Here is a 57,671-nt window from a genome sequence, read left to right on the forward strand (position 1 = left end):
GGCCAGTTCGATCGCCAGCGGCATGCCGTCCAGCTCCCGGCAGATGCGCTCGACCGCCTCCTGTTCCCCGTCCAGCCGGTGATCGGGGCGGGCCATGGCGGCGCGGTCGGCGAACAGGCCGCGAGCGTGTTCGAGGTCCAGCGGCCGCACGTGCCACAGCGACTCGCCGGTGATGCCGAGGGGCTCGCGACTGGTGGCGAGGATGCGCACCTGCGGGCATTCGGCCAGGATGCGGTCGGCGAGCCGGGCCGCGGCCTCGACCACGTGCTCGCAGTTGTCCAGGATGACCAGCCGGGGGGCGGATCCGAGACCGGCCACCAGGCGGGCCGTCGGATCGGCCGCCTCCGCGGGCGGCGCGTCCTGGATGCGCAGAGAGCCGCGCGGGGTGTCGCGAATGCCCAGAGCCGTCAGCACCGCCTGCGGCACGTCATCGGGGTCGCGCACCGGGGCCAGCTCGGCCAGCCATACACCGGCGGGCAGGCGCGCGGCCATGGCCTCGCCGGCTTCGACGGCCAGGCGCGTCTTGCCCGCCCCGCCGGGCCCGAGCAAGGTGACCAGCCGATGCCGGTCGAGCAAGTCGGCAGCGTGCCCGAGATCCTTCTCCCGGCCGACGAAGCTGGTCAGCCGCGCCCGGAGGTTCCCCTTCCTGACGTCCGCCACGGCACCGCCACCCGTCCTGCCTCCGGTGGCGGCCCTCGTCTGTGGTGTTTTCTGCTGCGTCCCCATGAGCGGGAGGACGTCCGCGGTCCCGGCCGGCCCGGGTGCCGTGGGGACGTGCCGCGGCGCAGGGGTGAGGGAGCGGACGCCGGCGAGCGGGACATGGTCGCCGCGGAGCATGGCGAGGTGCAGGGCCGCGAGTTCGGGCGAGGGGTCGGCGCCGAGCCGGTCGGCGAACAGGTCGCGCGCCGCCTGGTAGGCCGCGATCGCCTCCACCCTGCGCCCGCAGGCGTACAGGGAGCGCATCAGCAGGGCGTGCCGCCGTTCGCGCAGCGGGTCGGCGGCGATCAGCGCGGGCAGTTCGGCGAGCACGCCGGTGTGCTCGCCGAGCAGCAGCCCGGCCTCCAGGCGGTCCTCCACCGCGGCCTGGCGCAGCCCGTCGAGCCGGGCGATCTCGGCGTCGGCCATCCCGGTGCCCGCGAGGTCGAGGTAGGCGGGACCGCGCCAGAGGGCCAGTGCCTGTTCGAGCGCGCTCGCCGCCCGCGCCAGGTCGCCGCGATCGAGCGCGGCGCGGCCTGCGGCGGCAAGTCGGGCGAACCGGTGGACGTCCACCTGATCCGGAGATATAACCAATCGGTAACCCGACGCTTCGGCGGTCACCAGACCGCGTCCCAGGACGGCGCGCAGGCGCGAGACCAGAGCCTGCAGCGCGTTGCCGACGCCGCTGGGCGGTCCTGCGTCCCACACTCCGGAGACGAGCATGTCCACAGGCACGATGCGGCCCGGGTTGAGCAGCAGCGATGCGAGCAGCGCGCGCAGCCGTCGCCCGCTTATCGGCAGGGGCGCGCCGTCGTGAGCGACTTCGAGCGGGCCGAGCAGCGCGAAGCTCACGCGTGCTTCGGGCTCCGCCGGATCCATGCCTCGATTCTGGCCGATCCCGCCGCCCGGCGGGGTCGCCGGTTCGGGCGATGGGTCAGGACACCCTCCGAACGCGCGTAGCATCAGCGACCATGGGGCAGCCGAGAGAGACCGTGCGCGTTGGACGCATGGGACGCCGACGCATCGTGATCGCCGCGGCCGTGGCCGCGATGTCGGTCTCGGCGGGCTGCGGCATCATCGGCGGCGGTTCGCCCACCGACAACGCCCTGGACGAGCTCAGCGTCTCCAGCCCGCGCTTCCGCGACCAGGCCCCCCTCCCGGCCGAGTTCACCTGCACAGGGCAGTCCGGCAACCCGCCGCTGCGCTGGTCGGGTGTGCCGCCGAAGCAGACCAAGTCGATCGCCCTGGTGGTCGACGCCAACAACGCGCAAGGGGCTGCGGCGGTGCACTGGGTGCTGTTCAACATCGACCCGCACACCACCGAGCTGGGGCAGGACAGCGTGCCCAAGGGCGCGTCGCAGGCCCAGACCTCGACCGGCAAGCCGGGGTATGCCCCGCCGTGCGCCCAGGACGCCGTCTACCGCTTCAGCGTGTACGCGCTGAACGCCGAGCTCTCCCTCAAGAACGACGCTGACCTCCGTGCGACGCTGGACCAGATCGCTCAGCACACCGTCGCACGCGGGCGGCTGTCGGCGGCGCACATCGAGTGATCCGCCGCGCACCGCAGGTAGTGACCGATACCGGACTTTCTCGTAAGGTGTGACAACGCTCATAGTGGTCGGACAGAATCAGATGCAATCCTCGAGCGCAGGTGGTCAACGGGGGCAGATCGCGTCGATGGCCGCGCGGTCTCCTCAGCGCCACTGGAAGGCGATGGCCATGAAGGTGGTGCAATGATCGCGGTCATTTTCGGCCTCGTCGCCGTCGTGCTGCTCGTACTGATGGTCGTTGCATTCGGCATGCGGTCCATGAACCGCCGCGAGAGCAACCTGCCGCCCGAGCGCCTGGAGAAGCTGGCCAAGCAGGCGGAGGACCCGTCCGCCAAGCGGCCCGGCCGTCCCGCCGAGGAGACCTTCTTCGAGAGCTTCCCCGAAGGGTTCGACGCCTTCCAGGAACCCGAACGCGCCACGGCGCGCCTGCGGCCCGGTGGCGGCAAGACCGGTCCCCGTCCCGCGGCGCGGCCCGGCGGGCGTCCGGGGCCGCGCAGCAAGCAGTCCTCCTCGCGCGGACGGCGCGGTGTGGACGAGTGGGGCGACGCCGACGACTACGACGACGACTACTGGACGCGCGTCCGCGAGGACGACGGCGCCTTCGGCGGGACGATCGCCGCCCGCGTCGGCGCCAGCCGGCCGGACGTCGCCTCTCCGTCGTCTCCCGAGCCCCAGGAGAAGCCCGCCAAGAAGGCCAAGGAGGAGGTCGACCCGAACTCCGCCACGGTGCAGGCGCCGCTGCCCACCCGCGCACCGGGCAAGTCGGGGGCCCCGGCGCGGGGCGCCGGCGCGCCCGTCACCTCCGCCGCCACCGACCACACCGTCGCCTTCTCCGCCCCGGTCCCCGCACCGCCCTCCGCCGCCGCCCCGGCGGCTCCCGTCCCCGTGGCGCCGGCGAGCGACGCGCCCGGCGCCATCGGCACCCCGCAACCGTCCTCGCGCAACCGCCGGGGTTCGCGCCCCGACCCGGCCGACCCGCTCGGCGTCGCCGACACCGGCCGCGCCAAGCCCCGTCGCCGGCCGGAGCCCGGCGCCGGGGATCCGGGCCGGCCCGCCGGTCCCGGCCGTCCGGCCGAGCCGCGCAGGCGCACCGGAGCCGGCCGTCCCGCCGAGCCGGGCCGCGCCGCCTCCGCCCGCCCCGAGCCGGCCCGCCCCGATCCGCTCGCGGCGGGTCCGCGTCCCGACCCGCTGGCCACCGGTCCCCGCCCGGACCCGCTGGCCGTACGTCCCGACCCGCTCACCACCGGCCCGAGCCTGACGGCGGGCGTGCATCCGACCGGTGCGCTGGCCGGCGACCCGCTGTCCAGCGGGCCGCTTCCCGGCGGCGCGGCGGCCCGCGACCCGCTGGCCTCCCGCGACCCGCTGGCGACCGGCGGCTCTCGATCCGGCAGGGCCGCCGTCGCGGGCGGCCCGGTGTCCGGCGCGGCCGCCGCGCGCAACCCGGCCCAGCCCGGCCCCGCGGCGCGCCCGTCCAGGTCCGGCTCGCGCTCCGCCGGCCCGCTCGACTCTCCTCGCACGCCGACCGGCCCGTTCGACGCGGGCCGCTCCTCGACCGGCTCCTACGAGACACCGCGGGCGTCCGGTTCGTACGGGCCGGGCGGCGACCCGCTCGGCGTCGGCCCCGCGAGCCCCGGCGGCACCGGCGACTTCCCGGCCTCCCCGCCGCCGGACGCGAGCTCCGCGAGCTCCGCGAGCTCCGCCGGATCGTGGCCGGCCTATCAGACGACGGGGGCGTACGACATCCTCGACGAACCCACCCCGCCGTCGGGCTCCTCGAAGGAGACCTGGAAGGCCGCCGACTACCAGCTTCCCGGCTACGAGGGGTACGCCTCCCCGCCGGCCGCCGCGACGCCCAGCGCTCCGTCCTACGAGGTGCGGCCGGGCTGGGCGACCATCGACGACTCCGACCCGCTGAACGGTGCGACACCGCCGAGTGGCACGCCGGGCTACGACGCCTCCCGCCCGGCGCGCGGCGACCAGCCGGCGGGCGGCCAGGCCCAGGGCCCTGGCGGCTACGAGGCCGGTTACCCGTCCTCCTCCGGCACGACCCCGCCCTGGCCGCAGCCGGTGCAGAACACCGGCGGGAGCTGGCCGTCGTACGGAGAGCTGTACGGCACTTCGGCGAACGGTCCGGAGGACCCCACCGTGCAGCAGGGAAACCCGTCGCGTGGCGGCCACCGCCGGCCCACTGATCCCGACTATCCCGACTATTACCGCTGATCGCCCCGCTTTTCCCCGGTAAATCCACAACGCGGCGGTCAAAGCCTTAAGCCAACGGCCGCCGCGTCGTATGGTCGCCTCATGACCGTGGATACGGAAAGTGACGCGACCAAGACCAAGCGTGTTCGATCGGTGTTGCGGCACGACCTTCCGGCCTCGCTCGTGGTCTTCCTGGTCGCCGTCCCCCTCTCGCTCGGCATCGCCGTCACCAGCGGGGCGCCCCTCATCGCGGGCCTGGTCGCCGCCGTCGTCGGCGGCCTGGTGGCCGGGCCGCTCGGCGGGTCGGTCGTCCAGGTCAGCGGGCCCGCGGCCGGCCTGGCCCTCGTCGTGTCCGAGCTGGTGCACAGGTACGGCTGGCGCGCCACCTGCATGATCACCCTGATGGCGGGCGTGGTGCAGGTCGTGCTCGGCGCGTTCAAGGTGGCCAGGACGGCGCTCGCGGTCTCGCCCGCGGTGGTGCACGGCATGCTCGCCGGGGTCGGCGTGGTGATCGCCCTCGCGCAGCTCCACGTCGTGCTCGGCGGGCAGCCGCAGCGGTCGGCCCTGGAGAACCTCGTCGAGTTGCCCGATCAGATCGTGCACAACCACAGCCACGCCGTGGCGGTGGGTGTGCTGACCATCGCCCTGCTGGTGCTGTGGCCGCGCCTGCCACGGGTCAGCGTCGTCCCGGCCCCGCTGGCGGCGCTGGCCGTCGCCGCGCTGACCGCCGGGGTGCTGGGCTGGGACGTCGCCCGTGCCGACCTGTCGAAGGGCCTGGCCGAGTGGGCGACGCCGGTGCTGCCCAGCGGCGACTGGCACGGCATCGCGGGCGCGGTGCTGCTGGTCGCCCTGCTCGCGGGGGTCGAGTCGCTGCTGTGCTCGGTGGCGGCCGACCGCATGCACGACGGCCCGCGCGCCGACCTCGACCGCGAGCTGACCGGGCTGGGCCTGGCGAACCTCGTGTCGGGGGCACTCGGCGGGCTGCCGGTGGCCGGGGTCATCGTCCGAACCACCACGAACGTCCGCGCCGGAGCGCGCAGCCGGTGGTCGGCGACCCTGCACGGCGGATGGGTGCTGCTGTTCGCGGTCGGCCTCGGCTGGAGCGTGACCCTGATCCCGATGGAGGCCCTGGCGGCGCTGCTGGTCTTCATCGGCGTCCGCATGGTCAACCTCGGCACCGTGCGCGGCCTGCACGGGCACGGCGAGCTGCCGATCTACGTGCTCACCATGGGCGCCGTGGTGGTCATCGGCCTGGCCGAGGGCGTGCTGCTCGGTCTCGGGCTGGCCGCGCTGTTCGCGCTGCGGCGGCTCACCCGGGTGTCCATCCACGTGCGGCTGGAGCCCGACGACCGCTGGCACGTGGTGGTGACCGGGTCTCTGACGTTCGTGGGCGTCCCCTCGCTGACCTCGAGCCTGCGCGCCATCCCGGCCGGCTCCGCGGTCGACCTGGACCTCAACGTGGATTTCATGGACAACGCCGCGTTCGAGGCGCTGCACGGCTGGCGCCTGGAGCACGAGCGCAGCGGCGGCACCGTCACCATCGACGAGATCCACGACACCTGGTACTCCACGGCGGCCAGCGGGACGCGCGTCTCAGCGGCCAAGACCCCGCCCCAGGCACCCGAGCGCTGGTGGCTGCCCCGGGCCTACCGCCAGGGCGGGCCGCTCTCGCGCATTCCCATCCGGCACGGCCAGTCCGTCACACCGGCTCGCGCCGGCCAGGACGAGCCCTCCGGGCAGGGCGCCACTCCCGGGGTGGCGGTGCCCGACCTGCTGGCGGGCACCGCCGACTTCCAGCGCCGCACCGCGCCGCTCGTCCGGCCCATCCTCACGCGCATGGCCCGGGTCCAGCAGCCCTCTCACCTGTTCATCACCTGTGCCGACTCCCGGGTGGTGCCCAACCTGATCACCGCGAGCGGACCCGGCGACCTGTTCACCGTGCGCAACATCGGCAACCTGGTGCCCCGGCACGGCGCAGCGCCGCCCGACGACTCGGTGGTGGCGGCCGTCGAGTACGCCACGGCGGCCCTCGACGTCTCGACGATCACGGTGTGCGGGCACTCCGGGTGCGGCGCGATGGCGGCGCTGCTGTGCGCGGGCGAGAACATCCCGGGCCTGCCGGGCCTGTCGAACTGGCTGCGGCACGGCGACCACACGCTGGCGCGCTACATCCTGTCCGACCCGGCGTCCGATCCGGGAGGCGAGGACGCCGGGCCGCTCGACCGGCTGTGCCGGTTGAACGTCTCCCAGCAGCTCGACAACCTGCGCACCCACCCGTCGGTGGCCTCCTTGGAGGCGTCCGGGCGGTTGCAGCTCGTCGGCCTGTACTTCGACATCGGCGCCGCGCGGGTGCACGTCCTGGACCGCGAGGGCTTCACTCCGGTGACCACCTGCCGGGCCGAGCCGGAGATCGGCACCCAGGCGGGCGGCGCGATGGTCCGCTGAGCGCGAAATCTCGCGGTCGCGGCGGAGCGCCGGTCAGCCGACCGTGAAATCCGGCACGCCGCCGGTCTCCGGTGGCCGAGAGTGGTCGCCATGAGAATTCTGGTGATCGGTGGTTCGGTGTTCCTCGGCCGGGCCATCGTGGCGGAAGCGCTGCAGCGGGGCCACGATGTCACGACGTTCAACCGGGGGCGGTCCGGTGACGACCTTCCGGGGGTGACGGCCGTGCGGGGTGACCGCGAGGACCCCGGCGACCTGCGGGCGCTCGCCACCGGCCGGGAGTGGGACGCCGTGGTGGACGTCTGCGGGTACACGCCCCGGGTCGTCGCCGAATCGGCCCGCGCGCTGTCCGGCCACGCCGGCACCTATGCGTTCCTCTCCTCCATCTCGGCGATCGCCACCTGGCCGGCCGAGCAGGCGGACGAGTCGTCGCCGCTGTACGAGTGCTCGCCCGACGCCGGACCGGACGACGGCGACTACGGGACGCTGAAGGCCGGCTGCGAGCGGGCCGTCGAGCAGTACTTCACCGGGAACTCCCTGATCATCCAGCCGGGGCTGATCCTCGGTCCGCGGGAGAGCGTCGGCCGGCTGCCGTGGTGGCTGCGCCGCGTCGCGCGCGGCGGCCGGGTGCTCGCCCCCGGTGACCCGGACACGCCCATGCAGCTCATCGACGCCCGGGACATCGCGGCGTTCACCCTCGACCAGGCGGCCAAGGGGGTCGGTGACCGGTTCATCACCACCGGACCCGCGGGGAACACCACCTTCGGCCGCTGGCTGGGCGACTGCGTCGCGGTGACCGGGTCGGACGCCGAGCTGGTCTGGGTGCCGGACGCCTTCCTGTCCGGCTACGAGATCGGAGTGTGGCAGGAGCTGCCGCTGTGGATGCCTGCCTCGCCGGAGGACGCGAACGTGTGGAAGGTGTCGGCCGCCAAGGCCGAGGCGGCGGGGCTGCGCTGCCGGCCGGTCAGCGAGACCGTCCGCGACACCTGGGAGTGGCTCCGCGACGGGGACCAGGCCGAGCTGGAGCGGCGCTACCCGTCGTGGCGGCGGCACGGCATCGCGCCGGACAAGGAGGAGCGCATTCTCGCCGATTGGGCTAGTGCGGCTAGTCAAGAGGGGTGACGCCGGGGCGTGGTCACCGGCGGCGAGATGACGGTTTTGTCCCGTGTGCTGGCTCGCGGAACTCGTGCGGTGTTAGCGTCGGCGGCGTGGCAGACGCGGGGACCGGCGGTCCTTTCCAGCACAAGACGCGCGGAGCGCACGCGGCGGACATGTCGCATGTGAAGACGCTGCGCCCGCAGGACTACAACGAGGTGCTGTACGTGGGGCACTTCTACCGCAAGGGCATGCCGGTGGTCATGGACCTCACCGGCATGTCGGACGCCGACGCCAAGCCACTGGTCGACTTCGCCGCCGGGCTGGTCTTCGGCCGGCGCGGGGACATGGACCGCATCGCCCACAAGGTCTTCCTGCTGGTGCCCCCGGGCATGGCGATCAACGCCTGAGCCGGATCACGGCGGTGCCGCACCCGGGGCTCCCGGGTGCGGCACTCACCGGCCGACGTCTCGCCGTGCGCCTACAGCGGCGGCGTGAAGTCGGTGAAGGCGGTGCAGTTGCCCGGCCAGGTGACGTTCACCGTGAGGGTGCACGTCGTCTGGCGGACGAACCCGGTCGCGCTGTGCACGGTGATGTGCAGCACGTTCGTGGTCGGCACCGCGGTCAGGGTGATGTCGATCACTCGGCCCGGGTAGTTCGCGATCCCCGACAGGTCGTGCCAGGGCGGGTTCGCCGGGCCGACGGACGTGGGGTCGCGGACCAGCGCGACGCCGTTGGGCTGGGCCAGCCCGATGTACTTGACCGGCGCCGTCAGCGTGGTCGGCGTGGCCAGCGCCGAGTCGATGCCGCTCTCGGGTACCTGCGCCGCCGCCGGAGGGCAGTGCTTCTTGCATTCGCCGGGAGGCGTGCCCTTCTTGGCGGCGACGGCGGGAGCATGAGCGACGTGGAGCGCGACCCGGTGCCCCGGGACGCTCCGCGTTTCCGTACCGGCCTGGGCCGCGGCCGGGAAGGACAGCGCGACGATTCCGCCGGCGACCGCCGTCGCGAACGCCACGGACAACGCGCGCTTACCTATGAGACCAGTTTCCCGAGGAATCACTCGGTTCCCCCATATCGCTTGAATTCCGATGAATCGGACCTTCTTCGTGCCACTGCGGCAGCACTGCGACCAGGGAATACCCATTCCCCGAACCCGCACCGCAGCGGCGGCGGGGTGATTGGGAAAAACAGACGAACATAATAAAGAAAAGACACCGGACTCCACGCCCAGGGCATTCCGAATACCCATTAGACGTTACTCCGTCCACCATCGGCCACTTTCGACGGCTTTTCGGTTCTCCGTGCGCATGTTCACCCCCGAGGGCGGCCATCGCCGTCGATACCGGTCCCGGCCGGGGACGACCTGCATCCGGCGACGCGGGCGACACGCCCCCGGCATGCGGCCTGTGCCGTCTCCTCGTCCCGACCACCCGTCGCGTCCGGTACATTCCGGCACGCTGCCGCGCCGCGTCCTTCCGGCCATTCTCCGGCTCCGTCTCCGCCACCGGCCCGTCCCGATCCGGCACCCGGCACCGCTCTCGCCGCCGGCCGGCCCTTCCGTCCCCTTTTCCGGCGGCCCCGTTCCTGCGAAATCGCGGTAAAGGTCGATTCGCCGCCATGCCGGTGCCGCTTTCCTACGACCCTCTCGGCCCGGTCGGTCCGCCGATCCGAAATCGTGCCGCCATCCGCCCTGGCCGGACCCTCCCGGCTTCTCCTTCGCTCCGCGGAACAACTGAAGTCCCGATTCATGGCATCGCGAATATCCTGGGCCGATATCTGCGGAACGGACGCGCACCCGGCCGCCGGCTCCCGAAGTGACCGGCGAGGCCGGGTCCCTCTGCGCGCCGCCTTACCGGGACGGCCGATGCCCGGACGCGCCGCGCCCCCGCCGGGCCACCACCGAGAATGAAACGTAACGTGGGAGGACCGAGCGAGGGGGGCCGGAATGCGAGTGACCAGGCGATACGCCGGCACAGCAGACGAGGGCGGGACACCGCGGGCGGCGCGGCGCGCACCGGTCTCCCCCGTCCCGGACATCGGGACGGCCGGTCCCGGGCCGCGGGACGGCGAGGCGGCGATCAGCCGGCGGACGTTCGCGGCGCTCGCCCTCGGCGCCTCGGCGACCACGCTCACCCGGTTCACGCCGGCCCGCCCGGCCGCCGCCCGGCGGGCCGTGCGCAATGTCGTGCTCGTCCATGGCGCCTACGCGGACGGCTCCTCCTGGCTGGAGGTGATCGAGCGCCTGCAGGAGGCCGGGCTGAACGTCACCTCCGTGCAGAACCCGCTCACCTCACTCGCCGACGATGTCGCGGCGACCGAGCGGGCTCTCGCCTTGCAGGACGGTCCCACCGTTCTGGCCGGGCATTCCTGGGCGGGCACCGTCATCTCCCAGGCGGGGCTGGCGCGCGTGGTGACCGGCCTGGTCTACGCGGCCGCCCGGGCACCGGACGCCGGGGAGGACTACACGGCGCTGGCGGCCCGCTATCCGGAGCCGCCGGCCAACGCCGGGCTGGTGGCGTCGGGCGGCTTCAAGCAGCTCAGCGAGCGGGCGTTCCTGCGGGACTTCGCCAACGGCGTGCCCCGAAGGCGCGCGCTCGCCCTGTACGCGGCACAGGGCCGTGTCTCCGACGCGCTGTTCACCGCGAAGACCACGGTGGCCGCCTGGCGGCACCGGCCCACCTGGTACGCGGTGTCCAGGAACGACCGCACGACCTCGCCTGACCTGGAACGCTTCCTCGCCGCCCGGATGCGCGCCACCACCATCGAACTCGAATCGGGTCACCTGTCGATCGTGACCCATCCCGGCCGGATCGCCGCGCTCATCCTCGACGCCACCGCGCACCGCGGCCCGGCACCGCGGCGGACGGCCGGCGGACCGCACGCGCTCCGGCGAGAATGGCCTGTGTGATCTCTACCCCCGAGCCGATCGCCGAGCCGGCCGTCACCGGCGTGCCAGGTCCCGAGCTGGACTACTACCTGATCCTTCGCACAGAACACGGGTCGCACACGCACGCGGAGGGCGTTCTCGTCGAGGAGTTCGTCCTCACCCGCGACCACACGGCGGTCGGCCTGGACGGTGCGGGCTGGACGGTGGCGGAGGGCACGTGGTGGAGTTCGGCCGCGCTGACCCGGGCGATACGCGCCGACGCGGCGCTGCGCGCGCGCCTGGCGCCGGTGCCGCGCCCGGAGGCCGACGCCGCGTACCGGCGTCTGTCCGGCGCCGGCCTGCCCGGCGAGGCGGCCCTGCGCACCCATTTCCGGGACCGGGCCGGCCTGCCCGGCTCGGCTCCGCTGCGGTTCGACGCCCCGCTGGTCCCCGAGGGCTTCCACGACACGCGGACCTACCGGGTGCTGTTCGCCGACGACCTCGGCGCGCACCGCCTGGCGCGCCTGGGCGAGGTATGGCCGCTGACCCTCACCCCGGACGCGGCCGAGCCCCGGGCCCGCCTCCTGGCCACCGCTCGCCGGCGAATCGGTCCGGACGTCTTCGGCTGGGACCTGCGCCGCATCGGGTCAGGCGCCGCGTCGTGCCTGGACCTGACCGCCCACCTCGCCACCGCCTCCGACGCCGCGGTCGGCCCGCTGCTGCGCGAGCTCACCACGACGGTGCGCCTCACCGGCCTGATCCCGGTCACGATCGAACGCCTCTCCTGACCGGCCGATCGGCGTGCTCACCGCGACGGGCGCTGAGCTCGGCTGGCCAATTCCGGACACTGTCCGATATAGGACCATTGAACCCATTGGTCACGAATGTTTCCCTCGCTAGAACTTATGGCTGATCGTCCACGATGACAGCCAGTCAAAGTGATCATGAATTTTCCGCGAAGGAACATCGGTGCCCCCTGCACATCCCCCCTCCCCTCTCCCGTCCAGAACCCGGCACATCACGGTCGCCGTCCTCGCGGCCGCCGGCCTGCTGACGACCGGCGCCGTCGTCCCGTTCACCGCCGCCGCCGCGACCTCTCCGCCCGCCTCCGCGGCCCCGGCGCAGGGGGCCGCCGGGCGCTACATCGTCACCCTGCGGGAGCCCGCCGCCGCGACGTACGCCGGCGATGTGGCGGGCAAGGCCCGGACAGCGCCGCGTGCCGGTGAAGGCCTGAAGAGCGACTCCGCTCCGGTCCGCGCCTACCGGGACTACCTGCACCAGCGCCAGAAGCGCGCGGCCGCCGCCGTGGACGCCAAGGTGATCTCCTCCTACTCCGCCGCGTACAACGGCTTCACGGCCGAGCTGGGTCCCGAGCAGGTCGAGCGGCTCCGCGAGGACCCGTCAGTGGTCTCGGTGGTCAAGGACGACCTGCGCAAACCGCTCGCCGCCGTCACCTCCACCGACTACCTCGGCCTGTCCGGCGACACCGGGGTATGGGCCGCGAACGGAGGCGTGGACAAGGCCGGCGAGGGCATCGTGGTCGGCGTCATCGACACCGGCATCGCGCCGGAGAACCCGTCGTTCGCCGGCGCCCCGCTCGGCACCGAGCCGGGCCTCGAACCCTATCTGGACGGCTCGGCGATCAAGTACCGCAAGGCCGACGGCGGCACCTTCACCGGCGCCTGTACGACGGGAGTGCAGTTCACCGCCGCCGACTGCACCACCAAGCTGGTGTCCGCGCGGTACTTCGCCGACAACTTCGGCGTCGGCCACATCGGCGGGCCCGAGGCCGGCGAGTACCTGTCACCGCGGGACGGCGAAGCGCACGGGTCGCACACCGCAAGCACCGCGGCCGGCGCCAACGGGATCGACGCCGACATCCGGGGCGTCGCGATGGGCAAGATCTCGGGAGTGGCGCCGGCCGCCAAGGTGGCCGCGTACAAGGCCTGCTGGAGCGGCCCCAACGCCGCGGTCCCCGACGACGACGGCTGTGCCACCGGAGACCTGCTGGCCGCGATCGACGCGGCCGTCGCCGACAACGTCGATGTGATCAACTATTCGATCGGCACCATGGGCGGCGCCCAGAGCACCGACGGGATCATCGACGAGGCGTTCCGCAACGCCGCCGCGAGCGGCGTCTTCGTCGCCGCCGCCGGTGGCAACGCCGGTCCCGGCGCCGGTACCGTCGACAACGCCGCGCCGTGGATCACCACCGTCGCGGCGAGCACCATCCCTGCCCGCGAGGCCACGGTCGAACTCGGCGACGGCGTCAACCTGCTCGGCGCCTCGATCTCGGTACCGGCGGGCGGCCGGGTCACCGGCCCCCTGGCGGCGGGGTCCGCGGCCGGGTCGGCGACCTGCGGCCCGGACACCCTGGACGCCGCCAAGGTGACCGGCAAGATAGTGCTGTGCGAGCGCGGCGACGTCGATCGGCGGGCCAAGTCCACCGAGGTGAAGCGGGCGGGCGGCATCGGGGTCATCCTGGTCAACCCCGAGCCCGACTCCGTCGACCTGGACGCGCACGACGTCCCGACCGTCCACATTGACGCGGACGGGTACGAGGCGCTGGTCGCCTACGCCTCGACCGGCGCCCCGACCGCCACGCTCGTGGACGGCAACCCGCACGGCCTGCCGCCCGCCCCGGCGCCGCAGATCGCCGGATTCTCCTCACGCGGCCCGGTGAACGCCGACGGCGGCGACCTGATCAAGCCGGACGTCGCGGCACCCGGCGTCGCCATCCTGGCCGATGGCGCGAACGCCGCCGGCGCCCGTCCCTCGTTCACCTTCATGTCGGGCACCTCGATGGCCTCCCCGCACGTCGCGGGTCTCGCCGCGCTGTACCTCGGCGTCCACCCCCAGGCGAGCCCGGCCGAGATCAAGTCCGCGTTGATGACCACCACCTCCCCCGCCGTGGCCGCGGACGGCCGGCCGTCCGGCGACGTGTTCGCGCGGGGGAACGGCCAGGTCACCCCGGCCCGGTACCTCGACCCCGGGCTGCTCTACTTGAACGGCCCGGACGACTGGGCGGGCTACGTCGCCGCCGTCCACGGCGACCCCGCGGCGCCCGACCCCTCCGACCTGAACCTGGCGTCGATCGCCGTCGGCGCGCTCGCCGGCCGGCAGACCGTGAAGCGCACGGTGACCTCGGCCGGTGCCGGAACCTTCACCGCCGACCCCGTCCAGATCCCCGGCGTGCGGGCCACCGTCGAGCCGGCCACGCTGACGTTCACCGAGCCGGGGCAGGCCAAGAGCTTCCAGGTGACCTTCACCCGGACCACCGCGCCGCTGGGCGAGTACACCACCGGTGAGCTGATCTGGCGCGACGGCGAGCGGAGCGTGCGCAGCGCGCTCGCGGTCCGCCCGGTGGCCCTGGAAGCGCCGGCGGGCGTCACGGCCACGGGTGGTTCGGGCCGGACGACGCTGAACGTGCTGGGCGGCGACGTCCAGGACGTGCCTCTGAAGGTGACCGGCCTGTCCCGGGGGCTGCGCGTGGCGGGCTCCGGCGCCGCCGGCGGCCCGGCGCGGTCCCACATCGTCCAGGTGCCGGCCGGCACGGCGCACGCGCGGTTCGTCCTCGACGCCGCCGGCGCCGACTCCGACCTCGACCTGGCCGTCTACCGGCTGAACGAGTACGGCGACAGATCTCTGGTGGCCGAGGCGGCCACCCCGTCCGCCGGCGAGCAGATCGATCTGGACGACCCGCAGGACGGCCTGTACCTGGTCGAGGTCTCGTTCTTCGCCGGGACAGGCCCGCTCGGGTTCACCGTGACCAGCTTCGCGCTGCAGGACACCGGCGGCGAAGGCGGTCTCACCGCGCGACCGAGCACGGTGAGCCTGGGCATCGGCAGCGCGACCCCGGTCACCCTGGCCTGGACCGGCCTGCGCGACGGCGGCGTCTACCTCGGGCGGGTCACCTACGGCGACACCGGCCGTGCCACATACGTGACGGTCACCAGCGACCCCCGCACCGGGCCGCCACCCACCGATCCCGGTGCCCGTCCGGTGGTGACCGTCACCCCCGAGTACGCGGTTCCGGGGCGGTCGGTGATCGTGCTCGCGACCGGCCTGACCCCGGCCGTCGACTTCGGCATCCGCCTCAAGGGCGCCAAGGAGATCCTCGCGAGCGGGCGCACCAGCGACGAGGGCGGCGTGGCACTCCTGGTCCCCTTGCCGGCCACCGTCCCCATCGGCAGGCAGACCATCGAGGTGCTGTACGCCGGCCGGACCGCAGCGGGCACCGTCACGGTCAGCCCGCTGGTGCTCGGCGACATCGACCACGACGACCGGTACGCCTTCGACGGCAACCCCCTGGTCAGGCTGACCGCGGCGATCAGCGGCAAGGGAAGGGTGAACCTCACCGTCAAGGGCGCCTCGGACGTCTACCTGAACCGGACCGGCCCGGCCGACTCCGGCACCTGGAAGTGGTTCGCCCGGAGCTTCGACCCGGTCGAGACCATGCCGGAGCGGCTCACGGCGACAGTCAGCGTGGTCCTGGACAACGGCCGCACCGGGCAGAGCAAGTCGGTGAGCTGGACGCCGGCCGCGGTCGGCCCGGGCACCGCGTCGATCACCAAGGACGGGCGGGCGGCGCACACGGTGCGGGTGAGCTTCACCAACTCCTCCGACTACGCGGTCTTCCCGGCACTGCGCTACAAGCTGACCAGCGGCGAGCTCATCTTCGCCAACCTGCACGCCGAACCCGGCGCCACCGTCACCCGTTCCTCCGACGTGACCGGGGTCGACCGCCTCGACCTGCTGCTCGACGGGGCCACCATCGCCACGTACCGGAACCCTGAGCAGAGCAGGCTCGCCGGCCGGCCCGCCATGGGGGAACCCTTCTACGCGACGTTCACCCGCGGCAGGGCCGGGCACCACGGTGCCCCGCTCACGATGACCGTCACCAACCGGCCGGCGGCCTACACCGCAGGGTTCTCGTTGTCGGCCGGCGTGGGCGTCGAGATCGACTCCGGGGACTTCCTGCACTACGAGGACATTCCCAACCCGATCATCCCGCAGGCGGGAGCACCGATCTCCCGGACGTTCTCCCTGCCCGCAGGCCGGCCGCTGTGGCTGAAGGTGTACTACGACGTCCACGCCCCGGACATCAGGTACGAGGCGCTCCGGCGGATCCTCGTGACACCGCTGACCGATGACGATCTGGCCCCCGTGCGCGGGCGCTCCGCACCGGAGTTCGTGGTCGACGCCCTGCCCCGGGAGGCGACCGGCGGGACCACCGTGTCGGTGACCGCGGCCGGTCTGTCTGCGGGCGAGCGGTTCACCGTGCGGATCGGCGGACGGACCGCCGGCTCCGGCCGCGCGACGGAGGCGGGCTTCGCCCACGTGTTCGCCCGCGTCCCGGACGGCCACGGCCGGGTCATCCCGGTCAAGGTGACCGGTGACCACCCGAACCGCTCCGGCGAGACCGTACTGACGACGCCGTAGGCGCCGGCGGCCCGGCCGGTGCCCACGGGTGCCGGCCGGGCCGCCGAGCGTTCAGGTGGCGGGCGGGTTCAGCGGCCTTCCCGCGCCTCGATCGCCGGCGAGGAACGCGTTGTCCGGCCCGATCCGGCAGAACTCGCTGCCCTCGGGGTCGGCGAGCACGACGTGATCCTCCTCCGGGCGCGGACCTACCGGGTGCTGTCCGCCGACGACCTCGGCGCGCACCGCCTGGCGCGCCTTCGCGAGGTATGGCCGCTGACCCTCACCCCGGACGCGGCCGAGCCCCAAGCCCGCCTCCTCGCCACCGCGCGCCGGCGCACGCCGCCGTCAGGCGTCCCTGCGGCGCAGGATCAGGTAGCCGCCGATCAGGGAGGCGGCCGTCCAGAGCCCGAGGAGAGCGATGCCCTCCCATGCGCCGTAGTCGCGGGCCCAGCGCGGATCGTCCTGCGGCCCGGCGACATGAGTGATCACCATGCCGACCTGGTCCGGCAGATACTGCGTGACCGCCCTGAGCCCGGGTATGTTGCCGAGTCCCTGCGACCCGAGGAAGAAGACCGGCAGAAGGACGCCCAGCGTGAGCGTCGAGTTGCGCAGCATCGCCGCCACTCCCATGACGAAGACGCAGAGCAGGGTCAAATCCAGGCAGGCGCCGACGGCCGCCTCCAACGCCCCCTCCGCGCCGAGCGAGGTGCCGTACGGCCCGAGCCCCGCCTGCGCGGCGGGGAAGGTCACCGCCACGGTGACCAGCGACACCGCCAGCGCCAGCAACCCACCGGTCAGCACCTTGCCCGCGTAGAACAGGCCGCGCCGCGGCATGGCCATAAGTGAGGCGCGGATCGTGCCCGACGAGTACTCGCCGCTCACCACGAGCACGCCGAACACCACCAGGGCGAGTCTGCCGAGCGTCAGGCTGTAGAAGGTGGCGAAGAGCGGGTCGAAGTCCTCCCGCTGGACGGCGGCCGAGCCGCGGAAGGACCGTCCGAAGAGGTAGGCGAGGCCGCTGCCGAGCACGAGGGTCAGCAGCAGCGTCACGGCCGTCGAGCGGACACTGCGGATCTTGGTCCATTCGGAGGCGAGCACCGCCCTCACCGGGGGCCTCCCGTCCGATGCTCCACCGCGTCACCGGTGAGCCGCATGAAGGCCTCCTCCAGGGAGGCCGAGCGGGTGCCGATCTCGTGTACGGCCAGGCCGCTCGCCGCGGCCAGCTCCCCGACCTTCGCGGCCTCGACCCCATGCGCCTCCAGAGCACCGTCGGGCCCTGATCGCACCTCGATCCCCGCCGCCGCCAGTACGTCGCGCATGCGGCCGGGTTCCGCCGCGCGGACGTGGACGTAGGAGGCCGCGTTGGCCTCGATGAACTCCCGCATGCCCGTGTCGGCGAGCAGGCGGCCACGCCCGATCACGATCAGATGGTCGGCGGTGAGGGCCATCTCGCTCATCACGTGGCTGGACACCAGCACCGTCCGGCCTTCCGCGGCGAACCCCCTCAGCAGGTTCCTGATCCACAGGATGCCCTCTGGGTCGAGCCCGTTGATCGGCTCGTCGAAGAGCAGTACGGGAGGATCACCGAGCAGCGCCGCCGCGATACCGAGCCGCCGGCCCATGCCGAGGGAGAGGACTCCGGCCCGTTTTCCCGCCACCCGGTCGAGCCCCACCAGGTCCAGTACCTCGCGCACCCGCTCCCGGGGGATCTTGTTGCTCTGCGCCAGCCAGAGCAGGTGGTGGTACGCCGTGCGCCCGCGGTGCACCCCTCCGGCCTCGAACATGGCCCCGACCCGCCGCAGCGGGTCCGGCAGGCGCCGATAGCGCACGCCCTCGATGCGGACCTCGCCGGCGGTCGGACGGTCGAGGTCCAGCATCAGCCGCATGGTGGTGGACTTACCGGCGCCGTTCGGCCCGAGGAAGCCGGTCACCTGGCCGGGGCTGACGGTGAAGGACAGGCCGTCGACGGCCGTCCTGTCGCCGTATCTCTTGGTGAGGTTCCTGACGTCGATCACCCGGCCACGCTAGAAGGGGGCCACCGGCGCCGGCAGTCCTCGAAAGTCGCCGGCCGCGGTCACCAAAGTCGACTCCCCCGGCCGGAGCAGGACACGCCCGTAGACTGGCCGCATGGGGCGACATCTTCTCGCCGCCGCCGTCGTCGTGGCGGACACCGCACTGTGGATCGGCGTGCACCACGGCGCCGTGCCGGTGTGGGGGGTGGCGGTGTACGCGCTCGCCGCCACGTCGGTGGCCGCGCTACGCGGGCGCGCCCCGCTGGTCGCGTTCATGGTGGCGCTGCTGCTCGCCCCGCTGGGCGGCGCGGCGTACGTCCTGCTGCCGTGGGCCTCCTACCGGGCCGGCCGGGTGATCGTGACCCGGGCGGGTTCGGCCGCGGCGCTGGGAGCGGTGATCGGCTCCCTCGCCGTACGCCTGCTCACCGCGCCACCGGGCTCGCACTCCATCGGCCCGCTCATCTCGACGTACCTGGTCTTCGTGGCGCTGCCACTGCTGACCGGCCGCTATCTCGCCCAGCACGAGCGGCTGGTCACCACGCTGCACCGGCACAACCGGCGGCTGCGCGCGGAGCGCGAGCTGCTGGCCGAGCAGGAACGGCTGCGCGAGCGACTGCGCATCGCCAGGGAGATGCACGACTCCCTCGGCCACCGGCTCGGCCTGCTGTCGGTGCAGGCCGCCGCGTTGGAGGTGTCATCGCTGCCACCGGAGCGGGAGCAGAGCGTACGTCTCCTCGCCACGACCGCGCGGGCGGCCCTCACCGAACTGCACGAGCTCGTCGGCGCACTGCGCGACCCCGACGACGCGGACGGCGGCGGCCTCGGGGTGGAGGCCATCGACGCCCTGGTGGAGGAGTTCGGACAGGCGGGGGTTCCGGTGTCGCTGCGGCGGCAGGGCGAGCCGGTTCCGCTGCCGGCGGCGGCGGAGCGGGCGGCCTACCGCGTCGTCCAGGAGGGCCTGACCAACGCGGCCAAACACGCACCCGGGCAGCCGGTCACGGTAGGCCTCCAGTGGGAGTCGGACGCGCTGCTGCTCACCGTCACCAATCCGGTCGCGCACGACGACGACGCCGGCGGGGACGGCACGCGAGCCGGGCACGGGCTGCGCGGGCTGGGCGAGCGGGTGCGCCCGGCCGGCGGACTCCTCGACCACGGCCGATCCGGTGGCCGGTTCCGGCTGTTCGCGATGCTGCCCACAACCCGGGAGGAGCCGGCCGCCGCGGAGCCCGATCACCTGCTCCTCTCGAGAGAACGCACCACCGCGGTCGTGGGAGTGTTCGCCGCCGCGCTGCTGTTCGTGCTCCTGCCCGCGAGCATGCTGGCCGGGGTGCTCTGAGTGATCAGAGTGCTGATCGCCGACGACGAGCCGCTGATCGGCGCGGGCATCCGTACCGTGCTGGAGTCGGCGCCCGGCATCGAGGTCGTCGCACAGGTGACGGACGGCGGGGCGGCCGTGGCGGAGGCACGCGCGCGCCGCGTCGACGTGGCGCTGATCGACATCAAGATGCCCCGGATGGACGGGCTGCGGGCGGCGGAGGAGCTACGCCTGCAGGCGCCGGCCGTGCGGACCGTGATGCTCACCTCGTTCGGCGATGAGGCGAACGTGCTGCGCGCCCTGCAGGGCGGGGTGTCCGGATTCGTACTCAAGAACTGCACGGCCGAGGAGCTCATCCGCGCCGTCCGGGCCGCCCACGACGGCGAGGCGTACCTGTCACCGATGGTGACGCGGCTGGTGCTCGGCATGGTCGCCCCCACCGAGGCGCGGCAGCGGCGGGAGGCCACGCAGCGGTTGTCCGCGCTCTCGCCGCGCGAGACGGAGATCGTGCACCTGGTCGCCGAGGGCATGTCCAACGCCGGCATCGGCCGGAGGCTGAACATGAGCGAGACGACGATCAAGACCTATGTGAGCCGCATCCTCGGCAAGCTCGGTTGTTCGAACCGCGTCCAGGTGGCACTTCTCGTCCGCGACACCAGGCGGTGACACCTCGTCCGCGCCGACCTGTCCTCCGGCCGGACCAGGTAGCGGTCGCCGCACGACGTGGCCGTGGCGGCTCCGGGCATCACGGCGGCCCACCCTCGGGGACCACCGGGCGGCTCCGGCGAGACGGTGCCGGCGTCGCCGTCACCGCCTCGGGCCCGGCCGTCGTCATCGGATGCCGGCCGGGGGCTGAGTGTTCGGGTGGCAGGCGGGTTCAGCAGCCTTCCCGTGACTCGATCGTCGCGGGGGCGGTCCGGGTCACCGTCCCGTCCGAGGCCCAGATCTCCGCCGTGTACACCCCGGCCGGGAGCGGCGCTATCGATATCTGGACGAAGCCGTTCACGGTGTTCCCGTAGTTGGAGCCGGGCGGGATCGGCGTCCCGCCCACGCTGGTCGAGCCGGGGGGCAGGTTCCGGATCCCGGTCGTGAGGGTCGTCGACCAGGTTCCATTGACCGGCACCAGGAAGTACGCGCCGGGGTGGCCGTACGTCGGCGAGACGCAGATCCGCTGCTGGACATCGCGGATCGTCCAGGTCTCCGTCGCATGGGCCGAGGACGCGTCCGCCCGGGCCGTGGAGGCCGCCGAGGCCGGCAGGGCGCCGGACAACGTCAGCGTCAGCCCGGCTGCCAGCCCGAGCGCGAGCCTGCCGACACGATGAGCCGCTCTCACGGGTGCCTCCCCAGGTGCTTGCTTCGTGCGGTTATTGACGGCGTCATTATTGACGACGTCAATGTCCACTTGAAGCCGACTCCGGCGGGCGCCGGAACCGCCCAGCAAACGAGGGGGCGGTGAAGGAAACTTTCAGGCATCCGGTCGTGCGCCGCGCCCCGGGGAGTGCCGGCGGGCAGGGCGGACGCTCACCCGGACCGCGGGGGCAGGACACAGAACTCGTTGCCGTCGGGATCGGCCAAGACCACCCGGCCCTCCTCGCCCTCGATGTGCTTCGCCCCGAGCGAAACGAGACGGTCGGCCTCCGCCTGCTGGTCACCGCCGTCGGGCGCAGCGAGGTCGAAGTGCAGCCGGTTCTTCCCGAACCTCGGATCGAGCGGTGGACCGCCCCAGGTGATCTTCGGGCCGCCGTGCGGTGAACGGATCGCGGTCTCCTGGTCCTGGTCCCAGACCAGCGGCCAGCCCAGCGCCGCGCTCCAGAAGTATCCGACCTCCTGTGAACCGTCGCACGCGAGCGCTCCGACGAACCCGCAGTCGGCGAGGAACGCGTTGTCCGGCCCGATCACGCAGAACTCGTTGCCCTCGGGGTCGGCGAGCACGACGTGATCCTCGTCCGGGCGTTGACCGACGTCGATGTGCCGGGCACCGAACTCGAGCGCCCTCGCCACCGTCCGCCGCTGGTCGGCGAGGGACGAGCTCGTCAGGTCGAAGTGCATCTGGTTCTGGCCGACCTTCCGCTCCTGGCTCGGCAGGAACCGGATCCGGAACCCGGTGTCGTCACTCGGCAGGAGCGCGATGCCGTCCAGGGGGTCGCCGCTCGTCTCCCAGCCCAGGACACCCGCCCAGAACCGGGCGAGGCCGAGCGGGTCGTGCGCGTCGAAGCAGAGCGCGTCAAGTCGGCACGTCATCCCGCCCCGCACCTCCGATCTGGTGCAAAACCATGAAAGGCACGTCCATCGCACCCGGCTTGAAACTATCGCCGGCCCCCCGGAACCCGCCACGCATTAAACGCGGCGGAGCGCCCCCGACCGCCGCACCCACCTGGTCCTTCACTACCTGCGGCACTCTTCGTCCGTACGGCTCGCGCCGCCGGGCACCACGGTGAACGGCCGAATGCGACCCTCTTAACTGAAAGTTTCATAATTCCTGCCCGTACTTGTCCAAATTCGATGATCAAGCCAAAATCAGTTCAGCCTTCAACTACTTGATTGGCGATCACCGTACGGATGAGGAGAGGCATGAAGCGCATCATCTCCGTTCTCGCCGTCGTCACCGGCGTCCTCGGCGCCACGCTCACCGGCGTCAGCCCCGCGTCCGCAGCCACCCCCGCAGTCGACTGCTCCACGGGCGGGTACACCCGTGTTCTGAACAGCTACGTCCCCACCAACATCGAGCGGCCGGCGGTGGACGGTTACAGCTACCACATCGGCGGTCCGTCGGCGTACACGTACGAGGTCTGCCTCGACATCCCGGACACCTCGACATTCACGATCGAGATACGGACCTGGTCCAACGGGTCACAAAGCGTGTTCGTGGACGACCAACCCGGGGACAAGGTCTTTCGCTACTCGGTCGGCGCCAACAGCTTCTGGCAGGTCTACGGCACGTTGACCGGGCCCGGCAGCACCTACATCTACTACACCTGGTACGAGAAGCAGATCCCGGCCTGACGCGGCGACGGGCCGACCGGCTCGCCCGGCGAGACGGCCGGCCCCATCGGCCTCCAACCGGCCTTCCGCGAGTGACGGTGCCGACTCTGGCCGGGCAGGGATCAATGAATCCCGCGCTCAGAAGCGTGAACAGCGGGCGAGTCGGCCTGTAGGCCGGGTTCCAATTCCGCCCTCTCCCGACCTGCGGCGAAGCGCCCCACACTACGGGCGACCTGCGAGAACGCTTCCGTTCGTTGCCATCGCCTGCCAGCGTTTTACGACCAGATGTGCCCCCGATGTGCCCCGTCGCTTAGCGATCGTCCTGCCAGTCGCGCATGCTCTGCTCGAAGACGGCGTTGCTGTACGGACTGCTGTACAGCCTCCACGGGTCCCACGTGGACTGGGCCACTCAGATGTCGTCCGAGGCATCTTCAGGAGGGCTGACGCGCTCGATCATCTGGGTTACAGGGAAACCGTCCAAAACGCCGAGCACTACCTTGTAGGAAGCGCCTTGGGCATCTCGAAGGGAGATGGTCCACCTGCCGGTTTCTCGATCATGTGAATCGGACACCAGGTGTAGGGAGTCTTCACTGCCAGAGGGAGCATCCAAGCATCCTTCTGCCAGAGCTGCATAACGAGTGTCGATGACCCATTTTGCCCAGTTGATAGCTCCCTCTCGGTCGAAGGAGTCACGCCAAACCTCGTCAACAGATTCCATCCCATGGTGGCGATGCACCGCGATCAGCTTCTGGAACAACGCCGCCGTCGTAGCGGCGATAAAGCCATCGGCTGCGGCTTAGGCGAGAAAGAGGCTGACCTCATGGAACGGGCCGCCATCGGCTCCCCAGCTAGTCCGACCTGCCCGCTCTTGGATAGCGTGGTTGACATGCTCATCGCCCTGAAGGAAGGTCCTTTCGACCTCATCTCGGACAAGCCGTGCTTCACTTCGAGGTAGCGACAGGGCGAGTGTCCAGACCCGAGAGGGAGACGAGCCGAGCCATCGAGTTTCCGCAATGTTGATCTCCATCCTCACGCTGAAGTTTGCGGACTCTTGCAGTGGTTCAAGCACTCTTACCTCCATCGTCGGACGCTGAATCTTCGTGTGATTCTGCCGTAAAGGTCGGGTGGAGTACTCTCAATCCACTTCGACTTTAAGGTGGTGCTCCTTGCCTCGGGCGCCTACCCGCGCACCCATCTGTCCTGATCTCTCGTCTGCCATCGTCCCACCGCGTAGCGGCAACGGGCCGGCGACGGAGGGGCAAGCCCTGCCTCGCGTGTACCTGTTCCCGGTGACCTTCCTCGCGCGCTGGTTGCCCGACTTGCACCGGCTGGGCTTGAGCTGGAGGAGTCGGGCTGCTGGGCTTTGCCTGGGTCGATGGCTGGCGAGCGATCAGGACTTCCAGCTCAGCCAGCTACGGCGCGAACTCCGCGCGGCCCCCCTCTCGGAGCCGGAGCACCCGGGGTTTGGGGCAGCTGTCGTCGAGAGCAGCGCCCCAAGGTCCTCCCCCCGCATCTTCCGCCCCGTCCTCCTTCCCCGCTCTTTCTTCCTCTCTTCCTCGCCCGCCAGCGTCGGGGAAGTGCTGCGAGCAGAAGCCTTCCGAGTAGACCGTTCATGACGCGTACATGACGCTCCGGGCCGCGTTGAGCAACGCCGTTCGGGACGAGACGCTTTCGAGGAACATCGCGGCGAACGTCAAGATGTCCGTCCCGCGTAAGCGCAAGGTGAAGCCGTGGACGGTCGATGAGGCACGGACTTTCCTGGAGTCGGCTCGTACGAGGCGGGACCCGATGTATCCGGCCTACGTCCTGGTCCTCGTGCTCGGGCTCCGGCTGGGTGAGGTGCTCGGGCTCCGCCGGGAAGACGTGGACCTGGACCGGGCCGAGATGACGATCGGCCGGCAAATCCAGCGGGTCAACGGCAAGCTCCTGCACCGCGAGACCAAGACGCATGCTTCCGATGCCACCTTGCCCTTTCCCGACATCGTCACCGCGGCTTTGCAGGTACGCCTCGCCGATCATCGTGCGGCCCGCGCTGAAACTGGGGAGGGCTGGCACGAGACAGGGCTCGTCTTCACCATCGCGAGCGGCCGGCCGATCGAGCCGTCGAACTTCCGGCGGAGCTTCGCCAACGCCTGCGCCAAGGCCAAGGTGCGGAAGGTCCACGTCCACGCCACTCGGAAGACCTGCGCGTCGCTCCTGGTCGCCCTCGACATTCACCCGCGCGTGGCGATGCAGATCCTTCGACACAGCCAGATCTCGGTCACGATGAACATCTACAGCGAGGTCTCCTCAGAGGAGACACGCAACGCGCTCAAGCGTCTCGGCGATCACCTGGAGTCGTAGACGCTTTGGCATTGAACACTGTTCCATTACAGCCGCTATCTCTCGTTGGCGCGGCTTCTAATGTGAGCCTCATGGACAACGTGGTCATCTGGGTCAAGCCGTGGAAGGCAGAGCATCACACTGCGGGTACTGAGGGGAACAAGGGCCTATGCGGCTGGCACGGTAAGGGTCCCCGACGCGGCCCCTGTGGCAATCCACCCTTCGCCAGTGTCAAGCTACAGTATGCCGATCATGCTCCCGTTCAGTCCGCGTGCACTGAGGCACTGCGAGAGATCTCGCAGCAGTACGGCTTCCCAATCCCACAGGACTAAGCACTGCACGATCCGAAGCCGATCAACCGACGTCGTTGCTGTATTTCGCTGCTGTACGAGATCACAGGCCTAGAGAAATTTACACTCGGCGCGATAATCGTGATTACCGTAAGGGCGCTCAAGAGTGACCGGATTCGACAAGCCTTTCAATTGAATTGCAAGAACACCACTTCGAGACTTCCGGCTACATTCGTCCCCTGAACGCGACTTTCGCCCACTTATTGCAACAGAGCGACAGGCGAGCGAAAGATTGGCCGCCTGAATCTCCCGATCGGTGTCATTCAATGCAGCGTCGAGTGATATCGAACAACTTTTTGCGACGGCCCCGACTATCACCACAGCTACGGCGAGCAGCGCCAGTGGTGCCACCACCATGCCTACTATTTTGTCGGACATGTTAACTCCCGATCAGTCCAAGATCTCTATCGGTCTGGGCTGATCTACGTTTTCATTGTCTCGATGCCGAGCATCACGATACGCTTTTCCCCGGCCACGTACGGCGAGAACCGAACTCAGCGATCGTGAGGGCTTAACTGGGTGACCGATCCTGGTGAGCGCGGGGGTCGGCGCATGCCCCGGAGCTCCCAGGGCCCGCTTACCCTCGACCGGGATCGGGATTTCGCCACCCGGTGGATGCGCCGCCCGCAGCCCGGTGTCGTGCGAGTCAGGCGGCACGGGCGGGCCCCGGCGATCGGCGCCGTCCAGGTCCGGCGGGCTGAAAGTTGCATCCGCGACCCGCATCTTCGCGACCCGCCCGGTCGCGTTGTCGACAGGCCGCGACACTCACTTCTACCGTCTGTGTAGCGCGTCGATCGGTATGCCGGCCACCACCCCGCCTCCTGGCCGCCAGGGAGTCACCATGCAACGGCGAGTCATCTCCATCGTTCTCGCGGCCCTCGCCGCACTGGCCGGGCTCGGGGCGACCACGCCCGCGTTCTCGGCGACGGCTCCGGCGGGAATCGCGCCGCTCGCCGACACCACCCCGCCGACGGTTCCGGCCGGGCTGAGCACCACGGTCAGATGCAACCCCCTGTCGGTGACGCTGAGCTGGACCGCCTCCACCGACAACGTGGGGGTCACCGGCTACGACGTGTACGGCGCGCCCTACAGCGGCGGCACGTTCGTCCCGGTCGGGACGACCTCGGCGACCTCGTTCACCCAGCCCATCATGGGGCTGTACCTGTACGAGGTGCGGGCACGCGACGCGGCCGGCAACACCTCCGCCTTCACCGAGCCGGTGCGGGTCGTGCCGCCCCCCTGCCCGACGATGCCGCCGGACCCGCAGCCGCCCACCACGCCAGGTACGCCGACCGCGACCGTCACCTGCGGCTCGGTGACGCTGACCTGGACCGCCTCGACGGACAACGTGAGCGTCATCGGATACGAGATCTGGCGTGCGCCCGGCGCCACCGGCGGCACGTTAGCCCTGGTCGGCACCACGACGACCTCGTCGTTCACCCAGTCCGGTGTGGGGGTCTACCGCTTCCAGGTGCGGGCGCGTGACGCGACGGGCAACTACTCCGCCTTCACCTCACCGGTCACCGTCTACGTCCCGGCCTGCCCGACCAGGGGCTGTACGGCCGTGTACAGCCCGGCCGGCGACTGGCCCGGCGCGTTCCAGGGGAAGGTGGTCGTGACCAACACCGGCACCACCGCGACCACCGGTTGGACGGTCACCCTCACCTTCCCCGGCGGCCAGCAGATCACCCGAGTCTGGAACGCCAGCCTGGATGACTTCGCCAATCCGTACACGATCACGAACGCGAGCTACAACGGAGCGCTGGCGCCCGGCGCCTCCACCACCTTCGGCTTCCAGGCCACCACCAGCGGCACCGACAACACCCCCATCACCGCCTGCATCCGCACCCCTTCCAGCTAGTGCGCTGTCCGGCGAAGGTTCACCGGCTCCGGCGCCGTAACAGGCGCCGACGTCGCCGTACCACGACCCGCCGCCCCGGCGCCGGTCACCTCCAGCACATGGCCGGGGGTGGAGAGCCGGGCCCGGTGAACCCATGTGTCACCGCCTGGTGCGCCGGCCGCTGACCTTCGCCGCTGTGATGCCCGCTGCGCTGACCACTCACCATCGCCGGGTGCGACGCTCTCCCCGCCCCGACCGGGCCTTTCTCCGGCGCCGGGTCGGTGGGACGGAGGACGGCGAATCCGGCGCCACCGTGCGGCGGCTAACCCGGTGCACGTTCGCGGTCGTGGCTTCGGCATTGATGGCCGTCGGAGGCTCAGCGTCAACACAGACCCAGGGCTTTCCCGGCTTCGGGGTCGGGGGAAGGCGATGCCCCTTGGGGACAGTCACCTCCGGCCCGCCACCCTGCGGACGGTACTGCCCTGAAACGGGGGCCTTCTGCCCGAGGTTACCTTTCGCGGCCATGTGGATCCACCTCCTATCCGAGCTGGACACCTCGTCAGCCGCCGACTTGCCCGCATCGGCAATCGAAATAACGTGGGCGGTCTATCTGCCAAAGATGGACACCCCGATCTGGCGTCGCCCCTAGCGGCTACGCCGATCGGGGTTTTCTGCTCTATGGGCACCTCGTGCCTGAGGCCGACAGCCGTGTCCGCTCTGCTCTCGTTGGGGCCTTCAATCGGTCTTCCGAGAGTGATGGTGCTGACTCTTGCCAGGTAGGGATCAAGGAATCCCATGCTCAGAGGCGTGAACAGCGGGCGAGTCGGCCTGTAGGCCGGGTTCTGTCCTTTGCTGCGCAAAGGGGCGACCATCCATCTAGGGCCGCCGTTGCCGGCGGCCTCAAGCGGTCTACCCGCGCGACTCGGGCGGGTCACCCTCGAACGCCGCGCGCGGAGACCTCCGGGGAGGTCCCCTTCTTGACCTTGCTCCAGGTGGGGTTTACCGAGCCGCCCACGTCACCGTGGGCGCTGGTGGTCTCTTACACCACCGTTTCACCCTTACCTCCCGCGAGGGGAGGCGGTCTGCTTTCTGTGGCACTTTCCCGCGGGTCACCCCGGGTCGGCGTTACCGACCACCCTGCCCTGTGGAGCCCGGACCTTCCTCGGCGGGGCCGGAGCCCCGACGCGGTCGCCCGGCCGACTCGTCCGCTGTGCTCCGAGTCTATCGGATCACGGATCGGGCGGATTCCGCATGGCGGGGCAACCGGGCCCGCCGGTGCGCCAGGTGGCGCCACCGGCGGTCAGCGCAGGTGGGCGGTGTCGTTGAGGGCGCGGACGAGCTCGGGACCGTCGGCGAAGTAGTCGACGGCGGACAGCGAGGCCACGTCCAGGTGCATGCGGTAGAGGGCGGCCGCAGGCGCGAGCAGCGCGAAGCGCAGCAGCAGCTTGATGGGCGTCACGTGCGAGACGACCAGCACGGTCTTGCCCTTGTGCTCGGCGAGCAGGCGCTCCTTGGCGTCCTGTACGCGCAGCGCCGCCCGCTCGAAGCTCTCACCGCCGGGCGGGGCCGAGGACGGGTCGGCGAGCCAGGCCGCCAGCTCGGTGGGCCAGCGGCGCTGGATCTCGGTGAACGTGTGCCCCTCCCAGTCACCGAAGTCGACCTCGCGCAGCCCTTCGTCCACGGTGACCTTCACCCCGGCGCGCGCCGCGACGATCTCGGCGGTGTCCTGCGCGCGCCGCAGCGGCGAGCAGACGATCGCGTCGATGGCGTACGGCGGGCGGGACAGCCGCGCGGCGGCGGCCTCGGCCTGGGCGATGCCCTTGGGGGTGAGGTCGGGGTCGCCGGTGCCGGAGAACCGGCGCTCGACGGAGAACGGCGTCTCACCGTGCCGCAGGAGCAGGAAGCTCGTGGTGCCGGCCGCCGGCGCCATCCAGCCGGTGCCGGTGGTGCCCGGAGCCGTGGAGAGGCCGGAGGCCGTGGCGGAGCCACCGGAGCCGGAGGACGGCACACCGGTGCCCGGTGTGCCGGTGGTCGGCACGCCAGAGGACGGTGTGTCGATGACCGGTGTGCCGGAGGCGGAGGGGGCGAGGGGAGCGCCGGGCCCGGACGGGGCCGGGACGGTGGGCGAAGTGGCGGCGGGGCGCCAGGTCTCGCCGCGGGCGGCGGCGTCCATGGCCGCGTTGGCCAGGCGGTCGGCGTCGCGGTTGCGTTCGCGGGGCACCCACCGCCAGGTCACCCGCAGGCGCGCGGCCAGGTCGGCGGCCTCGCGCGCGAGCGGCCGCAGCCCTTCGTTCTTGATCTTCCAGCGGCCGGCCATCTGCTCGATGACCAGCTTGGAGTCCATACGGACCTCGACCGGCGTGCCCTCACCGCCGACGCCGAGGACCGCCTGCAGCCCGGCGATCAGGCCTTGGTACTCGGCGACGTTGTTGGTGGTGACGCCGAGGGCGCCGGCGGCCTCGGCCAGCACCTGCCCGTCGGCGTCCTTGACCACCGCGCCGAAGCCGGCGGCTCCGGGGTTGCCGCGCGAGCCGCCGTCCGCCTCGACGACGAGGTTCGCCGCGCCGGCGCTCACAGCCCCGACTCGGGCGTGCGGACCAGGATGCGGCGGCACTCCTCGCAGCGCAGCACCTCGTCGTGGGCCGCGGCGCGGATGCGGTTGAGGTCGGCGATCGACAGCGACACCTTGCAGCCCTGGCAGCGCCCGCCATGCAGCATCGCGGCGCCCACGCCGTACTGCCCGCGCAGCTTCTCGTACAGGGCGAGCAGGTCGGCGGGGATGCCGTCCGTGATGCCGCCGCGCCTGCCCTTGGCCTCCCCGCTCTCCTTGTCCAGGTCGGCGAGGGCGGCGTCGCGCTTGTCCTCCAGGGTGGACAGCCCGGCGGTGATCTCGGCGCGCTCGGCGGTGAGCCGGGCGGCGTCGGCCTCGGCGGCCTCGCGGCGCTCCATGATCTCCAGGACGACGTCCTCGAGGTCGGCCTGCCGGCGGTTCAGGGAGGCGATCTCGGACTGGAGATTGGCGAGGTCCTTCGGCGAGGACACCTGGCCGGAGTCCAGGCGCTTCTGGTCGCGGTCGGCGCGCACCCGCACGGCGTCCACGTCGGACTCGGCCTTGGCCTGCTCTCGGGAGAGGTCACCGAGCCGGGTCTCGGCCGCGATCACCTCGGTGGCGAGCCGTGCCAGCTTGGCGGCACGCTCGTCGATCTCGGCCAGCTCGGGCAGCGTACGGCGGCGGTGCGCCAGCCGGTCGAGGACGGCATCGAGCTCGGCGAGCTCGAGCAGACGCTTCTGTGCTTCAGGGGCAGCCTTCACTTAATCCTCGCACTGTGCTGTTGTCGTCCAGGCGTCGGTGACCGTTTCGGAGACGCGCGTCTCCACATTAATCCCCTTGTCGGCCAACCCGGACGCGAGAATCCCTGCGGCCTGGGCCAGCCAGGGCCATTCGGTCGCCCAGTGGGCCGCGTCGATCAGGGCCGGCCCGCCGCCGAACGCCCCCGTCTCCATGAACTCGCCTGCCGGGTGGTGCCGCAGGTCGGCGGTGAGGAAGACGTCGGCTCCGGCGGCGGCGGCCGTGCCGAGCAGGGAGTCGCCCGCGCCGCCGCTGACGGCGACCGTGCGCACGGGGCGGGACGGGTCGCCGGCGACGCGCAGGCCCCACGACGTGCGGGGCAGACCGCGGGCCGCGCGGGCGGCGAACTCGCCGAGGGTGGTGGGAGCGGGAAGCTCGCCCACCCGTCCGAGGCCGCGCCGCGGGTCGTCCTTGGCCGGCTGCAGCGGGCGCAGCGGCGCGGTGAGCCCAACGGCGCGGGCCAGCGCGTCGGAGACTCCGGGGTCGGCGACGTCGGCGTTGGTGTGCGCGGTGAAGAGGGCGACGTCGTTCTTGATCAGCCGGTGGACGAGCGCCCCCTTGGCGGTGGTCGCGGCGACGCTGGTCGTGCCGCGCAGGAACAGCGGATGATGGGTGACGATGAGGTCGGCTCCCCACTCCACGGCCTCCTCGGCGACGGCCGCCACCGGATCCACCGCGAACAGGATCTTGCGTACGGGTTGGGCGGGGTCTCCGCAAACCAGGCCCACAGCGTCCCAGGGCTCGGCCCAAGAGGGGTCATACGTGGATTCAAGTTCCGCGATGATCGCGGACAACGCTGTCGGGGACACGTGCGCAGACTACCGGCACGACCTACGGTGAATACGTCCTGACACCCGGAGGGCGCACGTCCTGACACCCGGAGGGCCGGCGTATGGCACCGACCGTAGCGATCATCGGCGCGGGCTTCGGGGGGCTGTGCATGGGCATCGGGCTCCGCAGAGCTGGGATGACCGGCTTCACGATCTTCGAACGGGCCGGTGGTGTCGGCGGCACCTGGCGCGACAACACCTATCCCGGGGCCGCCTGCGACGTACCGTCCCATCTGTACTCCTACTCGTTCGAGCAGCGGCGCGACTGGAGCCGGCGGTTCCCCGCCCAGCCGGAGCTGCTCTCCTACCTGGAGGACTGCGCCGACAAGTACGGCCTGCGGCGGCACCTGCGGCTGAACACCGAGGTCACGGCCGCGGAGTTCGACGGGCGGACCGGCCGGTGGCGGGTGACCACCTCCGACGGCGAACGGCGGACGTTCGACGTGGTCATCTCCGGGGTGGGTCAGCTCAACCGGCCCCGCCTGCCCGACATCCCCGGCCTTGCGGACTTCCGGGGCAGGAGCTTCCACTCGGCCCGATGGGATCACGGCCACGACCTGACCGGCCGCCGTGTCGCCGTCATCGGCAACGGCTCCTCGGCCGCGCAGATCATCCCCCGCGTCGCGCGGCTCACCAAGCACCTGGACGTCTACCAGCGCACGGCGAGCTGGGTGATCCCCAAGGCCGACGGGGTGTACGGGGAGCGGCGGCGGCTGGCCTTCCGGTACGTGCCGTTCCTGCGGGCCGCCGAACGGGAGCGGGTCTTCCGGTTCCTGGAGGGCGTCATCTACCCCGCGCTGGTGGACGGCTGGAGCAGGAACCTCGTGCTCAAGCGGGCGCGGGAGCATCTCGGGAGCCAGGTGCCCGACCCGGAGCTGCGCGCGAAGCTCACGCCGGACTACCCGATCGGCTGCAAGCGCATCGTCATCGACAGCGACTTCTATCCGGCGCTGACCCGGCCGGACGTCGAGCTGGTGACCGAGCCGATCACCCGCATCGTCCCCGGCGGCATCGAGACGGCCGGCGGCCGGGTGCGCGAGGTGGACACGATCATCTTCGCGACCGGCTTCCACACCAACGACCTGCTGGCGCCGATCGAGATCACCGGCCGTGACGGCCACCCGCTGCGCGAGGCGTGGCGGGACGGCGCGGAGGCGTACCTCGGGATCGCGGTGCCGCGCTTCCCGAACCTGTTCCTGCTGTACGGGCCGAACACCAACCTCGGGCACAACTCGATCATCTACATGATCGAGTCGCAGGTCTGGTACATCATGGGCTGCCTGCGGCTGCTCGCATCACGCGGTCCGATGGAGGTGCGGCAGCCCGCGATGGAGTCCTGGCGCCGCGCGCTGGAGGCCGCGCTGGCCCGCACCGCCTGGCAGGCGAGCTGCCACAGCTGGTACAAGAACGAGGCGGGGAAGATCGTCAACAACTGGCCGCGCCCGGCCGCGGCGTACCGCCGGATCACCCGGGCGCCGCGCCCGGACGCCTACCGGTTCGGCTGAGACCGGGCCGCGTACCCGGCGCACTCGGTGTGGACCCCCGGCATCGGCCGGTCACCGGTTGCCTATACGGTCGCACTACGGCCTGTGGGAAGCGCGGCGGAGGGGACACATGTACGCAGACCTGCATCGGGACGCCGTCGTGGCGGACACCCACAACGACCTGCTGATGGCCGTCTCGGCCCGGCCGCCGCGCACCTGGGCGGCGTTCTTCCGCGAGCAGTGGCTGCCGCAGCTGCGCGACGGCGGCGTGGACGTGCAGGTCCTCCCGGTGTTCGTGGACCACCATTTCCGTCCCGAGGGCGCGCTGCGCCAGACGCTGCGGATGATCGAGTGCGCCCACGTGCTGGCCGAGGGCAACGCCGGCGAGGTGCGCCTGTGCGGGAACGCCGGCGAGATCGACGACGCGCTCGCCGCGGGCGAGATCGCCCTGGTGCTGGCGCTGGAGAGCATGCCCGGCCTGGACGACTCGGTCGAGCTGCTGCCCACCTTGCACCGGCTCGGCGTCCGGGTGGCCTCGATCGCCCACTGGGGCCGCACTCCCCTGGCGGACGGCAGCGGCGAGGACGCCACGGGCAGCCGGCTGACCGCGGCCGGCGTCGAGGTGCTGCGCGAGATGGAACGGCTCGGCATGATCTTCGACATCTCGCACCTCGGCGCCTCCGGTGTGGCGCACGTGCTGGAGCTCGCCACCCGGCCGGTCATCGCCACGCACTCCTCGGCGCGGGCACTGCGCGACCACCACCGCAACCTGACCGACGAGCAGTTGCGCGGGGTCGCCGCGAACGGCGGCGTGGTGTGCGTCAACTTCCTGGCGGCGTTCCTGTCGGACCGGCCGCAGGGGTACACGGTCGAGCGGCTCGCCGACCACATCCTGCACATCGCGGAGGTCGCCGGCATCGACCACGTCGGCCTCGGCCCCGACTTCATCCGGGAGGTGATGCTCGACCTGACCCCGCCATGCGAGGACTACAGCACCACCGGCCTGGACACCCTCGCGAGCATCCCCGGGCTGGACGGTCCGCGCGGCCTGCCGCTGGTCACCGGGGAACTGCTGCGCCGCGGCCTGCCCGAGCAGGACATCCGCAAGATCCTCGGCGGCAACGTGACCCGGCTGCTGCGTGCCGGGCTCGGCCGGCCCGCCGAAGCCGGCGCGGAGTCCACCGTCCCGGCCGGCGCGGAGGCCTGCGGCGAGGAGACCGTGGTCGGCGAGGCCGCCTCGCCGACGGTCGTCGCAGCCGCCGGCGGCGCGGCCGTCGTGCCGGGTGACGGCGTACGACGGCCGTGAGCGGGGACGGCGCCGCCTCCCCCGTCCCGGCCTGCGCCCCGCCGGTGCCGCCCCGGCCGCCGCAGGCCGCGGGCGAGGTGGACGGCGAGAGTACCGAGCCGCGGCACGAGGACGCGCGCCCCCAGATCACGTCCGAGCGCCACGAGGCCGGCGGCGGGCGGTACGAGGTAGCGGCCGGGCAGTACGAGGCGGCGGCGCTGCGCTGCGGAGCGCAGGTGCGCGAGCTGCGGGAGATCGCCGAGTTCGAGCAGGTCGTGGCGTTGTTCGACGGCATCTGGCCCACCGGGCCCGGCCAGGAGCCGGTGAACGTCGAGCTGATGGCGGCGCTGGCCCACACCGGCAACTACGTCTCCGGCGCGTTCCGGCACGGCCGCATGGTGGGAGCGAGCATCGGGTTCTTCGCCGCCCCCTCCGGCATGGCGCTGCACTCGCACGTGACCGGGTGCGAGCCCGGCCGGGGCATCGGATTCGCCCTCAAGCTCCACCAGCGCGCCTGGGCCCTCGCGCGCGGCCTGCGCGTCATCTCCTGGACCTACGACCCGCTGGTGCGCCGCAACGCCGCGTTCAACATCGTCAAGCTCGGTGCCCGGCCCGAGCGGTACCTCCCCTCGTTCTACGGGGCCATGGCCGACGCGGTCAACGCCGGGGACGAGTCCGACCGGCTGCTCGCCGTCTGGCGGCTGGACGATCCGCGGGTCGCGGCCGCGTGCGCCGCCCCGATCTCCCCCGCGCGGGTGCCGGACGGGGCGGTCGTGGCGCTGCGCGCCGGGGCCGGCCACCTGGCGGCAGAAGGCCGCCTGGACGGGCGGGTGCTGGTGGTGGCGACACCCGAGGACGTCGAGTCCCTGCGCCGTGACGACCCGGCGGCGGCGATGGCGTGGCGGCACGCGGTGCGGAACGTGCTCGGCGGCCTGCTCGCCGAGGGCGCCCGCGTGACCGGGTTCACCGCGGACGGCGGTTACCTCGTGGAGCGCCGGTGAGGACCCCGGCACGGCGCAGCGACGCCGTGGAGGCGTCCGCGTCGCGGGATCATGAAAGACCGGACGAAGGCACCGGACCACGGCGTACCGTACGGATCACGGGACGCAGGGGGACCGTGCTGAGGGCGAGACCGACGACCAGGGAGCGGCCGTGAAGATCACCGGGGTGGAGCTGCGCAGGGTGGCGATGCCGCTGGTGGCACCGTTCCGCACCTCGTTCGGCACCGAGTCCGAGCGGGACGTGCTGCTGGTCCGGGTGGTGACCCCTGACGGCGAGGGGTGGGGCGAGTGCGTGGCGATGTCCGAGCCGCTCTACTCCTCGGAGTACGTGGACGGGGCCGCCGAGGCGCTGCGGCGGTTCCTGGTGCCGGCGATCACCGCCCTGCCGAACGCCGGGGCGTACGCGGCGGAGCGGGCGCTGGCGCGGTTCAAGGGGCACCGCATGGCCAAGGCCGCGCTGGAGACCGCCCTGCTCGACGTCGAACTGCGCGCGGCCGGCACCTCGTTCGCGAGCTTCCTCGGCGCCTCCCGCGACCGGGTGCCGTGCGGGGTGTCGGTCGGCATCATGGACTCCATCCCCGAGCTCATCGACGTGGTGGCCGGGTACGTCGCCGAGGGCTACGTACGCGTGAAGATCAAGATCGAGCCGGGGTGGGACGTGGCTCCGGTGCGGGCCGTGCGCGAGCGCTTCGGCGACGACCTGCTGCTCCAGGTGGACGCCAACGCCGCCTACACCCTCGCCGACGCCCCGCACCTGGCCAGGCTGGACGCCTTCGGCCTGCTGCTGATCGAGCAGCCGCTCGCCGAGGACGATCTGGTGCAGCACGCGGCTCTGGCGAAGCGGCTGGGCACGCCGATCTGCCTGGACGAGTCGGTCGAGTCGGCGCGCGACGCCGCCGCGGCGATCTCGCTCGGCGCGTGCTCGGTGATCAACATCAAGCCGGGGCGCGTCGGCGGCTACCTCGAGGCGCGCCGCATCCACGACCTGTGCCGGGCGCACGGCGTCACGGTGTGGTGCGGCGGCATGCTGGAGACCGGCCTCGGCCGGGCGGCCAACCTCGCACTGGCCGCGCTGCCGGGCTTCACGCTGCCCGGCGACACCTCCGCCTCCCGCCGCTACTTCGCCACCGACCTGACCGAGCCGTTCGTCCTGTCCGCCGGGCATCTGCCCGTCCCGATCGGCCCGGGGCTCGGCGTCGCCCCCCTGCCGGACGTGCTCGACGAGGTCACCACCGCCGTCGAGTGGCTCTCCGCCTGAGCGGCCGGCCGCGCCGGACACGCCGCGACGCCGGCGAGGGTGCGCCTGGCCCCATCCGCCGGGGAGTATCGTCGTGCCTGATCGAACAGCGCGAAAGGCCAGGTCATGACTACTTTCACCCTCCCGCCCGCAGTCCGCAGGGCGGTGGACGCGGCCAACGCCGGTGACGTCGAGGACTTCCTCGGCTGCTTCACCAAGGAGGGCGCGGTCGACGACTGGGGACGGGTGTTCCACGGCCGGGCGGCCATCCGGGACTGGAGCGACAAGGAGTTCATCGGGGTCCGGGTGAGCCTGACGATCAACGCCGTGCACGCCACGGAGGACACGGTCGTCGTGTCGGCGATGGTGGGCGGCGACGGCTTCAACGGCCCGTCCGATTTCACCTTCACCCTGGAGGGCGACCAGGTCGCCCTCATGCGCATCACCGGCTGACCCGCGACGGCCCTCGGCCGCCGCCCGGGTGTCAGCGGCCGGACGGGCGACGGGGCCGGGGCACGATCGCGACGGCCGCCAGCGCGATGCCCGCGTGGACCAGGGTCAGGACGACCAGGAAGACCATCCCGATCGGCCACAGTCCCTGCTCGTCTCCGCTCCGGACGACGCTCGCCACGAACCAGACGAGGAACGGGACCGGGGCCACGAAACCCCACCGGAAGTCCTTGCGGCCGGTCGCCTTCTCCATGAGCGCGGTCAGCAGGGCCAAGCCGAGGAAGACCGGGATCAGCAAGGACGAGTCGAGCAGGTCGGGAGGCGGCCGCTCGGCGATGACCGGCACGGTGGCCAGGCACAACGCCACGCCGGCGATCCCGGCGACCAGCAGGGCGAGCGCCCAGAAAACGGTCGCGGCCGGTCGAGACGGCACGGCTCCTCCTCGCTGCGCTGGTTTCGTCGGGCATCCGAGCCCATCATCTCCGGGCCGTATCCCCACGCAATCCCCACGCATCCTCTCGTACCGGACCCGGTTCCTCAATCGTCCCAAGCGCACCGTCGAGCACCCGGGCCGATGAAAAATGGCGCCGTCCTGGCCGGAGGAGACGGCTCCGCCTCCGGGGGAAGTCATGCCGTGACCTGGCCGGACATCGCGGCCGCATCGCCGGGGACGCCGAGGGCGGGGAAGATCACCACCACTTCGAGACCGCCGCCGTCGTTGGGGGTGGCGTGCAGGCCGGCACCGTGCGCCCGGGCGATCGACGCGACGATGGACAGCCCGAGCCCACTGCCCTGGTCGGCGCGGTCAAGGACCTGGGCATCGCCCCGCTGGTGGGCACCCGCACCGCCGGCGCGATCTCCGGCCCGGCCGGCGGCTACCTGCTGGACGACGGAAGCATGCTGGGCCTGCCGCAGGTGCGGCACCTCGGCCCGGACCGGGAGATCATCGACACCATCGGCGTACCGGTGGACCACTACGCCCCCCTGACCGCCCTCGACCTCGCGACCGGCCGCGCCCCCGCCCTCGCCAAGGCCCTCACGCTGCTGTAGTGCGGCGCCTGGGCGTGACCCCGCCCTGGAGACCCTCCCGGACCCGGCCGCCGGCTCATCGATCACCGATCTGCGGGCCGGCGGCCGGGAACCGGGTCGTACAGGCGGGGTCACCTCGTGGCGGGCAGGGGCAGACGTATCACCGCGCGCGCCGGGGTCTGGTGAGCGAAACGTCCAGCCGGGCCGCCGCGCGGAGCGGGGAGCGGCAGCATGCGGTGCCGTGAACGACAGCGACCTTCCCCACCACGACTCCCTCCGCGATGCCGCCGACGGCCCCACCGGCACCCCCTGGCCCGGCCTTACCGGTGGCTCCTCGCACGATTCTCCGGGCGGCCTTCTCCCCGATCTTCCCGATGACCTGTCTCCGGGCCTTGCCCGCGATGTCCCGGTTCTGGGGGCCGGCGTTCCGCGCGGCCTGCTCGACGGCAGGACGTTCGTCATGGTCAGCTCAACGGCGAGCGACGTGGACGCCGGTGACCCCACCTGGTTCGAATACCACGAGGCCGCCGGGGTCGTCTGGGGCGGCTACACCGGCGGGACGGTGATCCACGGCCGGTTCGCCGGCACCAGGAAGGGCGAGCGTGTCGAGCTCGCGTACGCGCACGCGTTGAAGACGGGCGGCCTGGCCGGCGGGCGCAGCACCAGTCGCGTCCAGACGCTCCCCGGCGGACGCCTGCGCCTGGTCGAGGAGTTCACCTTCGACGGCGACGACACCCCCCAGCTCAGCATCTGCGACGAGGTCCCCCGCCGGCACTGACGCCGCCGCCCCGCGGGCCGGTTCCGCGCCGTACGACGGCGCCGTCATCGCCGTACCCCACCCCGCCGACCCGGCGCCGAAGTGGGCCTCCGTGGGAGCGGGGAGAATCCCGTGACCGGTCGCAGGTCAGCAAGGTCGAACGGAAACTCCGTCGCGCCAGGAATCCGGAGCACGCAAGCCGAAGCCTCGACGAACGGACGGCTCCGGGGCAGGAGGGCAGACGGCAGGGGGACGGCCATGCGGGCTGGAGGGGCGGGGTCAGGTGTCGTTCTTCAGGTCGGCGCGGCCTTCGGCGGCGCCGACGAAGCGCATCTTGCCGAGGGGGACGTTCGACGCGGAGGGCGGGGCGGGTTCGGCCGGGGACGGGCGGCGGGGGGACGGGCGGGGACGGCTGTCGGCGGGCAGGACGTAGGGGCGTTTGAGCACTTCGTCCAGGATGAAGACCGTCTCGGTGGCCTTGACGGCAGGGATGCTCGCCAGCCGCTCGGTGACCAGCGCGTGGACGGCGGCGACGTCGGGCATCCGCACCAGGATCATCGCGTCGTGCTGCCCGGTGGTGATGGCGCAGTACTCGACCTCGGGCATCTGGGCGAGCTGGGCGCGGAACTGCTTCCACATCTGCTGGCGGACGGTGACGAACACCAGCGCGGTGATACCGAGCCCGGCCCGGACGTGGTCGACCTCGGCGGTGAACCTCTTGATCACTCCATCGGCGCGCAGCGCCTCGAACCTCGTGTAGGCGCTGGCCCGGGAGATCCCCACGCGCTCGGCGAGCGCGGCGACCGAGATGCGGCCGTTCTCCCGCAGCACCTGGAGGATCTTCATATGGATCGCGTCAAGCTGGAGGCCGATGCCGATCCGTCCAGGGACCCCGGTCCCGGACGCGGGCGTGCTTGACATTTCGGTCATTCAACATCCCCGTGTGGTCTATCCGTCTCGGCTTGGTGCCGTGAGCTGGTCGTATTACCGGACAATCCTGGACCACACCCGGACAATCGTCCAGCAAGTCCCATTTCCGGAGGACACAGAATGGCGACCCGCTCGCGGCGCCGTACGGCATGGCAGACGAGGGCGGCCCTGCTGCCGGTCCTGCTCGCCGGCGCGCTCTCCCTCGCCGCCTGTTCCAGTGGCGGCACGTCGTCCAGCGCGCCGTCGCAGGGCGGCGGTACGGGCAAGACCCTCGTGATGGACGCGTCCTTCACCCTCAAGACCGCCGATCCGGGCCGCAACTACGAGCCCACCGGCCTGATCGTGGGCAAGGCCCTCTACGACACGCTGCTGACCTTCGAGGGATCGGACGTGACCAAGCCGGTCCCCTCGCTCGCCGAGTCCTACGAGCAGTCCCCCGACGGCAAGAAGCTCACGCTGAAGCTTCGTCAGGGGGCCACGTTCTCCGACGGCTCCCCGGTCACCGCCGACGACGTCGTCTTCTCCCTCGACCGCGTGCGGGACCTGAAGGGCAACCCGTCCTTCCTGCTGGACGGCGTCGAGGTGGCCAAGACCGACGAGACGACGGTCACGCTCACCTCCAAGACCGCGAACCCGGCGCTGCCGTTCATCCTGCCGAACCCCGCCCTGGGCATCCTGAACTCCAAGCTGGTCAAGGAGCACGGCGGTACGGCCGACACCTCCGACAAGGCCGAGGACTACCTCAACGGCGCCTCGGCCGGGTCCGGCCCGTACGAGCTGGAGTCGTTCAACACCTCGACCCAGGTGGTGCTGAAGGCCAACCCCAAGTACTGGGGGACGAAGAAGCCGGTCTACGGCAAGGTCGTGATCCGCAACGTCGAGTCGGCCACCCAGAAGCTGAACGTCCAGCGGGGCGACAGCCAGGTGGCGCTGGACCTGTCCGGCGACCAGGTCAAGAGCGTCGCCGCAGGCCTGCAGACGACCAAGACGGCGTCGGCGAACGTCGTCTTCCTGCTGGCCGGCCAGGACCCGGCGGTCAGCAAGGTGACGAGCAACCCCAAGATCGTCGAGGCGATCCGCAAGGGCGTCGACTACCAGGGGCTGCTGGAGCTGGCCGGCGAGGGTTCGGTGCAGGCGCCGGGGGTCATCCCGACGATGCTGCTGGGCGCCCTGCCCGCCGGCGACGCCGTCGCGCGCGACGTCGCGGGCGCCAAGGCGGCGGTGGCGGCGAGCGGGGTGAACGCCCCGACGGTCAAGCTGGAGTACCCGAGCGACCTCACTTTGCAGGGCCTGTCGTTCCAGCCGTTCGCCGAGCGCATCCAGGCCAACCTCAAGGAGGTCGGGATCACCGTCGAGCTGACCCCCGCCCCGGTGGCGACGGCGCTGGACAACTACCGCAACGGCAAGGAGGAGCTCGGCCTGTGGTACTGGGGCCCGGACTATCCGGACCCGACCGACTACCTGGCCTTCCTGCCCGGCAAGACGGTCGGCCTGCGCGCCGGCTGGAAGGCGGGCGCCGACAAGGACCTGGAGGCGCTGGGCGACAAGGCGGCGGCCACCATCGGTGACGACACGCGCAAGCAGCTCTACACCGACATCCAGCACAAGCTGAACGAGTCCGGCCCGTTCGTCCCGCTGATCCAGCCGAGCCAGAACATCGTGACGGCGGCCTCGGTCACCGGGCTGCAGTTCCATCCGGTGTGGACGGTCGATGTCGCGGCCCTCGGCGCCAAGTGACGACCCGGCGGGCGGCGGGGCACCGGCCCGCGCCGCCCGCCCGGGTGGTTCCGGCAGCGGCGGCCCGGCGGCGGGCCGTGGTCCGGCCCGCGGTCGCGGGTTCCGGTCCGGGCACGCCCGGCATCCGCTGGCGCGGTTCCTGGCGCGCAGGATCGCCGTCGCGGTGCTGCTCGGCTTCGGGATCACGCTGGTCACCTTCGTCCTGACCAACCTGGTGCCGGGCGACCCGGTGACGGCGAACCTCGGCCAGCGGGCACTCGGCGACCCGGCCATCGTGGCGCAGTGGCGCGCCGAGCACGGCCTGGACCGGCCGCTGCCGGCGCAGTACCTCACCTACCTCGGCGGCCTGCTGCAGGGCGACCTCGGCGTCAGCCAGCAGAGCCACCGTCCCGTGCTGGACGACCTGGCGGAGTTCGTCCCGGCCACGATCGAGCTGGCCGGTGGCGCCATCGCGATCTCGCTGGTGGCCGGCGTGGCGTTCGGCGTGATCGCCGCGCTGCGCCGCGACCGGGCCGCCGACCAGGTGCTGCGCGTGCTGAGCCTGGTCGGCATCTCGGTGCCGACCTTCTGGCTCGCCCTGGTGGCGTTCTACGTGTTCTTCTTCCGGCTGCAGATCACGCCGGGCAGCGGCCGCATCGCGCCCGACATGAGCGCTCCGCCGGCGGTGACCGGGCTGTACACGGTCGACGCCGCGCTGGCCGGCCAGTGGGAGGTGTTCGCCTCGGCGGCGGGTCACCTGATCACCCCGGCGCTGGTGCTGGCCGCCTACACCATCGGCCTGCTCACCCGGTTCACCCGGTCGGCGGTGCTGGAGGTGCTCGGGCAGGACTACGTGCGGGCGGCCCGGGCCAAGGGCCTGCCCGGGCGGGTGGTCCTGTTCCGCTACGTGCTGCGCTCGGCGCTGGTCCCGGTGATCACGGTGGCCGGGCTGGCGTTCGGCAGCCTGCTGTCCGGCACGGTGCTGGTGGAGTCGGTGTTCGCCCGGCCCGGCATCGGCCAGTACGCCTACAAGAGCGCGACGACCCTGGACCTGCCCGCCGTCATGGGCGTCGGCCTGGTGGTCGGCTTCGTGTACGTCCTGATCAACCTGGTGGTCGACGTCCTGTACGGGATCATCGACCCGAGAGTGAGGCTGTCGTGAACGCCCGCGCCCGCGCCCGAGGGGGGACGGCGTGAACCTCCTTCCGCGCCTGCCGGGACGGTCCGTGGGGACCCGGGGGGTGCTCGCCCGCCTGCCGGAGGCGTGGCGGCAGCCACTCGCCGTCGTGGGCGGCGTGGTGGCGCTCGCCTGGCTGGTCGTTGCGGTGGCGGCCCCGCTGCTCGCGCCGCACGACCCGCTGGCCCAGGAGCTGCCACGGCTGGCCTCCCCCGGCCCGGGCCACTGGCTCGGCACCGACCAGCTCGGCCGCGACGTGCTGTCGCGCATCATGTACGGCGCCCGGGTGTCCATCCCGTTGACGCTGCTGCTGGTGGCGCTGTCGCTGCTCATCGGCGGCTCCCTCGGCGCCGCCGCCGGATATTTCGGCAGATGGGTGGGCGAGGGGATCATGCGGGTGGCCGACCTGGTCTTCGCCTTCCCCACCGTCATCCTGGCCATGGTCGTCGCCGCGGCGCTGGGTGCCAGCCTGTTCAACGCGGTGCTCGCCGTCCTGGTCGTGGCCTGGCCCGCCTACGCCCGGGTCACCCGCGGCCTGGTGCTCGGCATGCGGGAACGCGAGTTCGTGCTCAGCGGGCGGCTGCTCGGCTTCTCCGCCTGGCGGTCACTGCGGGTGGACGTGCTGCCGAACGTGACCGGGCCGATCCTCGTCCTGGCCACGCTCGACATCGGCACCGCGCTGCTGCTGCTGTCGGGCCTGTCCTTCCTCGGGCTCGGCGCCAAGCCGCCGTCCCCCGAGTGGGGGGCGATGGTGGCCTCCGGGGTGGAGGTCTTCGACAGCTGGTGGGTCGCGACCTTCCCGGGGCTGGCCATCCTGACCGTGGTGCTCGCCTTCAACTTCCTCGGCGACACGCTGCGCGACGCCCTGGACCCGCGCACCGCCCGCGCCATCAAGGAGCGTGCGCTGTGACCGTGAACGTCCCCGGGGCCGGGCCGGTGCTGAGCGTCGAGGGGCTGACCGTCTCGATCGGCGCGCACGAGATCCTGCGCGGGGTGGACCTCGTCCTGCGGCCCGGCCGCGTCCACGGCCTGGCCGGCGAGAGCGGCTCGGGCAAGACGATGACCGGGCTCGCCGCGCTCGGCCTGCTCCCGCACGGCGCCCGTACCGGGGGGCGGGTGGTGCTCGACGGGCGTGACCTGCTCACCCTGCCGCCGCGCGAGCTGAACGCGGTGCGGGGGCGCGACATCGCCATGGTCTTCCAGGACCCGGCGACGAGCCTGCACCCCATGCTCACCGTCGGCCGTCAGATCACCGAGCACATGCGCCACCACCTGCGCGTCGGCCGCGCCGAGGCGCGGGAGCGGGCCGTCGAACTGCTCGGCCAGGTGCGCATTCCCGGCCCGGCGGCGGCGGTGGACCGCTACCCGCACCAGTTCTCCGGCGGCATGCGCCAGCGCATCGCGATCGCGATCGCGCTGGCGTGCGGGCCGAAGGTGCTCATCGCCGACGAACCGACCACCGCGCTGGACGTCACCGTGCAGGCGGGGGTGCTTCGCCTGATCCGGCGGCTGTGCGACGAGCTGGGGCTGGCGGTGCTGCTGGTGACGCACGACCTCGGGGTCATGTCGGCGGTCGCCGACGAGGTGAGCGTGATGCGCGAGGGGCTGGTGCTGGAGCAGGGCCCGCGCGAGCGGGTGCTGCGCGCGCCCGCGCACCCCTACACCCGTGCCCTGCTGGACGCCCTCCCCCGGCACGGCGAGGCGGACGCCGCATCGAAGGAGGACTCATGAGCCTGCTGAACGTGGCCGATCTGGTGGTCGACCACCGTACGCCGGGCCGGCCGGCCGTACGAGCCGTCGCGGGGGCGAGCCTCACCGTGGCCGCGGGCGAGGTGGTCGGCCTGGTCGGGGAGTCCGGGTGCGGCAAGTCCACGCTGGCCCGGGCGGTGTGCGGGCTCGTCCCGGCCGCCGGCGGCGCGGTCGCGTTCGAGGACCGCCCGGTCACCCGCCTCGGCCTGCGCCGCCGAGACCCGGCGCTCACCCGGATCCAGATGGTGTTCCAGGATCCCTACGCCTCGCTCAACCCGCGGCGGCGGGTGGGCGCGCAGATCGGCGACGGCCTGGCGGCGGCCGGGGACCGCGCGACCACCCCCGGCGAGATGCTGGAACGGGTGGGCCTGCCGGGGGGCATGGCCGAGCGGTATCCGCACGAGTTCTCCGGCGGGCAGCGGCAGCGCATCGCGATCGCCCGCGCGCTGGCCGCCCGCCCGTCCCTGCTCATCGGGGACGAGCCGATCTCGGCGCTGGACGCCTCCGCCCAGGCACAGGTGGCGACCCTGATGCGCAACCTCGCGGTCGAGTCGGGCGCGGGGCTGCTGTTCATCAGCCACGACCTGTCGGTGGTGCGGCTGATCGCCGACCGGATCGCGGTGATGTACCTGGGGAAGATCGTGGAGACCGGGCCGACCGCGCGTGTCTGGGCGGAGCCGCGCCACCCGTACACGCAGGCGCTGCTGCGGGCCATTCCCGAGCCGGACGGCCTGGGCAGGCTGCCCGAGGAGCTGCCCGGGGACGTCCCGGACCCGGCGGACCCGCCGCAGGGGTGCCGCTTCCACCCGCGGTGCCCGGTCGCGATGGACGTGTGCGCCGAACGGGAGCCGGCGTTCGGCCCGGTGGCCTGCTGGCTGCATCCGCCCGCATGACCGGGGAGATCATGGCGGCCGTCCTCGCGCGGATGGCCGAGGAGGAGCTGGACGCGCTGGTGCTGCGCCCGTCGCCCGACATGCGGTACGTGGCCGGGCGCGACGCGGACGGGTTCCTGGTGCTGGTGCCCGGCCTGCCACCCGGGTTCGCCGCCGACGCCGCCGCGGCCGCCGCGCTCATCCCGGCATCGGCGTCGCGGGTGGGCGTGGACGCCCAGATGCGGGCGCACGAGCTGTTCGTGCTGCGCGTGGACGCCGACCTGGTGCTGGCCTCGGCGGTACTGGACCCGATGCGGCGGCGCAAGCGCCCGGAGGAGATCGCCGCGATCGAGCGCGCGGTGGCGGTGACCGACCGGGTCATGGCGGCGGCCCGTGAGCTGTCCTGGTTCGGCGCCACCGAGCGGGACACGGCGCACCGGCTGTCCGCGGCGGCCCTGGCCGCCGAGCCGCCGCCGGCCGGCCGGTCTTTCCCCGGGAGTCATGGAGCCGCCGGGCCACTCCAGGCCGGCGAGGAGCGGGTCTTCGTGACGGTGGCGGCCGGGGAGAACACCGCGCGTCCCGATCACCTGCCCTCGGGCCGGGTGATCAACCCCGGCGACGCGGTCTGCGTGCGGGTGAGCGCGCGGGCGGGCGGTTACCACGCGCGGGCGGGCCGGGCGTTCGTCGTGGCCGAGCCGCCGGAGGACTTCGAGGCGGTGCACGCGGTGCTGCTCGCGGCGCGGGACGCCGCCGCGGCGGCCGTGCGCCCGGGTGCGACGGCCGCCGAGGTGGACGCCGCCGCCTGGCGGGTGCTGGACGAGAGCGGGTACGGCCCGTACGTCACGCGCGGGACCGGTCACGGCATCGGGCTGGAACCGCGGGAGGGGCCCTGGCTCACCGCCGCCGACCGCACGGTGCTGGCGCCGGGTATGACGCTGGTGATCGACCCTGGCATCCACGTGCCCGACCTTTACGGAGCCTCAGTCGGAGATGTAGTGGAATGCACCGAAATCGGGAGCCGGACGATGAACCGAGCCCCCCGCGCACTACATGTACTTGATCCATAGTTTGTACCATCTTGCCCTTTCACTGGCCTGACCTCGAACGACACGGACTTAGTGTGATCACGAGGCGGACAGGGGGGCTCAGTGAAGCTCTGGCGCTACTGGTCCGTGCGGACCCGGCTGACATGGGTCGCCAGCGTCATGACGGTCTTGGCGTGCGCGGGCGTGAGCCTGCTCGTTTTCCTGGGACTGTACCGCCTGGCGGTGTCCAACCAGGTGCAGGACCTCACCGTCACCAGCATGCGCGTCAGCGGACTGATCCACAAGGAGGAGCTGCCGCCCGTGGTCCCGCCGCAGGGCGGCACGCGGTACATCCAGGTGGTCGGCCCCTCCGGCCGCGTGGTCTCCTCGACACCCCCGCTCACCGGCCTGCCGCGCCTGGCGATGTTCACCCCGCGCAGCGACGCCATGGAGGCCCACCAGCGGATCTGCTCACCGCCCGGCTTCCCCGACGACTGCCTGATGGTGGTCGTCCTGCGCTCCTCCCGGCCGGTGGGCGACTACCTGGTCTACGGCGCCGCGCCCGCCATCCCCTGGTACGTGAACCCCGCCTTCCTGCTGCTGGTCGGCGGCGCCTCCCTGCTGGTCACCGCGGCCACCGCCGCCGGCACGTACCGCATGGTCCGCCGGGCCCTGGCTCCGGTGGAGAGCGTACGCGAGGAACTGGCCGAGATCACCGGGTCCGACCTGAGCCGCCGGGTCCCGGTGCCGCCGCAGCACGACGAGATCGGCGCCCTGTCCAGCACGGTCAACCAGACACTGGACCGCCTCCAGCAGGCGGTGGAGCAGCAGCGCCGCTTCGCCTCCGACGCCGGGCACGACCTGCGCAGCCCGATCACCGCCATGCGCACGCAGGTGGAGGACGCACTGCTGCATCCGGAGGACACCGACTGGGTGAAGATGGCCGAGGCACTGGTCTCCAGCCTGGACCGGCTGCAGGCCATCGTCACCGACCTGCTCGTACTCGCCAAACTCGACGCGGGTGAGAAGATCACCCGCAGTTACATCAACATGGCCGAACTGGTGCGCGCCGAGGTCGGGCGCCGCCCCCGGCGCCGGCGGGTCGCGCTGCGCCTGCAGCCCGGCATCGTGGTCAGCGGCGACCGCCTCCAGTTGCTCCGGCTGCTGACCAACCTGCTGGACAACGCCGAGCGGCACGCCACCTCGACGGTGACCATCATCGTCGGGCGCGACGACGGCAACGCGGTCCTGCAGGTCATCGACGACGGCGAGGGCATCCCGCCCGACGAGCGCGAGGTCGTCTTCCAGCGCTTCACCCGGCTGTCCTCCGGGCGGGAGAAGGACACCCAGGGCACCGGGCTCGGGCTCGCGATCGCCCGGGACGTGGCCGAGCACCACGACGGCAGCCTGGTCATCGAGGACTCTCCGGTCGGCGCCCGGTTCGTCCTGCGCCTCCCGCTCCTCACCGTCCCCTGATCCGCGCCGCCGCCGGCCGGACCCGCGACGGCCGCGCGGGGCGGCGGGCGGGCCGGAAGCCCACCTCACCCGCAAGCGGATCACCGAAGCCCCGCCGCGCCCCTGGACCTACCCGCTGTGGCGCCCGCCTCAGGGGCGGAGGGACTCGTACAGGGCGACGTGCCGGGCCGCGGCGGCCTGCCAGGTGTGCCGGAAGGCCAGGGCGCGGCCGGCCTCGCGCCGGGCCGGGTCGGGAACGGCGAGGGCCGCCCGCATGGCATCGGCCAGTCCGCGCGGCCCGGAGGCGAACAGCGCCACGCCGCCGAACACCTCGCGGAACACCGGCAGGTCCCGGGTGACCAGGGGAACGCCCGCCGCCAGCGCCTCCATCGCGGCCAGCCCGAACCCCTCCTTCAGCGAGGGGAAGGCGAAGACCGCCGCTGAGGCGACGAGGGCGGGCAGCTCCGGATGGGCCACTCCGCCGAGCACGATCGGCTCGATCCCGAGCGCGGCGGCGCGCCGCTCCCACTCGGTCCGGTAGCCGCGGTAGTCGAACAGGGTCTCCCCGCCCGCGACGACCAGGCGCAGGTCCGGGTCGTCCAGCAGGGCGTAGGCCTCCAGCAGGTCCATCGAACCTTTGCGCGGCTCGATGCCGCCCACGGTCAGCACGTACGGCCCGAAGCGCGCGCGCCAGCGGCCGTCGCCGTCGCGGGCCGCCGCGGCGAACCGCTCGGCCTCCACACCGTTGGGGATGACCGTCGCGGTGATCCCCCAGCCGTCGGCCAGCTCACGCGCCACCGCCGAGGAGACGCAGACGTGCGTGTGCGGGCGGACGATCGCCCGCTCGTGACAGGCCGCCAGCTCAGGGGTGGTGAAGTGGTCGATGTGGTGGACGGTCCGCACGCAGTCCTCGACCGCGTTGGCGCTGATGCAGTCCTGGGCGTGCACAACGTCGTACGCCCGCGGGTCGAAGGCCTCGCGCAGCGCGGAGATCGACCGCAGGATGCGCTCGCCCACCCCCTCCTGCGGGATGTCGGGGAACGGGACGAGCGCCTGGCGCACCGACGGCGCGACGGCGCGGAAGAACCCGGCGTCGCCGCCCCGGGCGAGCGCCCAGACGGTGACGTCCTGGCCGGCCGCGGCCAGCGCCTCGGCCAGGTTCAGCGTGTGCACGACCCCGCCTCTGGGCCTGGTCGAGTAGGTCAGCAGCGCGATCCTCACCAGCACCTCCCCGAACGCGTCCCGGCCCAGCGCGGCGTCCAGGCGGCGCGATACCTGGGCACGAGCGAACAGACCAACGGCACGATCCTCACCGGCGCCTCCGGGAACACGACCCTGGCCCGGTACGACGTGCAGGCGACGCGGCACCGGCGCTCGGGTGGGCGGCAGGTCGTCGGCAAGGTCCTCACCGGTAGCTCCCCGGGCGCAGCTCGCCGAGGTGGTCGAGCACCCTCCGGGCGGTCGCGATCTCGGCGGCCACGTCCAGCTCGGCCACGGCGAGCCCGGCCTTGGACCAGGTGCGGGCCAGCACCTCGCCGCCCGGCCCGACCACCTTGGCCTGGCCGAGGAAGCGCATGCCGCCCATCGCCCCCGTCTGGTTGGAGGAGGCCAGCACGACCTGGTTCTCCGCCGCCCGCGCGCAGTCGTACAGGTCGAACAGGCGGGACTGGCGGTCCTGGGCCATCCGCGGGGCCCGGTTGGTGATGCTGGTCGGCCAGGCCGACAGGCAGGCGATGATCTGCGCGCCGTCCAGCGCCAGGCTGCGCGCCGACTCGGGGAAGGTCTTGTCGTAGTCGATGAGCATGCCGAGGCGGCCCACCGGGGTGTCGAACGCGTCGAACCGGTCACCGGCGGCGTAGGCGATGGTCTCGCCGGCCGGCAGGTGGACCTTGCGGTGCCGGCCGAGCACGCCGTCTCCGCTGAGGCACACCGCCGCGTTGTACCGGACCGGGCCGGCGTCCTCGCAGTAGCCGACGCACACCACCATCTCGGCGGCCAGGGCGCGCAGCCGCGCGAAGATCGGGTCGCCGGGGTCCAGCGCGGGCGGCAGCGCGGCGGGATCGGGGTGGCGCAGGTCGGCGAGGTAGCCGCCCAGCGCCGCGTCCGGCAGCACCAGCAGCGCCGCGCCGGACGCGCGCGCGTCGGCGACCAGCTTGGCGATGCGGCCAAGGTCGAACGCAAGGTCCCGGCCGAAGTGCGCGGAGGCGGCGGCGATGCGGATCACAGCGGACGGCCTCCGCGTCGCGTACGGGCCGTCCGGCGCGCGGACCCGCGGCCTGCGGGTAGTGCCGGCGGTGCGGGACGAAAGCGCGCGGAGAGTGCCGGCGGTGCGGGCACGCGGGGCACGGTCAGGACCTTCCAGCGGCGGTGACCCGGCCGTCATAGGTGTAGGCGTCCGGGCGGCGGTCGCGCAGGTGGCCCATCGAGCGGCGGGCGGTCGCGAGCTCCTCTTGCACGTCCACCTCGGCCACCGCTACGCCGCCCGGCACGCCGGTGCGCGCGAGCACGTCCCCGCCGGGACCGACGATCTTCGCGCTGCCGACGAAGCGAAGCGAGCCGAAGGTGCCCGACTGGTTGGCCGACACCCACACGACCTGGTTCTCCAGGGCCCGCGCCTGGTCGAACAGGTCGAACCGCCGGGTCCAGCGGTCCTGCGCCAGGTCGGGCGCCGGGTTCGTACGGCTCGCCGGCCAGGCCGACACGCACACCACGACCTCGGCGCCGTCCAGGGCGAGCGACCGCGCCGACTCGGGGAAGGCCTTGTCGTAGCAGATCATCATGCCGAGCCGCCCGACCGGGGTGTCGAACGCGGCGAACCCGTCGCCGGCGGCGAACAGGGCGTCCTCGCTGAGCGGCTGGTGCACCTTGCGGTGGTGGCCGAGCACGCCGTCGCCGGTGACGCAGACGGCGCTGTTGTACCGCCACGCCCCGGCGGCCTCGCAGTACCCCGCGCAGACCACCATGTCACCCGCGATGGCCGAAAGGCGCCGGATCTCCGGCCCGTCCGGGTCGAGCGCCGGCGGGAGGTCCCCCGGGTCGCCGTCCATGCTGAGCAGGTATCCGCCCAGGCACGCCTCGGGCAGCGCGAGCAGCCCGACACCCTGGTCACGGGCCTGCGCCACCAGGTCCTCGATGCGGGCGAAACACGCCTCGACGTCGCGATCGAACGGCGCGGCGACCGCGCCCATGCGAACCTTCATGCCGGCCGGCCTCTCTCCTCTTGCTCGCTTTGAGCGGTCCGCCGCCGTTGGGCGTTCCGCCCCTCTTGACCGCCGCGCCCTTCCGGGGCGGGGTCGCCCGCGGTGCCCATTCCGGTCACCGGCCCTGCGATGACCTCGGTCAGCTCGCCGTCCGGCCAGCGCAGCATGACCCCCTGCCCGTCGACCAGCTCCGCGCACTCGGCACCGGTCGCGGGGCCCGCGGCCAGGCCGGGGCGGCCCGGCTCGTCGGCGGTGAGCATCGCGAAGCCGGGGAAGCAGGTCAGCCAGTCCCCCATGGTCGCGGCGCCGGGCCGGGGGACGGCGGCGACGTCCAGCACGGCGCCGCACCCGGACGCCTCGGCGAGCATGCCGAGCGTGCCGGCGATCCCCGCCATCGAGACGTCCTTGGCCGCCGCCGGACGGGCGGCGGCGACCGCGCCCAGCATCGCGCGCAGCTCGGGGGTACGGCGGCCGCTGGTGGAGTCCCACTGCCGCCCGGTGTAGCCGGGGCGCCAGCCGCCGCCGAGGTCGGCGGTCAGCCGCACCCGGTGCCCGGGACGGCCGCCGCCGCCCGGAACGAGGTGCTCGGCGCGGCCGAGGGCGGTCACCGACAGCGCCGCGGGCACGCCGAGCTGGGTGTGCCCGCCCAGCACCGAGATGTCGTACGCCCCGGCCGCGCCGCGCAGCCCGGCGAGCACACGCTCGGCGGCCCGGACATCGCGCGCGCCGAGCGCGTCGAGCAGGCCGACCGGCACCGCGCCCATCGCGGCGAGGTCGTTGCAGTTGACCAGCACCGAGCACCAGCCGGCCCACTCGGGGTCGCGCTCCACCATGGCGGGCAGGATCGCGTCGCACGCGGCGACCAGGTCGCCGCCGGGCACCGGGGCGCCGTCGTCACCGACGTACCCCGGCCCGCCGGGGGCCAGCCCGGCCAGCAGCGAGCCCAGCGGCCGTTTGGTGCTCTCGGCCAGGGCGGCGATCCGCCCGATCGGCCGGCGCATCAGCAGGTGCGCGGCCCCGGCGACCATCACCGTGCGCACCGTGTGCCAGCCGAGCCGGGCGAACATCGCCTCGGCGCGCGGCTGCACGGTCGCCTCGAAGCGCAGCGCACCCGCGGCCTCGGCCCGCGCGCAGGCGGCCCGGACCAGCGCGGGCCCGATGCCGGCCCAGCCCCGCTCGGCGGGGTCGACGGCCAGGCGCCCGCCCCGCCACCAGCCGATGTCCGGCCCGCCGGTCGCCGGGCCGAGCCGGACGCCGCCGAGCACGGCGCCCTCCCGGCCCCGAGCGACCAGCACCACGGTGCGCGGGTCGGAGTCGTGCTCGTCCAGGTCGTGGCCCTGGAACAGCCGCTGCTCCTCGACGAAGACCTTCCTGCGCAGGGCGCGGTAGGCCGCGATCCCGGCCCGGTCGGCCTCCTCGATGATGAAGCGCGGCGGCCGCCGCCCGAGCAGTACCTCGCACACCGTCCCGCCATCTGCCCGGACCACCGAGCCGTTCGCCACCGGCAGCGGGCGGTCGTTCGTCCGCCGCCCCGGCGAGCCCTCGTACTCGGGCTCCGGGGAGGAGCCGGACCGGGACGCGAGCGAGGCGCTGGACGGGGGCGCCGGGAAGGCACCGGGTGCCGGGCTGGCACCGGGCCTCGGGGCCGGCGGCGCGCCGAGGAGCACGACGCCGAGGTCGGAAGTGTCGCCGATCCGGGTCATCGCGGTCACCCGCCGGCCACGGCGAGGGCCGCGCAGGCGCCGCAGGCCGCGCATCCGGCCCGCTGATCGGCCCCGGTCATCCCGGCCGCGCGCAGCAGCGCCGCGACCTGCTCGGTGACCTCGCGGACCACCCGCGGGGACGGGGCGGGCGCGCCGTCCCGCCCCGCCAGCGAGCCCTTCATCGGGCGGAAGGGCACCACGAACGGATAGACGCCGCGCCCGATCAGCTCCGCCGCACCTTCGACCAGCTCGCCGGGGTCCTCGCCGAGACCGACGAGCAGGTACGTGGAGACGCGGTTGCGGCCGAACACCCGTACCGCCTCGTCCCAGGCGGCGTCATATGCCGCCCGCGGCACCGCCGCCTTGCCGGGGGTCCAGCGGCCCCGCACCCGCTCGTCCAGCGACTCGATGTGGATCCCGATGGCCGTGGCCCCGGCCTCCTTGAGCGTGGTGATCCAGGACAGGTCGGCCGGCGGCTCGCACTGCACCTGGACCGGCAGGCCAGGCACCGCCTCCAGCACGGCGCGCACCGACCGGGCCAGCACCCGCGCGCCCCGGTCCGGCCCGGAGGTCGTACCGGTGGTCATCACCATCTGCCGTACGCCGTCCAGGCGCACGGCCGCCTCGGCGACCTCGGCGAGCTGCGCCGGGGTCTTGGCGGCGACCGTGGCCCCGGCCCTGAGCGACTCCTCGATGGTGCAGAACCGGCACCGGTCGGCCTCGCCGTACCGGACGCAGGTCTGGACGACGGTGGTGGCCAGCACGTCCGCGCCGTGCAGCTTCGCGATCTTCTCGTACGGGACGCCGTCCGCGGTGACCAGGTCGTAGAAGCGCGGCCGGCGCACGGCCTGGACGGGAACGCCCAGATCGGTCTCCCCCAGCCACAGGCTGCCGTCGCGGACGATGTACGGACTGTCGGGGTTCAGCGGGATCGCCGCGCCGGCGCCACCCATGATCAGGTGGCCGTCGTCGCTCGGTCCGGCTCCGCCCGCGCGGCGCACCGGGGCGTCCGCGCGGACGCCCATGATGGCCACGTCGACCCTGGTACCGACGCTCACGCGCCCTCCTAGAACATGTAGGTCGAGTTGATGATCGCGCCCTTGCGGGCGTAGTGGATCAGGGCGTCCTGCACGTCCAGCGGGTGGGTGGGGATGACGCCCTCGATCAGGTCCTCCTCGCGGGCGCCGTGCAGCGACAGCCCGAAGCGGCAGCAGTAGACCTTGCCGCCCTCCGCGATGAAGGTCTTGAGCGAGTTGTTGATGTTGTGCTCGCCCGGGAACGCCGAGTTGCCCGTCGTCGGGAAGCCCCGGGTGGCCAGGCAGTTGAGCGAGCCGGGCCCGTAGAAGTAGATGGCCGACTCGAAGCCCTTCCGCAGCGCCCTGGTCGCCTGCAGGATCGCCACGAAACTGACCGACGACTCGTGCGCGATGCCGTGAACGAGGGTGAAGTAGCTCTCCCCGTCCTCGGCCTGGTAGTCGGGGAAGACCTTGGTGCCGCCGTAGATGCTGGTGCCTTCGGGCAGCGACGGGTGCGGGATCTCCGTGAGGCTCTGCTTCTCGAGGTCGGTCAGTTCGGACATGGGCATCTCCTTGTCGAGACAGGTGGGCGGCTGGTGTGTTACCGGGGTGCACACGTGGTACGTCGGGCACGGCGGCCGGGAAGGCGATGCCACGTGGTGTGCGGGTGATTCGTCGGTGGCTGCCGGAACAGGTGCCGTCGTACCGGCCTGGCGATGTCGCAACGGCGGATCCCGGCTCGGTTCCGATTCGCGGGGCAGGCCGGTACGCGTTCGGTTCGGGGTCGGGTACGGGTTCGGCCGGCGCGAGGCCGGGCGCGGGTCAGCCGTAGAGCTTGTCGAAGGTGTCGTGGAACATCAGCCGGGCAAGCTCGCCGTCGCCGACCGCCGCGCCGAGCCGGGCCCGCTCGCCGGTGTAGTCCCCCCAGGGCTCGTCGCTGGCGAACAGGACCCGGTCGTGGCCGGCACCGCGCCGCTCGATCTCGGCCGCCAGCCAGCGCGGCGTGAAACCGATGGCCCACGACAGGTCGGTGTAGACCCGTTTGCCGGCGTCGATCCAGTCGAAGAACCGCGAGCCGGCCAGCTTGATGTGGCCGCTCATCCCGCCGCCGAAGTGCACCAGGTGGATCGCCACCGCGTCGCCGTACCACTCCACCAGGTGCCCCACCTCGTCGATGTCGGAGGCGGCGCCGGGCGAGGTGTGCACGTGGACGACCAGGTCGTGGGCGCGGGCGGTGGCGAAGATCAGGTCCAGCGCGGGACGGCAGCCGGTGTCGGTGGGCCGGCCGCCGAGCAGGAAGCTCAGCTTGAGCGCCCGCACGCCGGGCTCACCCGCCAGCGCCAGCGCCGCCGCGGTGCGCTCGGCGTCCTGCGGGCGGGGCGAGACCCACAGCCCGCAGCGAAGGCGTTCGTCGCGGGTCGCCGCCTCCAGGACCAGCTCGTTGAACCCGAAGGCGATGGCCGGGTCGGGTACGCCGTAGTTCGGCAGCACCAGCGCCCGCTCGGTGCCCTCGGCGTACAGGTCGTCCAGCAGGGCGTCCACGGTGGCCCGGGCGGTCACGTCCGGCCGGACGGGCGGGCCGCCGTAGAAGGGGTAGGCGGGGAGCACGCCGAGGTGGCGGTGGGCGTCGTAGACCACGGCTCAGCTCCCCAGCAGCTCGGGGTGGATGAAGTACCTTCCGGGATCCTCGACACCGCCGGCGCTCCCGCCGGCTCCGTCGAGCACCCCGATCCGCTCCGCCCGGCCGATGCCACCGGCCGCGCCGGCTCCGGACGGGGTACGCGGCCGTGGCGGTGCCGGCGCCCGGACCGCGGGAGACCCGGACCACGAGCCGATCCGGCCGGCCAGGTGCTCGGCGTCGGCGCCGACGCCGGAGAACCGGCCCGACCCCCACGTGTGCTGCCACGGCAGGCCGAGGAAGTACAGCCCCGGGACCGGCGTGACCCCGCGCTCGTGCACCGGACGCCCGGCGCCGTCGAAGACCGGCACGGTGATCCACCGGTAATCGGCGCGGAACCCGGTACACCAGATCACCGAGGTGACCCGGCTCGCGTCCAGCCGGGCCGGCGGCCCGTCCTCCGGCTCCCACACCGGCCGGTAGCGCGGCTCGGCCGGCGCCGTGATGCCGTGCGCGGAGATGAAGGCGTCGATGGCGTCCTTGATGCTCTCGGACACCGCGTCGGCGTGGTCGAGGTCGCGCCGCAGATCGGCCCCGAAGGTGATGACCCCGTCCTCGACCCCGGCGAGCCTGCCGTACAGGCGCATCCCGTCACGCGCGAAGGCCCGCAGGTCGATGTCGCGCCCGCCGTCCCGGCCGGTCACGTAGTGATTGGCGCGGGCCCGCACGGCCTGCGGGTCGTCGAAGGAGGTCACCGGCCGGTCGTAGTGGCCCATCAGGTCGAGCCAGGCCACCACGTCCCGGCCCCGGTAGAAGCGGGCGACCCGGGGCGCCGACCCGACCGCGAGGTGGACCCGGCGGCCGTCCAGGTGCAGGTCCTCGGCGATCTGGCAGCCGGACTGGCCGCTGCCCACGACCAGCACCTCCCCCGGCGGGAGCTGGGAAGAGTTGCGGTAGTCGCCCGAGTGGAGCTGGGTGATGTGCGGCGGGAACCGTTCGGCGATCCGCGGGACCACCGGCACCTGGTACGGCCCGGTCGCCACCACCACCTGCCCGGCGGTGAAGGCGCCGCCGTCGGTACGCACCTCGAAGCCGTCCGCGGTGGCCGACAGCCGGGTGGCGGTGACCCCTTCGAGCACGGGCGGGCCGAACGAGGCGGCGTAGTCCTCGACGTACCGGACGATCTCGTCGCGCCGCATGAACCCGTCCGGCTCGTCCCCGGCGTAGGGGAAGCCCGGCAGCCGGCACTGCCAGTTCGGCGTGACCAGGCAGAACGAGTCCCACCTGCGGGAACGCCACTCGTGGCCGATGCGGTGGCGCTCCAGCACCACGTGGTCCACGCCGCGCCGCGTGAGGTGGTGGCTCATCGCCAGCCCGGCCTGCCCGCCGCCGACGACCACGACCGCGTGGTGCCCGCCGGCGAGCGCGCCCGTCCCGTCTCCGGCCTCGGCCCGGCCGCCGGCGTACTCCTGCCCGTCGCCGTGCGCCCGCTCGCCCGTCCCGTCCGCGCCGCCGCTCACCGCTCGAACCTCTCGACGGTGACCGAGCCCTCACCGGCGAACCCGGCGGCCTTGTCCTCGATCTCGGCGATCTGCTGGGAGGCGCTCGTACAGAAAAAACCGTATTTCTCCCGCACCCGCTCCCCCGCGATGCGCAGCGCCCGCCCGCTCAGGTCGACGAACTCCGTCACCGGATAGGACTGCTCCGGCCGCAGGAAGTCGGCGATGACGAGGGAGGGGGAATAGCAGCGCGAGCGCGAACCGTCGGGCCATCTGACCTGGAAGTACATCTCGGGCACGCCGGCCTCCTTGAGGAAGGTGACCCACCGGACCCGCGGTGGTCACTGCCCAGAGTCCATCCGGCCGGGGTTTCCGACCTGTGGCATCCGGAACAAAACCGGGTAACCGCACACGCACTCTCCGCCACATCCGGCTATGACGCCCCCGAATCACCCCCGCCCCCGCCCCGTCACGCCCCGTACACCGGGCGGGCGCGCCGCCCGGCTCCCCGTGCGGCGCGCCATATGGTGACCCGGCGAGTGGCCGTCGAGGCCGGTCGGGTCAGGCGAGATCGGCGGCGTACACCGAGACGTCGACCTGCTCGGCCGGGCCGAAGCCCATGGCATCGGCCAGCTTGCGGTAGCGCTCGGCCTCGTCGTGCCGGCTGCGGCGCTCAAGCGTCCGGGCCAGCGCCTCGTACGCCCAGCCGTTGGCCGGGTCCAGCTCCAGCAGCCGGCGGAAGGTCTCCTCGGCGCGGCCGAGCTGGGCGCTGTGGAAGTAGGCCCGCGCCAGCAGCTCGACGGCCGCCCGGTTCCCCGGCTCGGCGTCCACGATCGGCGTGAGGATGCGCGCCGCCTCGGCGTAGTCCTTCGCCTCGAAGAAGAGGCACCCGCGCTGGTACTCCTCGTAGCTCATCGACCTCTCCCTTCACGGCGCCCAGCCCTACGCTCGACGCCGCCGCCCCCTCAACACCACCACCCGCGTCCCTCTTCCCGCCCGAACGACGGCAGCCCTTTCCGCTTCGCACTCCGCGAGCGCCTCCTCCGCTTCTCCTGCTCGCCGATGTGCCCGCCTTCGCCGCAGAGATCCGCCAGGCCTTTGAAGTCGCGCGTCGTACGAGGGTGGTGGTTAGCATTTCGGTGTGACGCCCCGTGAACTGGCCGACGCCTACCTTGCGGCGTTGGGTGATGGAGATCTGG

The 57,671-nt window shown here is 72.6% G+C and carries 51 protein-coding genes and 1 other RNA gene (1 of these 52 only partly in view); 28 read left to right on the plus strand and 24 right to left on the minus strand.

Translation table 11 applies throughout. The annotated features are described in order from the left end of the window. On the minus strand, positions 1 to 1,575 hold a 1,575-nt coding region (locus IEY93_RS07210; protein WP_189162168.1), incomplete at its 3' end, for an AfsR/SARP family transcriptional regulator. A gap of 92 nt (positions 1,576 to 1,667) precedes the next feature. On the opposite strand from IEY93_RS07210, the gene IEY93_RS07215 reads away from it, so the two are divergent. The 5 genes from IEY93_RS07215 to IEY93_RS07235 all read left to right on the plus strand — a co-directional run bounded on the left by IEY93_RS07215 (position 1,668) and on the right by IEY93_RS07235 (position 8,392). Further along, positions 1,668 to 2,246, plus strand: coding sequence for a YbhB/YbcL family Raf kinase inhibitor-like protein (locus tag IEY93_RS07215; RefSeq protein ID WP_189162169.1), 579 nt, complete (start codon positions 1,668 to 1,670; stop codon positions 2,244 to 2,246). Positions 2,247 to 2,429: 183 nt separating this feature from the next. Then, positions 2,430 to 4,466, plus strand: a complete 2,037-nt coding sequence (locus IEY93_RS07220; RefSeq protein ID WP_189162170.1) for a hypothetical protein — start codon at positions 2,430 to 2,432, stop codon at positions 4,464 to 4,466. Positions 4,467 to 4,547: 81 nt separating this feature from the next. Beyond that, complete coding sequence (locus tag IEY93_RS07225; protein ID WP_189162171.1) at positions 4,548 to 6,890, plus strand: SulP family inorganic anion transporter; 2,343 nt, start codon at positions 4,548 to 4,550, stop codon at positions 6,888 to 6,890. Positions 6,891 to 6,980: 90 nt separating this feature from the next. Further along, positions 6,981 to 8,009: an NAD-dependent epimerase/dehydratase family protein gene (locus tag IEY93_RS07230; protein ID WP_189162172.1), complete on the plus strand. Its 1,029-nt coding sequence runs from the start codon at positions 6,981 to 6,983 to the stop codon at positions 8,007 to 8,009. A gap of 86 nt (positions 8,010 to 8,095) precedes the next feature. Next, positions 8,096 to 8,392: a cell division protein SepF gene (locus IEY93_RS07235; RefSeq protein WP_189162173.1), complete on the plus strand. Its 297-nt coding sequence runs from the start codon at positions 8,096 to 8,098 to the stop codon at positions 8,390 to 8,392. Positions 8,393 to 8,463: 71 nt separating this feature from the next. On the opposite strand, the gene IEY93_RS07240 is transcribed toward IEY93_RS07235, so the two are convergent. Continuing rightward, a complete protein-coding gene (locus tag IEY93_RS07240) occupies positions 8,464 to 9,003 on the minus strand; it encodes a hypothetical protein (protein WP_189162174.1) in 540 nt (179 codons plus the stop codon). 924 nt (positions 9,004 to 9,927) lie between these two features. On the opposite strand from IEY93_RS07240, the gene IEY93_RS07245 reads away from it, so the two are divergent. The 3 genes from IEY93_RS07245 to IEY93_RS39535 all read left to right on the plus strand — a co-directional run bounded on the left by IEY93_RS07245 (position 9,928) and on the right by IEY93_RS39535 (position 16,290). Next, a complete protein-coding gene (locus tag IEY93_RS07245) occupies positions 9,928 to 10,890 on the plus strand; it encodes an alpha/beta fold hydrolase (RefSeq protein ID WP_189162175.1) in 963 nt (320 codons plus the stop codon). Continuing rightward, positions 10,887 to 11,636 carry a hypothetical protein gene (locus IEY93_RS07250; protein WP_189162176.1) on the plus strand — a complete coding sequence of 250 codons (750 nt, stop codon included), beginning with the start codon at positions 10,887 to 10,889 and terminating at the stop codon, positions 11,634 to 11,636. Before IEY93_RS07245 ends, IEY93_RS07250 begins: the two co-directional genes overlap by 4 nt. A 181-nt stretch (positions 11,637 to 11,817) precedes the next feature. Continuing rightward, on the plus strand, positions 11,818 to 16,290 hold the full coding sequence (locus IEY93_RS39535) for a S8 family serine peptidase (RefSeq protein WP_189162177.1): 4,473 nt from the start codon (positions 11,818 to 11,820) through the stop codon (positions 16,288 to 16,290). A gap of 51 nt (positions 16,291 to 16,341) precedes the next feature. Here the strand turns inward: IEY93_RS39535 and IEY93_RS37925 are convergent, their stop codons facing one another. The 3 genes from IEY93_RS37925 to IEY93_RS07270 are packed head-to-tail and all read right to left on the minus strand — an operon-like array spanning position 16,342 to position 18,284. After that, positions 16,342 to 16,575, minus strand: coding sequence for a hypothetical protein (locus IEY93_RS37925; RefSeq protein WP_203967919.1), 234 nt, complete (start codon positions 16,573 to 16,575; stop codon positions 16,342 to 16,344). 39 nt (positions 16,576 to 16,614) lie between these two features. Continuing rightward, positions 16,615 to 17,376: an ABC transporter permease subunit gene (locus IEY93_RS07265; RefSeq protein WP_189162178.1), complete on the minus strand. Its 762-nt coding sequence runs from the start codon at positions 17,374 to 17,376 to the stop codon at positions 16,615 to 16,617. Further along, a complete protein-coding gene (locus IEY93_RS07270) occupies positions 17,373 to 18,284 on the minus strand; it encodes an ABC transporter ATP-binding protein (RefSeq protein WP_189162179.1) in 912 nt (303 codons plus the stop codon). Before IEY93_RS07270 ends, IEY93_RS07265 begins: the two co-directional genes overlap by 4 nt. 112 nt (positions 18,285 to 18,396) lie before the next feature. On the opposite strand from IEY93_RS07270, the gene IEY93_RS07275 reads away from it, so the two are divergent. Both IEY93_RS07275 and IEY93_RS07280 read left to right on the plus strand, forming a co-directional pair. Then, positions 18,397 to 19,617 (plus strand): sensor histidine kinase, encoded by a 1,221-nt coding sequence (locus IEY93_RS07275; RefSeq protein WP_189162180.1) that lies wholly within the window; start codon positions 18,397 to 18,399, stop codon positions 19,615 to 19,617. Beyond that, positions 19,618 to 20,262, plus strand: coding sequence for a response regulator (locus IEY93_RS07280; protein WP_189162181.1), 645 nt, complete (start codon positions 19,618 to 19,620; stop codon positions 20,260 to 20,262). Between the two features lie 211 nt (positions 20,263 to 20,473). On the opposite strand, the gene IEY93_RS07285 is transcribed toward IEY93_RS07280, so the two are convergent. Further along, positions 20,474 to 20,929, minus strand: a complete 456-nt coding sequence (locus tag IEY93_RS07285) for a DUF5980 family protein (protein ID WP_189162182.1) — start codon at positions 20,927 to 20,929, stop codon at positions 20,474 to 20,476. Between the two features lie 188 nt (positions 20,930 to 21,117). Beyond that, positions 21,118 to 21,837: a VOC family protein gene (locus tag IEY93_RS07290; RefSeq protein WP_189162183.1), complete on the minus strand. Its 720-nt coding sequence runs from the start codon at positions 21,835 to 21,837 to the stop codon at positions 21,118 to 21,120. A gap of 330 nt (positions 21,838 to 22,167) precedes the next feature. Between IEY93_RS07290 and IEY93_RS07295 the strand changes: the two genes are divergently transcribed. Further along, a complete protein-coding gene (locus IEY93_RS07295; RefSeq protein ID WP_189162184.1) occupies positions 22,168 to 22,599 on the plus strand; it encodes a hypothetical protein in 432 nt (143 codons plus the stop codon). 388 nt (positions 22,600 to 22,987) lie between these two features. On the opposite strand, the gene IEY93_RS07300 is transcribed toward IEY93_RS07295, so the two are convergent. Next, on the minus strand, positions 22,988 to 23,335 hold the full coding sequence (locus IEY93_RS07300) for a hypothetical protein (protein ID WP_189162185.1): 348 nt from the start codon (positions 23,333 to 23,335) through the stop codon (positions 22,988 to 22,990). 941 nt (positions 23,336 to 24,276) lie between these two features. Between IEY93_RS07300 and IEY93_RS07305 the strand changes: the two genes are divergently transcribed. Both IEY93_RS07305 and IEY93_RS07310 read left to right on the plus strand, forming a co-directional pair. Continuing rightward, on the plus strand, positions 24,277 to 24,921 hold the full coding sequence (locus IEY93_RS07305) for a site-specific integrase (RefSeq protein WP_268241541.1): 645 nt from the start codon (positions 24,277 to 24,279) through the stop codon (positions 24,919 to 24,921). A gap of 1,170 nt (positions 24,922 to 26,091) precedes the next feature. After that, positions 26,092 to 27,111 carry a cellulose binding domain-containing protein gene (locus tag IEY93_RS07310; protein ID WP_189162187.1) on the plus strand — a complete coding sequence of 340 codons (1,020 nt, stop codon included), beginning with the start codon at positions 26,092 to 26,094 and terminating at the stop codon, positions 27,109 to 27,111. 794 nt (positions 27,112 to 27,905) lie between these two features. Here the strand turns inward: IEY93_RS07310 and rnpB are convergent. The 4 genes from rnpB to IEY93_RS07330 form a co-directional block, all read right to left on the minus strand. Beyond that, an RNA gene (gene rnpB, locus IEY93_RS07315) (RNase P RNA component class A) lies at positions 27,906 to 28,294 on the minus strand. Between the two features lie 96 nt (positions 28,295 to 28,390). Then, positions 28,391 to 29,665 (minus strand): bifunctional RNase H/acid phosphatase, encoded by a 1,275-nt coding sequence (locus IEY93_RS07320; protein ID WP_189162188.1) that lies wholly within the window; start codon positions 29,663 to 29,665, stop codon positions 28,391 to 28,393. Then, the gene (locus IEY93_RS07325) at positions 29,662 to 30,402 is read right to left on the minus strand and encodes a zinc ribbon domain-containing protein (RefSeq protein WP_189162189.1); all 741 of its coding nucleotides are present in this window, start codon (positions 30,400 to 30,402) and stop codon (positions 29,662 to 29,664) included. Before IEY93_RS07325 ends, IEY93_RS07320 begins: the two co-directional genes overlap by 4 nt. After that, positions 30,403 to 31,248 carry a Nif3-like dinuclear metal center hexameric protein gene (locus IEY93_RS07330; RefSeq protein WP_189162190.1) on the minus strand — a complete coding sequence of 282 codons (846 nt, stop codon included), beginning with the start codon at positions 31,246 to 31,248 and terminating at the stop codon, positions 30,403 to 30,405. Between the two features lie 83 nt (positions 31,249 to 31,331). Between IEY93_RS07330 and IEY93_RS07335 the strand changes: the two genes are divergently transcribed. The 5 genes from IEY93_RS07335 (at position 31,332) to IEY93_RS07355 (ending at position 36,729) form a co-directional block, all read left to right on the plus strand. Continuing rightward, complete coding sequence (locus IEY93_RS07335) at positions 31,332 to 32,774, plus strand: flavin-containing monooxygenase (RefSeq protein WP_189162191.1); 1,443 nt, start codon at positions 31,332 to 31,334, stop codon at positions 32,772 to 32,774. A gap of 109 nt (positions 32,775 to 32,883) precedes the next feature. After that, on the plus strand, positions 32,884 to 34,059 hold the full coding sequence (locus IEY93_RS07340; protein ID WP_189162192.1) for a dipeptidase: 1,176 nt from the start codon (positions 32,884 to 32,886) through the stop codon (positions 34,057 to 34,059). Then, positions 34,056 to 35,039, plus strand: coding sequence for a GNAT family N-acetyltransferase (locus IEY93_RS07345; protein ID WP_229690934.1), 984 nt, complete (start codon positions 34,056 to 34,058; stop codon positions 35,037 to 35,039). The genes IEY93_RS07340 and IEY93_RS07345 overlap by 4 nt, the downstream gene beginning before the upstream one ends. Before the next feature lie 151 nt (positions 35,040 to 35,190). Next, positions 35,191 to 36,297 carry an o-succinylbenzoate synthase gene (menC, locus tag IEY93_RS07350; protein ID WP_189162193.1) on the plus strand — a complete coding sequence of 369 codons (1,107 nt, stop codon included), beginning with the start codon at positions 35,191 to 35,193 and terminating at the stop codon, positions 36,295 to 36,297. Between the two features lie 105 nt (positions 36,298 to 36,402). Further along, a complete protein-coding gene (locus tag IEY93_RS07355) occupies positions 36,403 to 36,729 on the plus strand; it encodes a nuclear transport factor 2 family protein (protein WP_189162194.1) in 327 nt (108 codons plus the stop codon). A gap of 31 nt (positions 36,730 to 36,760) precedes the next feature. On the opposite strand, the gene IEY93_RS07360 is transcribed toward IEY93_RS07355, so the two are convergent. Next, on the minus strand, positions 36,761 to 37,159 hold the full coding sequence (locus IEY93_RS07360; RefSeq protein WP_189162195.1) for a hypothetical protein: 399 nt from the start codon (positions 37,157 to 37,159) through the stop codon (positions 36,761 to 36,763). 296 nt (positions 37,160 to 37,455) lie between these two features. On the opposite strand from IEY93_RS07360, the gene IEY93_RS07365 reads away from it, so the two are divergent. Together IEY93_RS07365 and IEY93_RS37930 are read left to right on the plus strand one after the other, a co-directional pair. After that, positions 37,456 to 37,776 carry a S41 family peptidase gene (locus tag IEY93_RS07365; protein WP_189162196.1) on the plus strand — a complete coding sequence of 107 codons (321 nt, stop codon included), beginning with the start codon at positions 37,456 to 37,458 and terminating at the stop codon, positions 37,774 to 37,776. Between the two features lie 220 nt (positions 37,777 to 37,996). Further along, the gene (locus IEY93_RS37930; RefSeq protein WP_229690935.1) at positions 37,997 to 38,533 is read left to right on the plus strand and encodes an avidin-fold protein; all 537 of its coding nucleotides are present in this window, start codon (positions 37,997 to 37,999) and stop codon (positions 38,531 to 38,533) included. A 258-nt stretch (positions 38,534 to 38,791) separates the two neighbouring features. Here the strand turns inward: IEY93_RS37930 and IEY93_RS07375 are convergent, their stop codons facing one another. Continuing rightward, the gene (locus tag IEY93_RS07375; protein WP_229690936.1) at positions 38,792 to 39,433 is read right to left on the minus strand and encodes an Lrp/AsnC family transcriptional regulator; all 642 of its coding nucleotides are present in this window, start codon (positions 39,431 to 39,433) and stop codon (positions 38,792 to 38,794) included. Positions 39,434 to 39,562: 129 nt separating this feature from the next. On the opposite strand from IEY93_RS07375, the gene IEY93_RS07380 reads away from it, so the two are divergent. The 7 genes from IEY93_RS07380 to IEY93_RS07410 all read left to right on the plus strand — a co-directional run bounded on the left by IEY93_RS07380 (position 39,563) and on the right by IEY93_RS07410 (position 47,457). Continuing rightward, positions 39,563 to 41,179: an ABC transporter substrate-binding protein gene (locus IEY93_RS07380; protein WP_189162198.1), complete on the plus strand. Its 1,617-nt coding sequence runs from the start codon at positions 39,563 to 39,565 to the stop codon at positions 41,177 to 41,179. Next, positions 41,154 to 42,320 carry an ABC transporter permease gene (locus tag IEY93_RS07385; RefSeq protein WP_189162199.1) on the plus strand — a complete coding sequence of 389 codons (1,167 nt, stop codon included), beginning with the start codon at positions 41,154 to 41,156 and terminating at the stop codon, positions 42,318 to 42,320. Before IEY93_RS07380 ends, IEY93_RS07385 begins: the two co-directional genes overlap by 26 nt. Positions 42,321 to 42,351: 31 nt before the next feature. Beyond that, positions 42,352 to 43,245 carry an ABC transporter permease gene (locus IEY93_RS07390; protein ID WP_229690937.1) on the plus strand — a complete coding sequence of 298 codons (894 nt, stop codon included), beginning with the start codon at positions 42,352 to 42,354 and terminating at the stop codon, positions 43,243 to 43,245. After that, positions 43,242 to 44,066 carry an ABC transporter ATP-binding protein gene (locus IEY93_RS07395; protein WP_229690938.1) on the plus strand — a complete coding sequence of 275 codons (825 nt, stop codon included), beginning with the start codon at positions 43,242 to 43,244 and terminating at the stop codon, positions 44,064 to 44,066. Before IEY93_RS07390 ends, IEY93_RS07395 begins: the two co-directional genes overlap by 4 nt. Further along, entirely contained in the window at positions 44,063 to 44,977 is a 915-nt protein-coding gene (locus tag IEY93_RS07400; RefSeq protein WP_189162200.1) for an ABC transporter ATP-binding protein, read from the plus strand. Before IEY93_RS07395 ends, IEY93_RS07400 begins: the two co-directional genes overlap by 4 nt. Beyond that, the gene (locus IEY93_RS07405; RefSeq protein WP_229690939.1) at positions 44,974 to 46,023 is read left to right on the plus strand and encodes a M24 family metallopeptidase; all 1,050 of its coding nucleotides are present in this window, start codon (positions 44,974 to 44,976) and stop codon (positions 46,021 to 46,023) included. The genes IEY93_RS07400 and IEY93_RS07405 overlap by 4 nt, the downstream gene beginning before the upstream one ends. 162 nt (positions 46,024 to 46,185) lie before the next feature. Next, entirely contained in the window at positions 46,186 to 47,457 is a 1,272-nt protein-coding gene (locus IEY93_RS07410) for a sensor histidine kinase (protein WP_189162201.1), read from the plus strand. A gap of 129 nt (positions 47,458 to 47,586) precedes the next feature. Here the strand turns inward: IEY93_RS07410 and IEY93_RS07415 are convergent, their stop codons facing one another. From IEY93_RS07415 to IEY93_RS07460, 10 genes are all read right to left on the minus strand, one after another. Beyond that, the gene (locus IEY93_RS07415; protein ID WP_189162202.1) at positions 47,587 to 48,657 is read right to left on the minus strand and encodes an MSMEG_0565 family glycosyltransferase; all 1,071 of its coding nucleotides are present in this window, start codon (positions 48,655 to 48,657) and stop codon (positions 47,587 to 47,589) included. A gap of 184 nt (positions 48,658 to 48,841) precedes the next feature. After that, positions 48,842 to 49,660, minus strand: a complete 819-nt coding sequence (locus IEY93_RS07420; protein ID WP_229690940.1) for a carbon-nitrogen hydrolase family protein — start codon at positions 49,658 to 49,660, stop codon at positions 48,842 to 48,844. A gap of 124 nt (positions 49,661 to 49,784) precedes the next feature. Continuing rightward, positions 49,785 to 50,636: a carbon-nitrogen hydrolase family protein gene (locus tag IEY93_RS07425; RefSeq protein WP_203967918.1), complete on the minus strand. Its 852-nt coding sequence runs from the start codon at positions 50,634 to 50,636 to the stop codon at positions 49,785 to 49,787. Further along, positions 50,633 to 52,339 (minus strand): MSMEG_0567/sll0787 family protein, encoded by a 1,707-nt coding sequence (locus IEY93_RS07430; protein WP_189162204.1) that lies wholly within the window; start codon positions 52,337 to 52,339, stop codon positions 50,633 to 50,635. The genes IEY93_RS07425 and IEY93_RS07430 overlap by 4 nt, the downstream gene beginning before the upstream one ends. A 5-nt stretch (positions 52,340 to 52,344) precedes the next feature. Further along, positions 52,345 to 53,397, minus strand: coding sequence for an MSMEG_0568 family radical SAM protein (locus IEY93_RS07435; protein ID WP_203967917.1), 1,053 nt, complete (start codon positions 53,395 to 53,397; stop codon positions 52,345 to 52,347). Between the two features lie 8 nt (positions 53,398 to 53,405). After that, on the minus strand, positions 53,406 to 53,918 hold the full coding sequence (locus IEY93_RS07440; RefSeq protein ID WP_189162205.1) for an MSMEG_0572/Sll0783 family nitrogen starvation response protein: 513 nt from the start codon (positions 53,916 to 53,918) through the stop codon (positions 53,406 to 53,408). Positions 53,919 to 54,177: 259 nt separating this feature from the next. Beyond that, entirely contained in the window at positions 54,178 to 54,993 is an 816-nt protein-coding gene (locus tag IEY93_RS07445; RefSeq protein ID WP_189162206.1) for an amidohydrolase family protein, read from the minus strand. Between the two features lie 3 nt (positions 54,994 to 54,996). Continuing rightward, positions 54,997 to 56,493: an MSMEG_0569 family flavin-dependent oxidoreductase gene (locus IEY93_RS07450; RefSeq protein ID WP_229690941.1), complete on the minus strand. Its 1,497-nt coding sequence runs from the start codon at positions 56,491 to 56,493 to the stop codon at positions 54,997 to 54,999. Continuing rightward, positions 56,490 to 56,762, minus strand: coding sequence for an MSMEG_0570 family nitrogen starvation response protein (locus IEY93_RS07455; RefSeq protein ID WP_229690947.1), 273 nt, complete (start codon positions 56,760 to 56,762; stop codon positions 56,490 to 56,492). The genes IEY93_RS07450 and IEY93_RS07455 overlap by 4 nt, the downstream gene beginning before the upstream one ends. Before the next feature lie 271 nt (positions 56,763 to 57,033). After that, the gene (locus tag IEY93_RS07460; RefSeq protein WP_189162208.1) at positions 57,034 to 57,387 is read right to left on the minus strand and encodes a tetratricopeptide repeat protein; all 354 of its coding nucleotides are present in this window, start codon (positions 57,385 to 57,387) and stop codon (positions 57,034 to 57,036) included. A 226-nt stretch (positions 57,388 to 57,613) separates the two neighbouring features. Between IEY93_RS07460 and IEY93_RS07465 the strand changes: the two genes are divergently transcribed. Then, positions 57,614 to 57,671: the start of a nuclear transport factor 2 family protein gene (locus IEY93_RS07465; RefSeq protein ID WP_189162209.1), read on the plus strand. 359 nt of this gene lie beyond the right edge of the window; the window shows 58 of its 417 coding nt (coding positions 1–58); its start codon is at positions 57,614 to 57,616; its stop codon lies beyond the right edge, outside the window.

This window comes from Sphaerisporangium melleum, assembly GCF_014646695.1.
GTDB classification, from domain to species: Bacteria; Actinomycetota; Actinomycetes; order Streptosporangiales; family Streptosporangiaceae; genus Sphaerisporangium; species Sphaerisporangium melleum.

Bases quoted from the DNA above. Each gene is read 5' to 3' on its own strand.
- IEY93_RS07215 (WP_189162169.1), top strand. From the start codon at position 1,668: ATGGGGCAGCCGAGAGAGACCGTGCGCGTTGGACGCATGGGACGCCGA.
- IEY93_RS07245 (WP_189162175.1), top strand. From the start codon at position 9,928: ATGCGAGTGACCAGGCGATACGCCGGCACAGCAGACGAGGGCGGGACA.
- IEY93_RS07340 (WP_189162192.1), top strand. From the start codon at position 32,884: ATGTACGCAGACCTGCATCGGGACGCCGTCGTGGCGGACACCCACAAC.
- IEY93_RS07225 (WP_189162171.1), top strand. From the start codon at position 4,548: ATGACCGTGGATACGGAAAGTGACGCGACCAAGACCAAGCGTGTTCGA.
- IEY93_RS07305 (WP_268241541.1), top strand. From the start codon at position 24,277: ATGTCCGTCCCGCGTAAGCGCAAGGTGAAGCCGTGGACGGTCGATGAG.
- IEY93_RS07220 (WP_189162170.1), top strand. From the start codon at position 2,430: ATGATCGCGGTCATTTTCGGCCTCGTCGCCGTCGTGCTGCTCGTACTG.
- IEY93_RS07375 (WP_229690936.1), bottom strand. From the start codon at position 39,433: ATGTCAAGCACGCCCGCGTCCGGGACCGGGGTCCCTGGACGGATCGGC.
- IEY93_RS07425 (WP_203967918.1), bottom strand. From the start codon at position 50,636: ATGAAGGTTCGCATGGGCGCGGTCGCCGCGCCGTTCGATCGCGACGTC.
- IEY93_RS07310 (WP_189162187.1), top strand. From the start codon at position 26,092: ATGCAACGGCGAGTCATCTCCATCGTTCTCGCGGCCCTCGCCGCACTG.
- IEY93_RS07385 (WP_189162199.1), top strand. From the start codon at position 41,154: ATGTCGCGGCCCTCGGCGCCAAGTGACGACCCGGCGGGCGGCGGGGCA.
- IEY93_RS07355 (WP_189162194.1), top strand. From the start codon at position 36,403: ATGACTACTTTCACCCTCCCGCCCGCAGTCCGCAGGGCGGTGGACGCG.
- IEY93_RS07460 (WP_189162208.1), bottom strand. From the start codon at position 57,387: ATGAGCTACGAGGAGTACCAGCGCGGGTGCCTCTTCTTCGAGGCGAAG.
- IEY93_RS07405 (WP_229690939.1), top strand. From the start codon at position 44,974: ATGACCGGGGAGATCATGGCGGCCGTCCTCGCGCGGATGGCCGAGGAG.
- IEY93_RS07275 (WP_189162180.1), top strand. From the start codon at position 18,397: ATGGGGCGACATCTTCTCGCCGCCGCCGTCGTCGTGGCGGACACCGCA.
- IEY93_RS07335 (WP_189162191.1), top strand. From the start codon at position 31,332: ATGGCACCGACCGTAGCGATCATCGGCGCGGGCTTCGGGGGGCTGTGC.
- IEY93_RS07230 (WP_189162172.1), top strand. From the start codon at position 6,981: ATGAGAATTCTGGTGATCGGTGGTTCGGTGTTCCTCGGCCGGGCCATC.
- IEY93_RS07400 (WP_189162200.1), top strand. From the start codon at position 44,063: ATGAGCCTGCTGAACGTGGCCGATCTGGTGGTCGACCACCGTACGCCG.
- IEY93_RS07455 (WP_229690947.1), bottom strand. From the start codon at position 56,762: ATGTACTTCCAGGTCAGATGGCCCGACGGTTCGCGCTCGCGCTGCTAT.
- IEY93_RS07380 (WP_189162198.1), top strand. From the start codon at position 39,563: ATGGCGACCCGCTCGCGGCGCCGTACGGCATGGCAGACGAGGGCGGCC.
- IEY93_RS07430 (WP_189162204.1), bottom strand. From the start codon at position 52,339: ATGACCCGGATCGGCGACACTTCCGACCTCGGCGTCGTGCTCCTCGGC.
- IEY93_RS07440 (WP_189162205.1), bottom strand. From the start codon at position 53,918: ATGTCCGAACTGACCGACCTCGAGAAGCAGAGCCTCACGGAGATCCCG.
- IEY93_RS07295 (WP_189162184.1), top strand. From the start codon at position 22,168: ATGAAGCGCATCATCTCCGTTCTCGCCGTCGTCACCGGCGTCCTCGGC.
- IEY93_RS07290 (WP_189162183.1), bottom strand. From the start codon at position 21,837: ATGACGTGCCGACTTGACGCGCTCTGCTTCGACGCGCACGACCCGCTC.